Annotated in this window: 47 protein-coding genes; 16 read left to right on the top strand and 31 right to left on the bottom strand. The window is 70.4% G+C overall.

Annotated elements, in window-relative coordinates:
- The first annotated feature begins 99 nt into the window (after window positions 1-99).
- The gene (locus HW578_RS03020) at window positions 100-420 is read left to right on the top strand and encodes an AzlD domain-containing protein (protein WP_198369047.1); all 321 of its coding nucleotides are present in this window, start codon (window positions 100-102) and stop codon (window positions 418-420) included.
- 49 nt (window positions 421-469) lie between these two features.
- On the opposite strand, the gene HW578_RS03015 is transcribed toward HW578_RS03020, so the two are convergent.
- Complete coding sequence (locus HW578_RS03015; protein WP_198369046.1) at window positions 470-1,081, bottom strand: Maf family protein; 612 nt, start codon at window positions 1,079-1,081, stop codon at window positions 470-472.
- The gene (locus tag HW578_RS03010; RefSeq protein WP_198369045.1) at window positions 1,078-1,980 is read right to left on the bottom strand and encodes a pyruvate, water dikinase regulatory protein; all 903 of its coding nucleotides are present in this window, start codon (window positions 1,978-1,980) and stop codon (window positions 1,078-1,080) included. Before HW578_RS03010 ends, HW578_RS03015 begins: the two co-directional genes overlap by 4 nt.
- A 298-nt stretch (window positions 1,981-2,278) precedes the next feature.
- Here HW578_RS03010 and hemE point away from each other — a divergent pair, with 298 nt between their 5' ends.
- Window positions 2,279-3,337 carry a uroporphyrinogen decarboxylase gene (hemE, locus tag HW578_RS03005; protein WP_198369044.1) on the top strand — a complete coding sequence of 353 codons (1,059 nt, stop codon included), beginning with the start codon at window positions 2,279-2,281 and terminating at the stop codon, window positions 3,335-3,337.
- Window positions 3,338-3,344: 7 nt separating this feature from the next.
- Here the strand turns inward: hemE and HW578_RS03000 are convergent, their stop codons facing one another.
- The 5 genes from HW578_RS03000 to HW578_RS02980 form a co-directional block, all read right to left on the bottom strand.
- On the bottom strand, window positions 3,345-3,563 hold the full coding sequence (locus tag HW578_RS03000; RefSeq protein WP_198369043.1) for a hypothetical protein: 219 nt from the start codon (window positions 3,561-3,563) through the stop codon (window positions 3,345-3,347).
- The gene (dnaQ, locus tag HW578_RS02995) at window positions 3,563-4,261 is read right to left on the bottom strand and encodes a DNA polymerase III subunit epsilon (RefSeq protein ID WP_198369042.1); all 699 of its coding nucleotides are present in this window, start codon (window positions 4,259-4,261) and stop codon (window positions 3,563-3,565) included. Before dnaQ ends, HW578_RS03000 begins: the two co-directional genes overlap by 1 nt.
- Before the next feature lie 43 nt (window positions 4,262-4,304).
- Window positions 4,305-4,901: a dephospho-CoA kinase gene (gene coaE, locus HW578_RS02990; protein WP_198369041.1), complete on the bottom strand. Its 597-nt coding sequence runs from the start codon at window positions 4,899-4,901 to the stop codon at window positions 4,305-4,307.
- A complete protein-coding gene (locus tag HW578_RS02985) occupies window positions 4,898-5,737 on the bottom strand; it encodes a shikimate dehydrogenase (protein ID WP_198369040.1) in 840 nt (279 codons plus the stop codon). The genes coaE and HW578_RS02985 overlap by 4 nt, the downstream gene beginning before the upstream one ends.
- 580 nt (window positions 5,738-6,317) lie before the next feature.
- Window positions 6,318-7,568 (bottom strand): MFS transporter, encoded by a 1,251-nt coding sequence (locus tag HW578_RS02980; protein ID WP_198369039.1) that lies wholly within the window; start codon window positions 7,566-7,568, stop codon window positions 6,318-6,320.
- Window positions 7,569-7,645: 77 nt separating this feature from the next.
- Between HW578_RS02980 and HW578_RS02975 the strand changes: the two genes are divergently transcribed.
- The gene (locus tag HW578_RS02975; protein WP_198369038.1) at window positions 7,646-8,464 is read left to right on the top strand and encodes an AraC family transcriptional regulator; all 819 of its coding nucleotides are present in this window, start codon (window positions 7,646-7,648) and stop codon (window positions 8,462-8,464) included.
- Here the strand turns inward: HW578_RS02975 and HW578_RS02970 are convergent.
- From HW578_RS02970 to HW578_RS02940, 7 genes are all read right to left on the bottom strand, one after another.
- Window positions 8,428-9,009 (bottom strand): class I SAM-dependent methyltransferase, encoded by a 582-nt coding sequence (locus HW578_RS02970; protein WP_198369037.1) that lies wholly within the window; start codon window positions 9,007-9,009, stop codon window positions 8,428-8,430. The two genes, HW578_RS02975 and HW578_RS02970, sit on opposite strands and share 37 nt — an antisense overlap.
- Before the next feature lie 16 nt (window positions 9,010-9,025).
- Entirely contained in the window at window positions 9,026-9,886 is an 861-nt protein-coding gene (locus tag HW578_RS02965; RefSeq protein ID WP_198369036.1) for an FkbM family methyltransferase, read from the bottom strand.
- 55 nt (window positions 9,887-9,941) lie between these two features.
- Window positions 9,942-10,859: an SMP-30/gluconolactonase/LRE family protein gene (locus HW578_RS02960; protein WP_198369035.1), complete on the bottom strand. Its 918-nt coding sequence runs from the start codon at window positions 10,857-10,859 to the stop codon at window positions 9,942-9,944.
- 104 nt (window positions 10,860-10,963) lie between these two features.
- Window positions 10,964-11,458 (bottom strand): deaminase, encoded by a 495-nt coding sequence (locus tag HW578_RS02955; protein ID WP_198369034.1) that lies wholly within the window; start codon window positions 11,456-11,458, stop codon window positions 10,964-10,966.
- 13 nt (window positions 11,459-11,471) lie between these two features.
- Entirely contained in the window at window positions 11,472-13,163 is a 1,692-nt protein-coding gene (locus HW578_RS02950; protein WP_198369033.1) for an ABC transporter permease subunit, read from the bottom strand.
- 152 nt (window positions 13,164-13,315) lie between these two features.
- Window positions 13,316-14,353, bottom strand: coding sequence for an extracellular solute-binding protein (locus HW578_RS02945; RefSeq protein WP_198369032.1), 1,038 nt, complete (start codon window positions 14,351-14,353; stop codon window positions 13,316-13,318).
- Entirely contained in the window at window positions 14,350-15,405 is a 1,056-nt protein-coding gene (locus tag HW578_RS02940; protein ID WP_369407802.1) for an ABC transporter ATP-binding protein, read from the bottom strand. Before HW578_RS02940 ends, HW578_RS02945 begins: the two co-directional genes overlap by 4 nt.
- Before the next feature lie 245 nt (window positions 15,406-15,650).
- Between HW578_RS02940 and HW578_RS02935 the strand changes: the two genes are divergently transcribed.
- The 4 genes from HW578_RS02935 to HW578_RS02920 are packed head-to-tail and all read left to right on the top strand — an operon-like array spanning window position 15,651 to window position 19,637.
- Window positions 15,651-16,670 carry an ABC transporter substrate-binding protein gene (locus tag HW578_RS02935; RefSeq protein WP_198369031.1) on the top strand — a complete coding sequence of 340 codons (1,020 nt, stop codon included), beginning with the start codon at window positions 15,651-15,653 and terminating at the stop codon, window positions 16,668-16,670.
- Window positions 16,667-17,458, top strand: a complete 792-nt coding sequence (locus HW578_RS02930; protein WP_232478541.1) for an ABC transporter ATP-binding protein — start codon at window positions 16,667-16,669, stop codon at window positions 17,456-17,458. Before HW578_RS02935 ends, HW578_RS02930 begins: the two co-directional genes overlap by 4 nt.
- On the top strand, window positions 17,455-18,291 hold the full coding sequence (locus HW578_RS02925; RefSeq protein WP_198369030.1) for an ABC transporter permease: 837 nt from the start codon (window positions 17,455-17,457) through the stop codon (window positions 18,289-18,291). The genes HW578_RS02930 and HW578_RS02925 overlap by 4 nt, the downstream gene beginning before the upstream one ends.
- The gene (locus HW578_RS02920) at window positions 18,288-19,637 is read left to right on the top strand and encodes a cytosine deaminase (protein ID WP_232478540.1); all 1,350 of its coding nucleotides are present in this window, start codon (window positions 18,288-18,290) and stop codon (window positions 19,635-19,637) included. Before HW578_RS02925 ends, HW578_RS02920 begins: the two co-directional genes overlap by 4 nt.
- Here the strand turns inward: HW578_RS02920 and HW578_RS02915 are convergent.
- Window positions 19,624-20,205 carry an NAD(P)H-dependent oxidoreductase gene (locus HW578_RS02915; RefSeq protein WP_198369029.1) on the bottom strand — a complete coding sequence of 194 codons (582 nt, stop codon included), beginning with the start codon at window positions 20,203-20,205 and terminating at the stop codon, window positions 19,624-19,626. The genes HW578_RS02920 and HW578_RS02915 overlap by 14 nt on opposite strands.
- A 25-nt stretch (window positions 20,206-20,230) precedes the next feature.
- Here HW578_RS02915 and HW578_RS02910 point away from each other — a divergent pair, with 25 nt between their 5' ends.
- Genes HW578_RS02910 through HW578_RS02900 form a run of 3 tightly spaced genes read left to right on the top strand, consistent with a single transcriptional unit; the run spans window position 20,231 to window position 21,467 of the window.
- The gene (locus tag HW578_RS02910; RefSeq protein ID WP_198369028.1) at window positions 20,231-20,455 is read left to right on the top strand and encodes a hypothetical protein; all 225 of its coding nucleotides are present in this window, start codon (window positions 20,231-20,233) and stop codon (window positions 20,453-20,455) included.
- Window positions 20,452-20,883, top strand: a complete 432-nt coding sequence (locus HW578_RS02905) for a cupin domain-containing protein (protein WP_232478539.1) — start codon at window positions 20,452-20,454, stop codon at window positions 20,881-20,883. The genes HW578_RS02910 and HW578_RS02905 overlap by 4 nt, the downstream gene beginning before the upstream one ends.
- The gene (locus HW578_RS02900; RefSeq protein WP_198369027.1) at window positions 20,883-21,467 is read left to right on the top strand and encodes an NAD(P)H-dependent oxidoreductase; all 585 of its coding nucleotides are present in this window, start codon (window positions 20,883-20,885) and stop codon (window positions 21,465-21,467) included. The genes HW578_RS02905 and HW578_RS02900 overlap by 1 nt, the downstream gene beginning before the upstream one ends.
- A 197-nt stretch (window positions 21,468-21,664) precedes the next feature.
- Here HW578_RS02900 and HW578_RS02895 read toward each other — a convergent pair whose 3' ends face one another.
- The 5 genes from HW578_RS02895 to HW578_RS02875 are packed head-to-tail and all read right to left on the bottom strand — an operon-like array spanning window position 21,665 to window position 26,488.
- On the bottom strand, window positions 21,665-21,889 hold the full coding sequence (locus tag HW578_RS02895; protein ID WP_198369026.1) for a GNAT family N-acetyltransferase: 225 nt from the start codon (window positions 21,887-21,889) through the stop codon (window positions 21,665-21,667).
- Window positions 21,890-21,893: 4 nt separating this feature from the next.
- Entirely contained in the window at window positions 21,894-23,300 is a 1,407-nt protein-coding gene (locus HW578_RS02890) for an FAD-binding oxidoreductase (RefSeq protein WP_198369025.1), read from the bottom strand.
- Window positions 23,297-24,658 carry an FAD-binding oxidoreductase gene (locus tag HW578_RS02885; protein ID WP_198369024.1) on the bottom strand — a complete coding sequence of 454 codons (1,362 nt, stop codon included), beginning with the start codon at window positions 24,656-24,658 and terminating at the stop codon, window positions 23,297-23,299. Before HW578_RS02885 ends, HW578_RS02890 begins: the two co-directional genes overlap by 4 nt.
- Window positions 24,651-25,466 carry a creatininase family protein gene (locus HW578_RS02880; RefSeq protein WP_198369023.1) on the bottom strand — a complete coding sequence of 272 codons (816 nt, stop codon included), beginning with the start codon at window positions 25,464-25,466 and terminating at the stop codon, window positions 24,651-24,653. The genes HW578_RS02885 and HW578_RS02880 overlap by 8 nt, the downstream gene beginning before the upstream one ends.
- Window positions 25,463-26,488 (bottom strand): ABC transporter substrate-binding protein, encoded by a 1,026-nt coding sequence (locus HW578_RS02875; RefSeq protein WP_198369022.1) that lies wholly within the window; start codon window positions 26,486-26,488, stop codon window positions 25,463-25,465. The genes HW578_RS02880 and HW578_RS02875 overlap by 4 nt, the downstream gene beginning before the upstream one ends.
- 234 nt (window positions 26,489-26,722) lie before the next feature.
- Between HW578_RS02875 and HW578_RS02870 the strand changes: the two genes are divergently transcribed.
- Window positions 26,723-27,724, top strand: coding sequence for an aromatic ring-hydroxylating oxygenase subunit alpha (locus HW578_RS02870; protein ID WP_198369021.1), 1,002 nt, complete (start codon window positions 26,723-26,725; stop codon window positions 27,722-27,724).
- Here HW578_RS02870 and HW578_RS02865 read toward each other — a convergent pair.
- The 6 genes from HW578_RS02865 to iolG form a co-directional block, all read right to left on the bottom strand.
- Window positions 27,721-28,761 (bottom strand): ABC transporter ATP-binding protein, encoded by a 1,041-nt coding sequence (locus tag HW578_RS02865; RefSeq protein WP_232478532.1) that lies wholly within the window; start codon window positions 28,759-28,761, stop codon window positions 27,721-27,723. The genes HW578_RS02870 and HW578_RS02865 overlap by 4 nt on opposite strands.
- A gap of 64 nt (window positions 28,762-28,825) precedes the next feature.
- Window positions 28,826-31,003 carry an ABC transporter permease gene (locus tag HW578_RS02860; protein ID WP_198369020.1) on the bottom strand — a complete coding sequence of 726 codons (2,178 nt, stop codon included), beginning with the start codon at window positions 31,001-31,003 and terminating at the stop codon, window positions 28,826-28,828.
- Between the two features lie 6 nt (window positions 31,004-31,009).
- Window positions 31,010-32,038: an ABC transporter substrate-binding protein gene (locus HW578_RS02855; RefSeq protein ID WP_198369019.1), complete on the bottom strand. Its 1,029-nt coding sequence runs from the start codon at window positions 32,036-32,038 to the stop codon at window positions 31,010-31,012.
- 80 nt (window positions 32,039-32,118) lie between these two features.
- Window positions 32,119-32,895 carry an inositol monophosphatase family protein gene (locus HW578_RS02850; protein ID WP_198369018.1) on the bottom strand — a complete coding sequence of 259 codons (777 nt, stop codon included), beginning with the start codon at window positions 32,893-32,895 and terminating at the stop codon, window positions 32,119-32,121.
- On the bottom strand, window positions 32,892-33,674 hold the full coding sequence (locus tag HW578_RS02845; RefSeq protein WP_198369017.1) for an SDR family oxidoreductase: 783 nt from the start codon (window positions 33,672-33,674) through the stop codon (window positions 32,892-32,894). Before HW578_RS02845 ends, HW578_RS02850 begins: the two co-directional genes overlap by 4 nt.
- A complete protein-coding gene (gene iolG, locus HW578_RS02840; RefSeq protein WP_198369016.1) occupies window positions 33,671-34,660 on the bottom strand; it encodes an inositol 2-dehydrogenase in 990 nt (329 codons plus the stop codon). Before iolG ends, HW578_RS02845 begins: the two co-directional genes overlap by 4 nt.
- An 84-nt stretch (window positions 34,661-34,744) precedes the next feature.
- Here iolG and iolD point away from each other — a divergent pair, with 84 nt between their 5' ends.
- The 3 genes from iolD (at window position 34,745) to HW578_RS02825 (ending at window position 38,394) form a co-directional block, all read left to right on the top strand.
- Window positions 34,745-36,577, top strand: a complete 1,833-nt coding sequence (gene iolD, locus HW578_RS02835) for a 3D-(3,5/4)-trihydroxycyclohexane-1,2-dione acylhydrolase (decyclizing) (RefSeq protein WP_198369015.1) — start codon at window positions 34,745-34,747, stop codon at window positions 36,575-36,577.
- 1 nt (window position 36,578) lies between these two features.
- Window positions 36,579-37,460, top strand: coding sequence for a myo-inosose-2 dehydratase (iolE, locus tag HW578_RS02830; RefSeq protein ID WP_198369014.1), 882 nt, complete (start codon window positions 36,579-36,581; stop codon window positions 37,458-37,460).
- An 88-nt stretch (window positions 37,461-37,548) separates the two neighbouring features.
- On the top strand, window positions 37,549-38,394 hold the full coding sequence (locus HW578_RS02825) for a universal stress protein (protein WP_198369013.1): 846 nt from the start codon (window positions 37,549-37,551) through the stop codon (window positions 38,392-38,394).
- Here the strand turns inward: HW578_RS02825 and HW578_RS02820 are convergent.
- The 5 genes from HW578_RS02820 to HW578_RS02800 are packed head-to-tail and all read right to left on the bottom strand — an operon-like array spanning window position 38,386 to window position 42,282.
- Window positions 38,386-39,306 carry a DUF6282 family protein gene (locus HW578_RS02820; RefSeq protein ID WP_198369012.1) on the bottom strand — a complete coding sequence of 307 codons (921 nt, stop codon included), beginning with the start codon at window positions 39,304-39,306 and terminating at the stop codon, window positions 38,386-38,388. The genes HW578_RS02825 and HW578_RS02820 overlap by 9 nt on opposite strands.
- Window positions 39,307-39,316: 10 nt before the next feature.
- Window positions 39,317-40,006: an amino acid ABC transporter permease gene (locus tag HW578_RS02815; RefSeq protein ID WP_198369011.1), complete on the bottom strand. Its 690-nt coding sequence runs from the start codon at window positions 40,004-40,006 to the stop codon at window positions 39,317-39,319.
- A gap of 1 nt (window position 40,007) precedes the next feature.
- Window positions 40,008-40,682 (bottom strand): amino acid ABC transporter permease, encoded by a 675-nt coding sequence (locus tag HW578_RS02810; protein WP_198369010.1) that lies wholly within the window; start codon window positions 40,680-40,682, stop codon window positions 40,008-40,010.
- Between the two features lie 6 nt (window positions 40,683-40,688).
- On the bottom strand, window positions 40,689-41,513 hold the full coding sequence (locus HW578_RS02805; RefSeq protein ID WP_198369009.1) for a transporter substrate-binding domain-containing protein: 825 nt from the start codon (window positions 41,511-41,513) through the stop codon (window positions 40,689-40,691).
- A 28-nt stretch (window positions 41,514-41,541) separates the two neighbouring features.
- Window positions 41,542-42,282, bottom strand: coding sequence for an amino acid ABC transporter ATP-binding protein (locus tag HW578_RS02800; RefSeq protein WP_232478530.1), 741 nt, complete (start codon window positions 42,280-42,282; stop codon window positions 41,542-41,544).
- Window positions 42,283-42,387: 105 nt separating this feature from the next.
- Here HW578_RS02800 and HW578_RS02795 point away from each other — a divergent pair, with 105 nt between their 5' ends.
- Both HW578_RS02795 and HW578_RS02790 read left to right on the top strand, forming a co-directional pair.
- Window positions 42,388-42,660, top strand: coding sequence for a (2Fe-2S)-binding protein (locus HW578_RS02795; RefSeq protein WP_198369007.1), 273 nt, complete (start codon window positions 42,388-42,390; stop codon window positions 42,658-42,660).
- Window positions 42,657-43,222, top strand: a 566-nt coding sequence (locus HW578_RS02790) for an FAD-dependent oxidoreductase (protein ID WP_198369006.1), incomplete at its 3' end; no start/stop codon positions are given. The genes HW578_RS02795 and HW578_RS02790, both read left to right, overlap by 4 nt.

The raw sequence follows: 43,222 nt of genomic DNA, 5'->3' as shown, positions 1-43,222 counted from the left end.
CCGCGGCGGCGGGGCTGGCGGTGCTGCTGCCGGCCTCGGTCGCGCTGCTCGCCGCGGGGCTGGCGGGCGGGACGGCCGCCTTCCTGCTGGGGCAGCGCCGTGGCGCAGGCTGACCTTGCCCTGGCACTGACGGCCGCGGCCTGCCTGGCGCTGCGCCTCCTTGGCGTGTGGCTGGCCGGGGGACTGAGCACCGACCATCCGGCGATCGCCTGGGCCACGGCGGTGGCGCAGGCGACACTCGCGGCTTTCGTGACGCTCGCGATCGTGGCGCCGGCGGGCGCACTGGCGGAGGTGCCGCTGGCGGCGCGGCTCGCGGGGCTCGCAGCAGGGGTGCTGGCGTGCCTCGCGATGCAGAGGCGGATGCTGCCGGCGCTGATGGTGGGGCTGGCGACGATGCTGGGCGTTCGGGCGATGATGTGAGAGCGAGCGGACCTTTGCGCCCCTCGTGCTGCCCCCTACCCGGGGATGATCAGCCTTGCAGCACGCCGTGCTGGCGCAGGAAGGCTAGCAGCTCCAGCAAGGGCAGGCCAAGGATGGTGGCATGGTCGCCCTGCACGCGGGTGAACAGATGAATGCCAGGACCTTCCAGACGATAGGCTCCGACCGAACCCAGCAGGCGATCGCCTTCCAGCGCCAGGTATTCGTCCAGGAAGTCTTCGCTGAACGCGCGCATCATGAGGCGCGGCACTGCCACGTGCTGCCAGATGCGGCCGCTATGGCGATGGCAGACGACGGCGGTGACCAGTTCGTGCGCACGGCCGCGCAGTGACAGAAGCTGTGCACGCGCGGTGTCCATGTCGGGCGGCTTGTCATACCAGCGGCCCTCGCAGACCAGCAGTTGGTCGCAACCGATCACCAGCGCCTCGGGATTTCGGCGCGCGATCCGCTCGGCCTTGGCGTCGGCCAGCATCAGCGCGGCATCAGCCGCTGGTATGCCCTCGGCCTGCGCCCCGTCCTTGATGGCAGCCTCGTCCACCGCAGCGGGTCTCGCCTCAAAGCGCAGGCCCGCGCCCTCGAGCAATCCACGACGCGCCGCCGAGGCCGAGGCGAGCACCAGCGGCGGCGAATCAGCCTGGATCATGCCCCGGCGCCGCGCACGCCCAGCACGCTCGCGGCGGGATCGTCGGGGGGCGGCGGAGCGGCGGCATCCTTCCGGCGTGCATGCCACGCATCCATCAGCTGCAGCACCGTCGCCGCGGTTTCCTCGATGCTGCGGCGGGTCACGTCGATCACCGGCCAGCCGCGCGCCGTGCAGAGCCGCCGCGCGGCGACGATCTCCGCCTTCACAGCCTCGGGGTCGATGTAGTCGGTCGCGTCCTGCCGCACCCCGCCGGCACCGATGATCTTGAGCCGGTGACGGCGGATGTCGATCAGCGCATTCACTTCGATATAAAGGCCGACCACCGGGCAGGGGGGGTTCTCCAGAGCGTCGGGCAGGCCCGCACCTGGCACGATCGGTACGTTCGCCGCCTTGATGCCGCGGTTCGCAAGATAGAAGCAGGTCGGCGTCTTCGAGGATCGCGACACCCCTACCAGCACCACGTCGGCGTTGCGGATGCCGAGCGTGCCCTGGCCATCATCGTGGCTCAGCACGTAGTGCATGGCATCGATACGGCGGAAGTAATCGGCATCCATGACGTGCTGTGCCGCGCGCTTTTCCTTCGCGCGCGCGCCCAAGGCCCCCTGCAGCAGCTCCATCACGGGGTCGAGCGGCGAGAAACAGGGCAGGCCAAGGCGGCCGCAGTGTTCTTCCAGCGCCAGGCGCAGGCTGGAATCGACCAGGGTGTAGAGCACCGGGCCGGGTTCGTGCTCCATCCCCTCGAGCACGCGATCAAGCTGCAGGCGGGAGCGCACCAGCGACCAGCGGTGATGGATCACGTGATGGTCGTCGAACCGCGCGAGGGTGGCGCGGGCGATCGAGTTCAGCGTCTCCCCCGTGGAGTCCGAGACGAGATGCAGGTTGATCTGGCGGTGGATCATCTTGGGGACGATAGCGTGCTTCGCTGTGGATGACGGGGATGGAATCATGACGGCTGGCCGTGCGGCTGGACATGGTGAATCGCCGGCACTGTTCCATCCGCCCGGGATAATCCAGGCGCCGACCCGGGGGATGGTGTGGACAGGCCGGGGAAGGCCAGGACTGACCTGGGCTTCGAGCACAAGCGCCCCGGTGGACAAGCCGCGACACGGGCCGGGGATGACCTGCATCCCCGTCATCCACACCCCCAACAGCCTTCACACCCTTCCTTAAAACCTGATTCCTTGCGAAGGGTTGGTCATGGACACTGAACGCCCGACGATCCCGGCCAAGCCCCTCCTGCGTGCCCTGGGTGGCGAGGCCGTATGGCCTCCGCCCGCCTGGCTGATGCGCCAGGCCGGGCGCTACCTGCCGGAATACCGGGAGTTGCGCGCCCAGGCGGGGGATTTCATCAGCCTCTGCACCACCCCGCCGCTCGCGGCCGAGGTCACGCTGCAGCCGATCCGTCGCTACGGCATGGAAGCGGCGATCCTGTTCTCGGACATCCTGATGATCCCCTGGGCGCTCGGCCAGCCGCTGCGCTTCGCCGAGGGCGAGGGGCCGCTCCTCGAGCCGCTGCGGACGGCGGAAGCGATCGCGGCCCTTGACCCGTCCGTGGTTGTGGCGCGCGCCGCCCCGGTCTTCGAGACAGTGTCCCGTGTACGCGAAGGCCTCGCGGCCGAGGCACCGCGCACCACGCTGATCGGCTTCGCCGGCGGGTGCTTCACGGTCGCCTGCTACATGCTGGAAGGAAAGGGCAGCAAGGAATTCCCGACCGCGCGCAGCCTCGCCTACCAGGATCCGGCACTGTTCGGCCGGCTGATCCGCACCCTGCAGGAGGCCACGGTGGAATACCTCGTGGCGCAGGTGGAAGCAGGCGCCGAGGCGCTGATGATCTTCGATTCCTGGGCCGGGATGCTCTCGCCGGGCCAGTTCCGCCGCTGGGTGATCGAGCCGACCGCCGCCATCACCCGCGCGCTGCGTAAGCGCTGCCCAGGCATTCCGCTGATCGGTTTCCCGCGCCTCGCCGGGCCGCTGCTGACGGATTACGCGGCGCGGGCGGGGGTAGATGCGACGGCGATCGACACCTCGATGGACCCGCGCTGGGCGGCGCAGGCCGTGCCGGCGACGATGGCACTGCAGGGCAACCTCGACCCGCTGGCGCTGGTAGCGGGCGGGGCCGCGCTGGAAGCCGAGGCGCGGTCAATCCTGGGCGCGATGCGTGGGCGCCCTTACGTCTTCAACCTGGGGCATGGCATCGTGCCGCAAACCCCGCCGGAGCACGTGACGCAGCTCATGCGGATCCTGCGCTCGGCCTGAGAGGCGGCTACCGCGCCCTGGCGCGCCGGGCCCAGCGCATGCCAAGGATTCCCCCAGCTACCGTGCCGGCGACGCCGCCCACAGGGCCGATCAGGAAGATCGCCCCCATTGCGAAGGCGCCTTCGGCCTGGCTGACATGCGCCATCTCGCCATAGATCAGCACGGCAGCAGTAGTCGCGACCCAGCCGATGACCAGGCCGAGGACGATGCCCAGCAGGATGCGCATCAGGGTGCCCCGGCGAAGGGCGGCTTCAGCCAGAGCGAGTCCTTCACCTTCGCCTGCAGGAATGTCGCATGATCGGTGGCCTGCGGCTCGCTCACCAGGATGGGTCGCGGAGTCCAGGCGACGGTTTCTCCCACTGCGAGTGTCTCGGCGCGGCTGGCCAGGGCAGCGGCCAGCTCGAAGCCTGGCTGCTTGCCGCCCATGAGTTCGAGATAGACCTCGGCCAGCAGCCGACAATCCAGGATGGCGTTGTGCGAGCTGCGCATGGAGTTGTCGACGCCCAGGCGCCGGCACAGCGCGTCCAGGCTGTTCGGCATGCCGGGATAGCGCTGCTTGGCCAGTGCCAGGCTGTCGATCATGCGGCCGCGATCCAGCGGCTGGACGCCGCAGCGGCGGAATTCGGCGTCGAGGAAGCCGAAGTCGAAGGGCGCGTTATGGGCAATGATCGGCGCATCGCCCAGGAAGCTGACCAGCTCCGCGATGATATCGGCGAAGCGTGGCTTGCCTGCCAGGTCACCGTTGGTGAAGCCATGGATCCGAGTGGCCTCGGCCGGAATGTCGCGCTGCGGATCGACCAAGCGGTGGAACACGGCGCCGGTCGGCAACAGGTTCACGAGTTCGACCGCCGCCACCTCGATGACGCGGTCGCCTTGCAGCGGGTCGAGGCCGGTGGTCTCGGTATCGAGGATGATCTGCCGCATGGCCGGATGCTACCAGCGCGGCGCGCATGCTGGAATCCCGCGGTCAGGGCTTGCTGTGCCGGAGCCGGCCGATGATGCGCCGAATCGCCGCCTGGGCGAAGAAGCGGCTGAGGCCGGTCCGCACCACATGATCCGCGCGGCGCCTCTTCTGTCCATCCGGCATCTGGCGCGCATGGATGGCGGCAAAGCGATCGGCAGTCATGCCAGGCCGACGCAGCACCCGCGCGCGTTGCACGGCAAGTGGGGCGGAGACGACGATCACCTGGTCCACACGCGCCTCGCCAGCATTCTCGAACAGCAGAGGCACGTCCAGCACCACCACACGGGCGCCGCCGCGGCGCGAACGGGCGAGGAAACGGCGTTCCTCGTCACGTACCAATGGCCAGACGATCGCCTCGAGGCGCTTCAGCGCAGCGGCATCGCTCAATACGGCACGGCGCAGCGCCTCCCGGTCCACTCGGCCGTCCGGCACGCTACCGGGGAAGGTTGCGGCGATCGCCGCCACGGCACGGCCGCCGCGCGCCTGCAACCGGTGCACCGTCGCGTCGGCATCGAAGACCGGGATCCGCAGGCGCCGCAGCGTGGCAGTCGCGGTGGACTTCCCCATCCCGATGCCGCCGGTCAGGCCAAGGATGATCATCGGGGTGGAATATCGGCTGCGACCACGGCGCGGAGGCCGGCATCGACGATCGGGGCTACGCCGAACCAGGCCTCGAAGCCCGGGCGTGCCTGGTGCAGGAGCATGCCCAGCCCGTCCACGGCACGCAGGCCGCGGGCACGGGCAGCCGCCAGTAACGACGTCTCGAGCGGAACATAGACGATGTCGGCGACCACGGCCGCAAACGGCAGTGCGGCAAGGTCGATCTCCAGGGGCGGCTGGCCCTGCATGCCGAGCGAGGTGGTGTTCACGAGCAGCGCGGCGTCGTCCACCGGAGGGGCATCGGCCACCGCCACCGCCCCGCCAAGGTCACGCGCGAGGGCCGCGGCACGGTCGCGCGAGCGGTTGACCAGCGTGACGCGCGGGCAGCCGGCAGCGAGCAGGGCGGCAGCCACGGCGCGTGCGGCCCCGCCAGCACCCAGCAGCACGGCCGGCCCGTCGGCTGGCTGCCAGCCCGGCGCACCCTCCCGCACGCTTTCCAGGAAGCCAAATCCGTCGGTGTTCGAGCCCTCGATGCGGCCGTCACGGAACACCAGGGTATTCACCGCGCCGGCCCGTCGCGCCGTGGCGTCCACCACGTCGCACACAGCGAAGGCTGCCTGCTTGTGGGGGATGGTCACATTCGCGCCGCGAAACCCGAGATCAGCCAGCGCGCGCACCGCCGCAGCGAAACGGTCAGGATGCACCGGCAGCGGCAGGTAGGCGCCATCGATGCCCAGCGTTGCCAGCCAATGCCCATGCAGGCGCGGTGATCTGGAATGCGAGACGGGCCAGCCGAGAACCCCGGCAAGGCGCGCGTGACCGGTGAGAAGGCGCATTCGCGCAGCAAGCCCGGCCGGTGGATGACATGCAAGAGGGCGGACACCGGCATCGGCGCCGGGCTGCATGATTCGGTGGGCCATGCTTGCCCCTCGAGAGCGGCAACTCCTGGAACGAATTCCGATCCGTAATGTTGCGAACCGGTGGCAGCGTTGAAGCCGGCCGGCTTGGCTTTGGTGCCGTGGTCAGCCTGTCATAGGACATCCTTGAGGCACATCGCCTGGATGGCGGTGGCACGGCTACGGAAGCCGCCACGCGCCTGCCGGGTGTTGCCATGGTGCGGGTCCAGTGGCGGGGGGCGTAAGCCCGCGGTGCCGGTACCGCCACTGGTGACGATACTTCGCCGCAGTAGCACCACACCGGCTGCCGGACCCGTGTGGCACGTGCTGCAGGACCTTGCAGCGATGTTGGTGCGCGAAGCGCTCGACCGCGTGGCGCGCCAGGCCCAGGGACGCAGCCAGGCGCGGGGAACCGGCGCGCGGTCCCGCCAGCTGGACATGGGATGCGGCGGGACCGCTGTTGCCCACCGCGGGAGATCCAACCTGATGTTCAGATCAGGTCGGATATCGCCGTGGCAGCCTATTCGGCCGGCAAAGCAGCCGGGCGCGCGGTTTCAGCGAATTCGGGCGCCCGGGCCCACAGTTCCGGCTTGAGCTCCTCCGGCCGGTCGGGGAAGGCGAAGGCACAGACCAGCGTGATCATCGCGAAGCTGCCCAGCATCAGCATCGCGACCGCGAGCGAGCCGGTCGCCTCGTGCAGGAAGCCCACCAGGGGGGACGCAATCGCGGCGCCGAGGAAGCCGACGGTGAAACGGATCGAATACAGCTTCGCGCGCAGAGGCGGGGCGATGTAGCGCGCCGTCATGGTCTCGTTCACCGTGACCTGGCCGAAGACACAGGCTGCGACCAGGCCCGCAACCGGCAGCACCAGCCATCCATCCAGAAAGGACAGCGCGAGGAGCCCCGGCACCACGGCGATGCCGAGCGGCATGAACACGCGCCTCAGCGTGGTGCGGTCGATGATATGTCCCACGGTGTATTGCGTGAGCCCGCCGCAAATGGTGGCGAGGAAGGCCAGCAGACCGACCACCGGCAGCAGGTCCGGGCTATTGGCCAGGCGTTCCTGCATCAGCTTCGGGATCAGCAGCGTATAGGCATTGAAAACGAGGCCCGAGACAGCGGCGATCGACATCAGGATCAGCACGGCGCGCCGCACCACGCTGCGCGGGATCTCGGGGAAGGGCCGCGCGCCACCGCCGGCCTTCACCGCGTCGAAATCGGGTTCGCGAGCATAAAGCAGCCCGACCGCGAAACAGACCACCCCCGGGATGATGAAGGCCCAGCGCCAGCCCAGCGCGGCCGCGACGAAGGCGGTGACCACAGGCGCGGTGGCGACGCCGATATTGCCGAAGACGCCGTTGATGCCCATGGCGCGGCCGACCTTCTCGCCCGCAGCCTCGACCAGTACCGCGGTGCCGATCGGATGGTAGATGGCGGCGAAGCAGCCCATCAGGCCAAGCGCGACGCCGATCGTCACCGGGCTGTTCATCAGGCCGGCCACGGCCATGAAGAAGCCGGTGCCGAGGAAGAAAGCGGTCATCAGCGCCCGCCGGCCGAGCCGGTCAGCGAGCCAACCCATCGGCAGCGCGCCAAGGCCGTAGGTGACGAACATCGCCGTGCCCAACGCCAGGATCGGTCCGTAGTCGCCGCCAAACATCGCGCGATCCTGGGTGACCATGGCCAGCACCGCAGTGGCCAGGATCAGCAGGCAGTAGTGGGTGAAGCTATGGGCGGCGTTGATGAACACCACCTGGCGCTGGGCCGCGGTCATGGCTGGTCCTCGATGCCGGGACTTCCGCCCGGGTGTCGCGGCAGGCTAGCCTCGGCCGCATGGCGACGTCAGGCCAAATGCTGTCGCGGAATGGCCAGGCTCCGCGGCGGGACATCCCGCAGGACCGGGTGGACCGGCCATTGGCCGCCTTCGCGCGCGACTACGCCGAGGGCGAGACGGTGCCGCGCCACAGCCACGACCGGGCGCAGCTGCTCTATGCGACGGCCGGAATCATGCGAGTGACCACCGATGCCGCGCGCTTCACCGTGCCGCCGGCGCGTGCGCTGTGGATCCCGGCCGGGCTGCCCCATGCGGTGGCAATGCCGCGGGGACTGGCGATGCGGGCCTTGTTCCTCCGGGCCGATGCCGCCGGGGCGGGGCCGGCGCATCCCGCGGTGCTGTCCGTGGCGCCCCTGCTGCGCGAACTGATCCTGGCCGCCTGCGCCGAACCACTGGAATGGGACGAGAAGGGACGCGGCGGGCATCTGGCCGCGCTGATCCTCGAGGAGATCGCCCGCGCGCCGACCCTGCCGCTGGCGGTGCCGCAGCCGCGGGACGCGCGGCTGCAGCGCCTGGTGGCCGCGTTGGCGGAACGGCCCGACAGCGCGCTGACGCTCGAGGCATGGGCGGAACGCACCGGGGCGAGCCCGCGCACCCTGCGCCGCCTGTTCCGTGCCGAGACCGGCATGGGCTTCGCGCGCTGGCGCCAGGCGCTGCGGCTGGCGGAGGCGGCGGCGCTGCTGGCCAACGGCATGACTCCGGCACAGGTCGCCGCCGCGGTGGGCTATGCCAGCGCCCCGGCCTTCGGGGCGGCCTATCGCGCCGCCTTCGGCAGCACCCCCGGCGCGGTCCGGACCGGTCAGCCCGCGACGGTTGCAGTGGCCCAGAACGCGTAGTGCTCGTCCCGCACGACGCGCACGGAATCGAAGCGCGCGGCGACCAGGGCAGCTTCCAGCGTGCGGGCGGTGAAGCCTGTGCGGTGCGCCATGAAGTGGTTGCCCGCTGCGATCGCCGCGCCATGGCCGTACAGCATGTCGAGCGGCGCGATCGGCCCGGCGGGGGAGATGTAGGCGGGTTCCGCCAGCCGGTCCTGCGCCACCAGCTCCGCTGCGCGCTGCAGGTCGGGCAGGGTGATCAGCGCGAAGCCGCCGGGGCGCAGCACGCGCCGGAACTCGCGCAGCGCGAGCGGGACCTCGTGCGCATACAGGTGCTCGAGGTTGTGCGCCGACCAGACGGCGTCGAAGGATGCGCTCCCGACCATCGGCATGTCCGTGATGGAGCCCAGGATATCGGGGGCGACGGCGGGGTCGATGTCGAGCCGCACCTCGCGCCATTCGCCTGGCGCGAAGAAGGCGGGCGGCAGCTTTCGCGGGTCCTGCATGCCGCAGCCGACATGCAGGAGGCGGCGCAGGGTGGGCGGGGCCTCGGCCGTGATGCTCATGGGGCGTCTCGTTGTCTCAGGCCGCGCGCGGCAGGGGTGATTGAAGGCCGGCCAGGTAGGCCGCGGCGCGACCGGTGCCGCGCCGGCGGTCATGCTCCGCCACCAGCCGGAAGGCGATGTCATAGGCGGCGTAGCAATCGTGCAGGATTGCCGCCATTGCCAGCAGCTGTCGGTCGGTGAGCGCATCGAGCCGCGCGAAGTCGCGGATGAACACCGCATCCGCCCAGACGAGCTGACCGAGCCCGGCATAGGGGTCGGCGTTCACCATCATCGGCTGCACGGCACGGCTGACGGCGGGGAAGAAGCGATGCAGCACGAAGTCCCGCGCACGCAGGAAGAGGTCGATGTCGCCGAACAGCGGCTGGTCCTTGTAGAGCGGCAGGAACTCGACCTCGGCCTGGATCACCACGGCGTCGCGCAGGCGGATTTCGGCGTGGCGCAGCACCATGAGCTCGGCGCCCTGGATGTCGAGCTTGAGGAGGTCGGCGCCGGCGGTCTCCGGCAGGTCGTCCAGGCGGGCGGTGTCGATCGGTTCCGTCGAGAGCACCCGGCCCCAGTCGGGGAAGCCATGGAACAGGCCGAGCACCGCGGGGTCCGGTTCCAGCAGCGAGGTCATGCCCGGCGCTTGGCAGACATGCAGCCGGTGGCGCTGCCCGTCGCCGATGGCGTGCGGGAAATAGCGCTCAAGCGGGCCGCGGCGCTGCTCGAGCATGGCCAGGGCAGCGGGGTTCGGTTCGAAGCCCACCACCTCGGCATCGCCGGCGCGCAGCATGGCGGCATAGGGTGGTTCGGAATCGATCGGGTTGGCGCCGATGTCGATGATCTTGACGCGCGGGCTTTCGCCTCCGGTCAGGGCACGGAAGGTCCGGTCGGGCATGCGCGCTGCCTCCTGCAGCGGCGCGCATCCTGACCGGGCGGCCTTTCCACTTCGTTCACGCGTGGGAGAACAGCGGCTGGCCCGGATGCTCCCAGCGGGTGCGCAGCACGGTGCCGGTCTCGCTCTCGGTGATGAAGATGTCGCGGTTGTCGGGCCCGCCGAAGCACACATTCGTGGTGCCGAGCCCGCGCGGGGATCGGATGCGCAGCAACGGTTCGCCCAGCCGCGAGAAGATCCACACCGTTCCCATGCCGGCATGCGCGACCACCAGGTTGCCCTGCGTGTCGAGCGCCATGCCGTCCGGCCCCGCCAAGCCGCCGGACATGGCGATGAAGCGTCCCACGCGGATCACGCCGCCATCGGGCGTGATGGGCACGCGCCAGATGGCGTTGTCGCGGGTGGCGGCGACGTAAAGCGCATGACCATCGGGCGTCAGCACCAGGCCGTTCGGGCTTGGGACATTGCTCACCAGCGCATCGGCCTGGTCGGCGCCGGCACGCAGGCAATAGGCGCGCCCGGCCGGGTCCTGCAGGCCGGTCTGGCCTTGGTCGGTGAAGAACAGGTCGCCGTTCATAGCGAACGTGCAGTCGTTGACGCCGCGGAAGCCCTCGCGCCGCGCGCGCGGCAGCAGGGGAGTCACGGCGCCCGTGGCGGGATCGAGCCGCAGCAGGCCGCGCTTGGCGTCGGTGATGGCGGCCCAGCCGTCGCGATGGAAGGCAAGGCCGTTCGGTTCGCCGTCGTACTCCGCGACCACGCTCCAGTCGCCGGCCGGGCTGACGCGGAAGATTCGGCCGAAGACGATGTCAGTCAGCCAGAGATTACCGGTGCGGTCGAAGGACGGTCCTTCGAGGAAGGAATGCGGCGTCGGGCCGGGGCGACCATAGAGCCATTCGCTGGTGCGGCCGCCGATGCGCAGCGCCTCGGGCACTTCGGTATGGATTTGGGCGGTGACTTCGGGCGGGGCGGCGTACATCGGTCAACCCGGCTTGATGTCGGTGGGGCGGGCCCTGCGCAGCGGCGGCAGGGGGTGGTGGATGCTGGACAGGCGCGTCGCCGCGCCTCGGCCGAAAGCCTGCGTCAGGCAGCGCCCTCGGTCCAGTACCCCTGGTGCGGAATGGCCGCTTCGTCTTCCAGGCACGGTCCGACGACCTCCACAGGCTCCGCCGCGGTCTCCAGCACCGCGCGGCAGGAGAGCGACAGCCCCGCCGTATGCGCCTGGGCATTGCGCAGATGCAGGATGGCCTGGGCCGAGAGCCCGTACACGACGCGCCCGATGCCGGCGTAGAAGGCGGCCGCGGCGCACATCGCGCAGGGCTCGCCGGAGGAATACATGGTGCCCGCGCGCAGCATCGGGCGCGGCACGCCGGCGGCGAGCACGGCGGAGAGCGCGTTCATCTCGGAATGCGCCAGCGTGCCGGCCCCCGATGCGCCCTGCATGGAACCGGCCTCGGCCAGCACCGTGCCGTCGGCGTCCGCGATGACGGCGGCGAAGGGCCGGTCGCCGCGTGCGCGGGCCTCGGCGGCTAAGGCGATGGCCCGGCGGAGCAGGCTGGTGTCGGTCTCGGTCAGCATGGGCGCGATCCTGTCATCGCCGCCAGACGCGATCCAGCGGCACCAGGCGGTGCATCAACAGCAGCAGCGCCACCGTCAACAGGATGAAGGCGGTGCTGATGGCATTGATGGTGTTCTCGAGGCTGAAGGAAGCCTCGGCATAGAGCCGCACCGGCAGCGTCTGCAGCCGGGCGGTGGTGAGGAAGGCGGTGACCGTGACCTCCCCGAAGGAGATCAGGAAGCCGATCAGGCAGGCCACCGCGATGCCCGGGGCGAGCTGCGGCAACACGATCTGCAGGAACACGCGCCACGGTGGTGCGCCCAACCCGCCGGCGGCTTCTTCCAACCCGCGATCCAGCGCGGCGACGGAGGCACGCAGCATGGCCAGCATGAAAGGCGCGACCAGCACCACGTGCACGGCGAGAATGCCGAGGAAGGCCGGCAGCGCGGTGAACCACTGCAGCAGCCGCAGCATGCCAAGGCCGATGGCGATACCCGGAAGTGCGAGCGGCAGCATGAAGAAGGCAGACAGCGCCTCGCGCCCGGGAAACGTGCCGCGCACGAGTGCGAGCGCCGCCGGCAGCGCGATGGCGAGCGAAACAACGGTGGCGGCTAGGCCAAGCTTCAGGCTGACCCAGGCATCGGCCAGGTAGCGGTCGTTCTCCAGCACCGCGGCATACCAGCGCCACGTGAAGCCGAGCCATTGCGCGACGGTTGCCTGCGGCGAATTGTTGAAGGAGGAGACGGCGACCAGCAGCAGCGGGAACAGCAGCAGCAGCAGCGCGATGGCGAGCAGCAGGCGCGACACGGCCGGGCCGATCGCTTCCAGCGCCGCAACCAGTGCGCGGGGCAACGATGGCAGGCGCCGCGGCGGGCGTCCGGTAATCCAGGGTGTCGCGAAGGAAACGGCGCGGCCGATCAGGAAGGTGACCAGCACCGAGGCCGCCAGCATCACCATCGCGAGCGCCGAGGCGGCCGGGTAGTTCAGGATCTCGAGCCCCTCCTTCAGCACCACCATGCCGCTGACCATCACCTGCCGCCCGCCGACCAGCGTGGCCGAAACATAGGCGGTGGAGGAGAGCAGGAAGACGATGACGAGCCCCGCGCGAAGCCCTTGCAGCGACAGTGGCAGGGTCACACGGAAGAAGGTGACGACCGGCCCGGCGCCGAGGCCTGCGGCGGCCTCCGCCAGGCGCTTCTCCTGCGCTTCCAGCACGTCGTACAGCGCCAGAACCATGTAGGGCAGGAACACCTGCGTCAGCGCGAGACCCACGGCGAACCAGCCGAACAGCAGGTTCACGCGCGGCAGCCCGAACAAGGCCAGCGCATTCGACACCAGCCCGCCCGGTGCGAGCAGCAGGATGATGCCGAGGCTGCGCACGACCACATTCGTCAGCAGCGGCACCAGGACACAGGCGAAGCCGAGCGGCCGCCAGCCCGGCGGCAGGCGCGTGAGCCACAGCGCGATCGGGTAGCCAAGGATTGCGCTGGCCAGCGTGACGCAGGCGCCGAGTGCGAGCGTGCGCAGGATGGTGCGCTGGCTGAACGGATCGGTCGCCAGGTCCAGGTACTGGATGGCGGAGGGGTTCAGCGACAGGGGCGCGAACAACTCGCTGCTCTCCTGCACCGAGAGCAGCGCGACGGCGCCGAGCGGCGCCGCGAAGGCCGCCATCAGCCACAGAAAATACGGGGCGGCGAGAACCGGCCCCGTGGCGGAATTCTTCATGCGCCCTCAGACGGCGGGCTGCGGGCATCCGCCCGCCTTGCCGTCGCGTCGGAGGCACGCCTCCGGCGCGACACCCGACTTCCGGTGGGCCGCATTCGCGGCTTCGGCGTACCCTTGGTACGCCGCCAGGACCCTTGCTTTCGTCAGGCGCCTCATCCGGCGATCTCGCGCGTGAAGCGGGACGACCAGCGGGGCTGGTTGCGGATCACGACATCCCAGTCGAAATCGACCAGCTTGCCGACCGAGTCCTCGCCCATCACCAGCTTGGCGGTGAGCTCGGGCGGCAGGGTCAGGTTGCGGATGGTCGGGCTGTAGTAGATGCGCTCGGCATAGGCGCGCTGGCATTCGGGCGAGAGATGCAGGTTCACCCAGGCCTCGGCGAGCGCCTGCTTCTGCGTGCCCACGGTGATGCAGGCGACATTGGTGGCGATCGCCTGGCCCTCGACGGGATCGGCGATGACGATGTTGGGATTGCGCGCCTCGGCATAGGCGCGGGTGAAGGAGCCAAACTCCACGCTGGCCGCGCCGACCTGCTGGTCGAACATGGTGAACAGCTGGTCCTGGCTGCCCTGGATGGCGGCGAAGGGCTTGAGTGCGGCGATCTGGCGGAAGCCCGGGTCGATGTCGTTCTCGCTGCCGCCCCAGACCTTGGCCGCCATGAGCAGCGCGGCGGTGCCCTGCGCGCCGGGATAGGTTGGCCAGATCACCTTGCCGCGCAGGTCGGGGCGCCAGAAATCCTTCCACGAGGTCATGGGGGATGCCACGGCGCGCCGGTCATACACGATCGTCACCGGGTTGAAGGCCACGCCATAGCCGCCGAGCTTCGCCGCCGGATAGAGATTCGCCGCATTCGGCACGGCGTCGGTGGGCGCCTGGGTCACGCCGTCGCGCACCGCCTGGCGGCTTTCGAAGATGTTCAGGTAGACGATGTCGAAGGACGGGCGGCCGCGCTCGGCATAGGCGCGCGCCCGGCGCTCCGGCGTGCCGCCGAGGACGAAGTTGATCTTCACGCCGTATTGCTGCTCGAGCGGTGTCGCCACGAATTCCCGCAGGATGCGTTCCTGCATGCCGCCCCAGACGCCGACGGTGAGCTCATCCCCGCGCCTGATCTGCGCGACGGGGGAGCGCATGAAGGCGAAGGGCGCGGCGGCGCCCGCGCCGAGCAGCAGGCGGCGGGTCGTGCTGGTCATGGCGTGTCTCCGAAATCATCGAGGAAGGTGATGGCGTCGGCGCCGACGGCGAGCGTCACGGCGGTGCCCGGCGGCAGCGCGGCCTCGGTGGTGGGGCGCAGCACGCGGATGCGCGGGCCGGCATCGAGCGCGACCTCGTAGTGGATCTCGTCGCCGAGCCAGGCGGCCTCCGCGATGCGGCCGGGCGCTCGCAGCAGGGCGGCGTCGTCGGCGGCCAGGCGCAGCCGCGCGGCGCGCAGCACCAGGTGCGTGGGACGCGCCGGTGCGTCGGCGGGGGGCGCGATGGCAAGCCCGGGTGCGACCTGGAACAGGCCACCCTCGAAGCGCCCCGGCAGCACGGTGCGTGCGCCGAGGAAGCCGGCCGTGAAGACGTGGCGCGGGCGTTCAGTGAGCTCCGCCGGCGGCGCGCATTCCACGATGCGGCCCTGGTGCATCACCGCGATGCGGTCGGCCAGTGCGAGGGCTTCCTCCTGGTCGTGGGTGACGAAGAGGGTGGTGATGCCGGTGCGCCGCCGAAGTGCCGCGATCTCCTGCCGCATCTCGACCCGCAGCCCGGCATCGAGGTTCGACAGCGGCTCATCGAGCAGCAGCAGTGCGGGGCGGATCACCAGCGCGCGGGCGAGGGCCACGCGCTGCTGCTGTCCGCCCGAGAGCTGCGCCGGGTAGCGCGCGGCGAAGGCGGCGAGGCCCACCATGGCGAGCGCCTCGGCCACGCGCGCGTCCCGTTCTGCGCGCGGCACGCCCTGCATCTCGAGCCCGAAGGCGACATTGCCGGCGGCCGTCATGTGCGGGAACAGCGCGTAGTTCTGGAACACCATGCCGATGTTGCGCTTGTGCGGCGGCGCGCGCTCGATCGCGCGCCCATCCACCACGATCCGCCCGGAATCGGGCGCGACATAGCCCGCGACCATGCGCAACGTGGTGGTCTTGCCGCAGCCCGAGGGGCCGAGCAGCGCGATGCATTCCCCACGCGCGACATCGAGGTCGAGACCATCGACCACGGTCTGCGCGCCGTAGCGCCTGGTGAGCCGTTCGAGCAGGAGGTGGGTCACGGAAGCCGACAGCCGAAATCCAAGGGGGGTGTCCAAGAACCGTGCCATGCCGGGACCGATCCGGCGATACAGCACGCGCGACACGGTTGCGCGATCCTCGGGCAGGTTACCGCCATCTGCCTGCGCGGCGGGCAGCATGCTGGGTCGCCATGGTGCGGATGCGGATGCCTCCCTGGCATGTCCCTTGCTGCATCCGTGGCGAATTTGCGCTATCGCGCGCAGGCGGAACGCATACGGAGGCCAGGATGCGCACCAGGTATCGGATCGAGCGGCGCGCCGCGCTGCAGGGTGCGGCAGGCTTCGCCCTGGTCGCGATGAGCGGCGTGCGGGTCCCGGCGGCGCAGAGCCTCGACCGGGTGTCGTTCCAGACGAACTGGCGCGCCCAGGCCGAACACGGCGGCTACTACCAGGCGGTCGCGGCCGGCATCTACCGCCGCTACGGGATCGAGTGCGACCTGCGCATGGGCGGTCCGCAGCAGAACCCGGCGCAGCTGCTGCTGGCCGGGCGCGTGGACATGGTGATGTCCAACGGGTTCCAGGCGCTGAACTTCGTGCGGGAGAACGTACCCTTCCTGACCATCGCGGCCATCTTCCAGAAGGATCCGCAGATCCTGATGAGCCACGAGGAAGCGAACATCGCCGGCTTCGAGCAGATGCGCGGACGGCCGATCCTCATCGGCGCCGGCGGGCGCGTGACCTACTGGCCCTTCCTGCGCGCGCGCTTCGGCCTGACCGACGACCAGATCCGTCCCTACACCTTCAACATCCAGCCCTTCCTGGCGGACAAGGGCGCCATCCAGCAGGGCTTCCTGTCGTCCGAGCCGTTCTCGGCCATTGCCGGCGGCGCGCGGCCGCGGGTGCACCTGATCGCGGATGCGGGCTTCCCGAACTACCAGACCACCATCGACGTCTCGCAGCGCATGGTGAACGAGAAGACCGACCTGGTGCAGCGCTTCGTAAACGCCACCATCGAGGGCTGGTCGCAATACATGCGCGGCCAGGATGTCGAGGCGGCGAACCGCCTGATCATGCGCGACAACCCCGACATGACGGCCGATCGCATCGCCTATGCCGTGCGGGTGATGAACGAGCGCGGCATCGTCATGTCCGGCGATGCCGAGACGCTGGGCATCGGTGCCATGACCGATGCGCGCTGGGAGAATTTCTACACCACCATGCGCGATGCGGGCGCCATGCCACCCGGGCTCGACTTCAAGCGCGCCTATTCGCTGCAGTTCGTGAACAAGCGGGTGGGGTTGGCTTGACCGCAGACCGTCCGCTGGTCGCGCTGCGCGGGGTCACCAAGCGCTATCGCACCGGGACGCTGGCGCTGAACGGGATCGACCTGTCGATTCGGCAGGGCGAGTTCGTGGCATTGCTTGGCGCCTCGGGCTGCGGGAAATCGACCCTGCTGCGCATCCTGGCGGGGTTGTCGGCGCCGTCCTCAGGCTCGATCGACTGGCCCCAGGCGGCGCACGACGCGAGCGGCGACCCGCTGCGCGACATCGGGTTCGTCTTCCAGGAGCCCACGCTTATGCCCTGGGCAAGCGTGATGCGCAATGTGACGCTGCCGCTGGAACTGGCCGGCATGAAGCGCAGCGAGGCGGAGGACCGCGCCGCCGATTGGCTCGCGCGCGTGGAACTGAAAGGCTTCGAGAAGGCCTATCCGCGGGCGCTGTCGGGCGGGATGAAGATGCGTGTCTCCATCGCCCGCGCGCTGGTCACGCGCCCGCGCCTGTTGCTGATGGACGAACCCTTCGCCGCGCTCGACGAGATCACCCGCTTCCGCCTCAATAACGACCTTCTGCACCTGTGGTCGGAAGACCGCTTCACCGTGGTGTTCGTCACGCATTCCGTGTTCGAGAGCGTCTTCCTCGCCGAGCGCGTGGTGGTGATGGCGCCGCGCCCCGGCCGCATCGCGCAGGAGGTCGGGATCGCCGTGGAGGGCCCGCGCGACGAGGCCTTCCGCACCTCGGCCGCCTATGCCGAGCATTGCCGCACCGTCTCGGCCGCGCTGTCGGCCACCATCAACCCCGCCGAGCGCCCCGCATGAGCGACGAACCGAGCCCCGAACGCGCGCTGCCGAGCCTGGGCGGGACGGAGGCCTGGCTGCGCATCCTGGCACCGACCGTGATCGCCTTCCTGTTCCTCGGGGGCTGGGAGGCGGTGGTGCGCATCAACGCCATCCCGCACTACATCCTGCCAGGCCCGGTGCTGGTGGCGCAGACGCTGGTGCGCGACTGGGGCACGCTGTCGGTCTCGCTGCTGATCACGCTCAAGATCACCTTCATGGCGCTGTCCGTGGCCGCCGTGCTGGGGCTGGTGCTGGCGGTGCTGTTCGCGCAGTCGCGCATCATCGAGCTGTCGCTGTTTCCCTTCGCGGTGATCCTGCAGGTCACGCCCATCGTCGCCATCGCGCCGCTGATCATCATCTGGGTGAACGATGTCACCATCTCGCTGCTGATCTGCGCCTGGATCGTCGCCTTCTTCCCGATCCTGTCGAACACCACGGTCGGGCTGAATTCCGCCGATCACAACCTGATCGACCTGTTCCGGCTGTACCGGGCGAATCGCTGGCAGGTGCTGGTGCGGCTGCTGCTGCCCTCGGCGCTGCCATATTTCCTGGCGGGGCTGAGGATTTCAGGCGGGCTCGCGCTGATCGGGGCGATCGTGGCGGAATTCGTGGCGGGTACGGGGGGCAGCGCCTCGGGCCTCGCGTACCGCATCCTGGAGGCGGGCTACCAGCTGCAGATCCCACGCATGTTCGCCGCGCTGGTGCTGGTGAGCGGCACGGGCATCGCGATCTTCCTTGCGTTGACGCTTCTGTCGCACCTGCTGCTTCGCAAGTGGCACGAGAGCGCGATGGGGCGAGGAGATCGGCGATGAGCCAGGCGATGACCAGGCTGCGCGGGGCGCTGGCCGGCGCCGGCACGGCGTTCTGGCTGCGCGATGCGCGCGTGCCGGCCTGCCTGCTCGATGTCCCGCCGCCGGGCCCGGTCGATGGTGAAGGGCTGGTGGGCGTGGACCTGTCCATCGCGCATGGACGGATCGCCGCCATCGCGCCGGCGGGCACGGCGCAGGACGGCCCCTCGCTGGATGGTGGCCAGGTCTGGCCCGGCCTCGTCGATGGCCATACGCACATCGACAAGGGCCATATCTGGCCGCGCATGCCGAACCCGGACGGCACCTTCGGGGGCGCGATCGCCGCGGTCATGGCGGATCGCGGCGCAAACTGGTCGGTGCCCGACATGCGCGCGCGCGCCGACTTCGCGCTGCGCGCCGCCTACGCGCATGGAACCGTCGCGCTGCGGACGCATCTCGACAGCTACATGCCACATGCGCCGAATGCCTGGGCGATGTTCCGTGCGCTGCGGGACGAATGGGCGGGGCGGATCACCCTGCAGGCGTCGTCCATTGCGCCGCTCGATCGCTTCGCCGGCGAGGAAGGCGCGGCGCTGGCCGACATCGTGGCGGAATCGGGCGGCGTGCTCGGCATGGTCACGCGCCTGACGGGCGGACTTCACGATGACCTGCCGGCGGAATTCCAGCCCATGCTGGACCGCTTCTTCGCGCTGGCGGAGGAACGGGACCTGGCGCTCGACCTGCATGTGGACGAGAGCGGCGAGACCGGCGCGCGCGCGCTGCGCGAGATTGCCGCGACGGCGCTCAGGCGCGGCTTCGGGCACCCGATCCAGTGCGGCCATTGCTGCGCGCTGTCTCTGCACCCGGACGAGTTCGCCGCCGAGACCATCCGCCTGTGTGCCGAGGCGGGGATCGCCGTCATCGTCCTGCCGATGTGCAACATGTACCTGCAGGATCGCGCGCCGGGCCGCACGCCGCGCTGGCGGGGCGTGACGCTGGTGCACGAGATGCGCGCGGCGGGCGTGCCTGTCTCGATCGCCTCCGACAACACGCGCGACCCGTTCTACGCCTATGGCGACCTCGACATGGTCGAGGTGTTCCGCGCGGCGACGCGCATCCTGCACCTCGATCATCCCTTCGGGGACTGGCCGCGCGCCGCCGCCGCGACACCGGCCGCGGCGATGGGGTTGAGCGATCACGGCGTGATCCGTGTCGGTGCGGCTGCCGACCTCATCCTGTTCCGCGCGCGGGTGATGACGGAGTTGCTCTCGCGCCCGCAAGCCGACCGCATCGTGCTGCGCGCCGGGCGCGTGCTGGACGCCGAGCTGCCCGACTGGCGGGAGCTCGACCACCTTTTCACCAGCGGCTGAAATGCGCGCGCACCTTCTCCACGAAGGCTTTCAGTTCCGCCGGCTTCCGCTGGTCCATCGCATTCAGGTAGACCCAGTCGAGCCGGCATCCCTTCGCGCAGAGCCGCCTGATGCCGCGCCCGATCAGCTTGCGGTCGGGCCAGCCGATGTACCAGAGCAGCCAGAGCGGCGAGCCATAGGTGGTCACCACGCCGATGCGCCGGATGTTGGTCAGCAGCGGCTCGATCGCGCCGGCGCCGAGGCGGAACGCGACGCCCGGCGACCAGACGCGATCCATCCAGCCCTTCAGCATGGCGGGCATGCCGTACCACCAGGTGGGGTACACGAGCACGAGCGCCTCTGCCCGGCGCAATGCCACGACGTGGTCCTCGATGCCGGCCACGTTGTCGCCCTCGGTGTGGTAGCGGGCGCGTTCATCGGCCGAGAGCACGGGGTCGAAGCGCTCGGCGTAGAGGTCGCGCAACTCGACGGTATGGCCGGCGGATTCGAGCGCGGCGCGCGTGGTGTCGCGCAGCGCGGCGGAGAAGCTGTCGGCGCACGGATGGGCGAAGATCATCAGGACATGCATGCGGGGCTCCGGATCCGCGCCCGCCATGCAGACGGCATGCCGGGGAGACGCGCCGCATGATCCCGATCGGGCCATCGGCGCGCAACACCTGGCGGCAGCGAATGTCGCGGGCTTTGGCACGATCCTGGTCGAGGACCGCGCGGCCGCCACCAATCCGCGCTTCCGCCACGACGTGACCATCCTCGACATCCACCAGATCTTCGGCGTTACCGTGGCGCCCAACGACCTGGCAAAGGCGATCGCCCCATGATGAGCGTCCCCGTCATCGGCAAGCGTGCGGCCGATCTGCGCGGCTTCCGCATCACGCCCACCGACACGAACTACTTCGCCTGCCTGCTCGACCCGCTGGCGGATGGCGTGTCCTTCACCCTGGTGGTCGAGATCTTCGAACCGGGCGGCAGGACGCCACCCAACACGCACAGCGCGGCGGAGGAATGCTTCTTCGTGCTGGCGGGCAGCGGCGTGGCCATGGCGGACGGTAAGGCCATGCCGATCGGCGCTGGCGATTGCTTCGTGCTGCGCCCGGGTGTCGAGCATGTGGTCGAGAACACCGGCACAACGAAGCTCTATTGCCTGACGCTCATGACGCCGAACCAAGGCTTCGCGGAGCTGATCCGCGACGGTACGCCGGTCGACCTCGCGGCCGAGGACATCGCGGTGCTGACGGGCCGCGGCTGATGCGCGTGCTGGTGCTCTACGCGCATCCGCTGCCGGACAGCTTCCACGCCGCGCTGCATCGCGCTGCGCTCGAGGGCCTGACACAGGGGGGCCACGAGATCGACGACTGCGACCTCTATGCCGAGGGCTTCGACCCGGTGCTCTCCGCGGAGGAACGCCGCGACTACCATGACCCCGCTCTGAACCGCCGCCTGGTGGCACCCTGGGTTGCGCGCGTGCAGGCGGCCGAGGCCATGGTCTGCGTCTTCCCCACCTGGTGCTTCGGCCCGCCGGCGATCCTCAAGGGCTTCTTCGACCGTGTCTTCCTGCCGGGCGTGTCCTTCACCCTGCAGGATGGCGTGGCGAAGCCGTCGCTGACCAACATCCGACGCATCGCTGGCGTGGTCACCTATGGGCGCCCTTGGTGGACGGCGCTGCTGATGGGCGACCCGCCGCGCATGGCGGTGACGCGCTACCTGCGCGTGCTGACGGGGTGGAAGGCGAAGGCGGAGTACCACGCGCTGTATGACATGAACCGCGCGACGGCCGCGCAGCGGGAGGCCTTCGTGGCGCGCGTACGGGCGCGCATGGCCAGCTTCCGCTAAGGTTGCGCGGCGGGCAGCACGAAGGTCACCTCGTCCACCGCCTGGCCCTGCGCGATCCAGCCCGCCGCACGATAGACCCTCTCCGCGCGCGTGCCGGCCGTGGTGGACAGGTGGATCGCCCCCGCGCCTTAGGAGCGCAGCCAGGCCACCGCGGTATTCAGCAGCCCGCGGTCGATGCCCCGCCCTTCCTGGCCAGGCTACACGAAGAGCGCCCAGATGCTCGCACCCTCCCGCGTCGCCGCGGAGAAGCCCAGGATGACGCCGTTCTCCTCATGCACCCAGGCGCGGCCGGCGGGGCCGAGGTGGTCCTCGTAGTCGCGCTGCGTGACGCGCGCAGGATCGGTGAGGATGTTCTCGCGCACCGTGCCCCGGATCTCGCGCAGGCGGCCAAGATCCTCGCGCGTCGCGGGGCGGATGGCCATGCGGCTATTCCAGCGCGTCCTCGACCTCCGGCGCATCCGCGTCGCCGAACATGTAGTGCGTGCGTGGCGCATCCGGCGTCCAGGCCGGGTTGTCCCAGGCCAGCATCTTGCCGGGGTTCAGCAGGCCGAGCGGATCGGCCTCGCGCTTGAACGCGAGCTGCTGCGCATCGACGCGCTTCATGCCGCCCTCCTCGAGCGTGAAGGCGTGCGGGTTGAAGATGGGGCAGCCATTCTCCTCGTGCAGGCGGATGATCTCGGCCAGGCGTTCCTCGGTGGTGTAGCGCACGAGCTGCAGGCCGAAGCAGGTCACCTCGCCGCCGAAGCGCACGAATTCAAGGTGCATCGGCACCTCGTCCCCGAACATCGCGGCCATCTTCTCCACCAGCGCGAGGTGGCCCGGTGGCGGGAACAGCGTCTGCAGGTAGGTGATGCTGCGGTCCACCTTCAGTGCCTGCAGCGTGGTGTGGTTCCAGGAGTGCTCGTAGAGCGGCACCGCGGCCTGGTCGGTGGCGCAGCGATACAGCTCGCGCCCGTTGTGGCGCTCGACATAGGGCGGCAGCGCCTCGAGGAAGGGTGCGGCAACCATCGCCAGCACCACATGCCTGCCCGCCGGGACGACGCCCTCGAAATGCTTGAAGTACTGCTGCGGCGCGGGTGCCGCGATCACGCAAGCGAGCTTCTTGACGATCCCGTCCGCGCGCGTCAGCGCATCGGCGAAGCGCGCTGCGTCCATCAGCGTGGGAAAGCCGTACATCACGTCCACCCAGTCATGGGCGGGGGCGAGCGGTACCTCGACCTCGGTGATCACGCCGTTGGTGCCATAGGCGTGGTTCGCCTTGTCGATCTCCGCGCCACGCAGCTCAAGCACACGCGGCGTCGCCTCCATGGTGACCACGCGCAGGCCGAGGATGTTGCCCGGTTCGCGCAGCGACCCCCACATGCACGACCCCGCGCCGGCCGACCCGCCGGCGATGAAGCCGCCGATCGTGGCCGTGCGCTTGGTGGAAGGATGGAAGCGCAATTCACCGCCCACCTCACGGCGCGTCTGCTCGTCGATCGCGATCAGCTTCGCCCCCGCCTGCGCGCGCAGCACGCCAGGCTTCGCCCAGACGATGCGGTCCATCGCCGAGAGGTCGAGCACGATGCCGCCCTTCAGTGGCATCGCCTGGCCGTAGTTCCCGGTACCCGCACCGCGCGGCGTGACCGGAATGCGGCGCGCATGGCATTCGGCCAGGATGCGAATCACCTCGGGCTCGTCCTTCGGCAGCGCCACCGCATCGGCCTTCACGCCGTTCAACTGGCGCTTCAGCACAGGGCTGTACCAGAAGAAGTCGCGGCTGCGCTGGCGCACCAGCGCGGCGTCGGTGATGAACTCGATGCCCGGCAGGGCGGCGATCAACTCGGCGGTCATGCGGCGTCGGTCTCCGGGCTGTCGAAGCTGGCCATCTTGCCGGGGTTGAACAGGCCGAGCGGATCGACGCGCCGCTTGAAGCCGAGCTGATCCCCCGGCACGCGGCGATAGCCCGAGCCCCCTTCGATGGTGAAGACATGCGGGTTGGCGATGGCGATGCCCTCGGCCTCGAACCCCGCCATGATGGCATTCAGTCGCGCCTCGTCCGTCCAGCGGATGACCGGCAGCGCGGTCATGGTGGTGCGGCCGCCGAAGCGCACGCATTCGGTGTGCATCCAGACTTCGTCGTGGAATTTCAGCCGCACCGTCTCCACCGCGCGCAGCGTGTCCTCGAAGGGAAAGCGGCATTGCAGGTAGGTCACGCCGCGGTCGCGCTTGAGCACCTGCAGCGTCGTGTGGTTCCAGCAGTATTCGTAGAAGGGCGTGGCGTCCGGGTCGCGTTCCGCCGCTACCGTATCCTGGTCCGCCACGATGGTCCCGCCATGCTCGCGCACCAGGTCGCGGAAGCCCACCAGGCCGGACGGCGCCACCATCGCCAGCACCAGCGCATGGCCCGCCGGCACGACATCCGCGAGGCCGCGGAAGAAGGGCGGCAGCCGCGCATCGAAGACGCCCGCCATCTTCTTCTGGACGCCGTCCGCGAAGGCCAGCGCCAATGCGAAGCGCGCGGCGTCCGCGAAGTTGGCGAAGGTCACCGCCATGTCGCGCCAGGCCTGTGCCGGCACCAGCGGGATGCGCACGCGCGTGATGACGCCGGTGGTGCCGTAGGTGCGATTCACCGGCGCGGCCGCGTCGCCTTCCAGATCCAGCAGCGCGGGCGGGTCCTGCAGCGTCGCCACGCGCACGCCGTTGAGGTTACCGCGCTCGCGCATCGTGCCATGGACGATGCCGCCCACGCCCGCGCCACCGCCGGCGACGAAGCCCGCGATAGTCGCGGTGCGCTTGGTGCTGGGCCAGAGCCGCAACTCCCAGCCGCGGTCGCGTGCCCAGAGATCGAGGTCGATCATGCGCGCGCCGGCCTCGGCCTCCAGCACGCCGTCGGTGATGCCGATCGGCGCCGTCATCGCCGTGGTGTCGAGCACGATGCCGCCGTTCAGCGGCACGCATTGCCCGTAGTTCCCCGTGGCCCCGCCGCGCACCGTCACCGGCACGCCCTGGGCGCGCGCGGCACCCAGAACGCGCAGTACCTCTGCCTCGTTTGCCGGGCGCACCCACAGATCGGCGCGCTTGCCGTCCAGCTGCGCCTTGAGCACCGGGCTGTACCAGTAGAAGTCGCGGCTTTTCTGCCGCAGCAGCGCGGCGTCGTCCGACTGTTCGATCCCCGCGAGAGCGGCGGACAGGGCGGCGATGTCAGGCATCGGGATCGGGCGCGTTGGACAGCCAGCCCTCCACGTCCATAGCCGCCAGCTGCGCCCAGAGCGCGGCCATCTTCTGAGCGGCGTGGTCCAGCAGCGCTTCGCCGATCTCGGCGGTGGCGGCCGAGGCATCGCCTACCGCGCCCGCCGGGTGCAGGTCCTGTGCCTGCCAGGCCAGCGGCGCGCCGGCATCGGGCGCCATCGACGGCGTTGCGTTCGACGCGCCCTGCCAGCGGCTGACGAAGTTGCGCGCCTTGTCCATGTGCACGAGGTGCGGCGTGAGCGCGAGCATCACGGATGTCTCGTCCCGCCCGGCATGGATGCCGAAGCGGGATTCGACCGGCTCGCGCAGCGCCTCCGGCTTGCCCATCCGCGCCCACATGGCGTTGACGGCGAAGAGGCCCTGCTCGATCCGCAGCCGCCGCGCCGCGATGTCCAGCGCCGAGACATTTCCGCCATGGCTGTTCACGAAGACCAGCCGCTTCACCCCCGCGCGCGCGACGGAGGCGCCGATGTCGCAGACCAGCGCCAGCAGCGTCTCGGCGCTGGTGGTCAGCGTGCCCGGATAGCGCAGGTGCTCCACCGACAGCGCCACGCTTTGCGTCGGCAGCACCAGCACCGGCAGTTCGTCGGGGATCACCTTCAGCGTGCGCGCGACGACGCCCTGGTTGATGGTGGTGTCCACCGAGACGGGCAGGTGCGGCCCGTGCTGCTCGATGCTCGCCACCGGCAGCACCGCGACCGTGTTCGCCGGCAGGCTGCGGAAGGCCGGCCAGGGCAGGTCCTGCCAGTAGCGGGTGGGAAGCGTCACGAGAGCCTCATGTCGGTTGCCGGGGGCAGGTAGCGCGGATCATAGACCTCGGTCCAGGGCAGCGGGCGGGCGATGGAGAAGGCCTCGCGCACCATGTCGATGCCGCGCTGCAGGCGCGCCGTGTCGATCCGCCCGAAGCCGTTGGCGCGGACATGTGGGGTGAAGGTCAGTTCGTTCAGCGCGAGTTCCAGGCGCTCGCGCTCCAGCGCCACGTCGGTCAGCGGTTCGCGCGCGCGCAGCACGGCGATCACGCCGGCGGGATCGGCCAGGCTGTCGTACTGCGCGCGCACCAGGGCGCGGATCAGGCCGGTCACGGCGGCCGGGTTCGCCTCGGCCCAGCGCCGCGTGGTGATCAGCGACGTCGCGTAGAAATCCGCGCCGAAGTCGCTGTACTTCATGGTGACGATATCGTTCGCCGGCACGCCGAGCCCGCGCAGCGACAGGATGCCCGAGGTGATGAAGCCCGTGATGGCGTTCACGCGGCCCTGCGCCAGCATCGTCTCGCGCAGTTGCGGTGTGACGGTCTGCCAGCGGATGCGGGATGCATCTATGCCCGCCGACTTGGCGAAGGCCGGGAACAACTGGCGCCCGGCATCGGACTCCGGCGCGGCGACGGACTTGTCCATCAGGTTGGCGGGGCGCGCGATGCCCTCGCGCCGCAGCGTCATCACCGCCAGTGCCGTCGCGTCATAGACCAGGAAGGGGCTGAACAGGTCCACCTCGGGCCGTTCGAGCTTCATGCGGATGGTCGGGTTCAGGTCCGCCACGCCGACATCGTACGAGCCGCCGGCGATCTTCACCGGCACGTCGCCGGAGCCGAAGCCACGGTCCATGGTCACGTTGAGGCCCTCGCGGCGGAAGTAGCCGCGCTCGAGCGCCACCAGGAAGGCGGCCTGCGGCCCCTGGAAAGCCCAGTCCAGGCTGAAGCGCACGGGCAGCAGGGTCTGCGCCTGCACCGCCGGCGCGGCGAGGCCGGCCGCCGGCAGCGCGGCCAGGGCACGAAAGGCAGTGCGGCGATACATGATGTGTCTCCCGGTTGCGGGCGGCGGCGGGCGCCCGTGGTTTTGCCAGGAGCAACGGGTAGCAAGCAGCGGACCAGCCGGCGGCCGCAGGGCCGCGGCGCCCGTTGCCCTCATCGCGGGCGATGATGCCGCAAGGTTTGCCGTGTGAATGTGCAGGGCGCGTGTCGCCCGCCGCGCGCGGACATGGTCCATAGCTTGCAGCGCTGCTCGGCGGACCCGACCGGAGGCCCCGCCATGCTCGCGACCGCCACGCCGCTGCTGACGCGTTTCTGGTATCCCGTCATGCCGATGGCGATGCTCGCGGACGGCCCGAGGCCCTTCCGCCTGCTCGGGCGCGACCTGGTGCTCTGGGTGGATGGCGAGGGCCGACCCGCGGCGATGGACGACCGCTGCTGCCATCGCACCGCGAAGCTGTCCAAGGGGTTCTACAGCGAAGGCCGCCTCGCCTGCGGCTACCATGGCTGGGAATTCGGGCGCGACGGCACGGTGCTGCGCATCCCGCAGCGCCCGCCCGAGCGGCAGGGCGCGATGCGCATGGGCACGCCCGCCTACCGCGCCGAGGCGCGCTACGGCTACCTTTGGGTGGCGCTGGACGAGCCGCTCTTCGACATCCCGGTCTTCGAGGAGGAGGCCGAGGGTTTCCGGCGCATCGACGAATTCTACGAGGTGTGGAACTGCGCCGGGCTGCGACTGATGGAGAACAGCTTCGACAACGCGCATTTCTCCTTCGTCCATCGTGCCTCCTTCGGGGACCAGGGCCACCCGGAACCCGCGAAGCTCGAGATCGAGGAACACCCGGACGGCTTCCTGATGATCACCGAGGTGCCGGTGCGCAACCCGGAGATCCAGAAGAAGGTCTTGCGCATGGAGAATGACGAGACCGTGCGTTCCATGCGCGGGCGCTGGTACATGCCCTTCCTGCGCAAGCTGCGCATCCGCTACCCGAACGGGCTCAGCCACAGCATCGTCACCGCCGCCACGCCGATCGACGACCGCACCAGCCAGGTAGTGCAGTTCGTCTTCAGGAACGACACCGAGGCCGATGCGAAGGCGGAGGATGTGATCGCCTTCGACCGCATCGTGACGAACGAGGACCGCGACATCCTGGAATCCACCGACCCGGACGTGCCGCTGGACCAGGCGGGGATCGAGTTCAACATGCCCTCCGACCGCCCGGGCGTGCTGATGCGGCGGATGCTGGCGGTTGTGCTGGCGCGCGAGGCGAAGGCGGCCTAGCCGCGCAGCGGGATCGCGCGGTCAAGCCGGCAGGAGACCGCGGCCCCTTCCTCCCAGGCTGGCGCGGCCGCTTGTGTCACGACGAACAGCATGCCCGCCGCCGTCTCCACCTCGTATTCCCGCGTCTGGCCGAGGAAGGCGGCGCGCTGCACGCGGCCGGGCAGGCCCGCGCCCTCCTCCGGCACCAGCAGGCGGATGGATTCCGGGCGCACCGCCAGCGCGGCCGGGCCCGGCGGATGCGATCGCATCACGGTCTCCAGCACCGCGCCGCCGATCGCGATGCGGCCTTCGCCCAGCACCTCGCCGTGCAGGACATTCGCCTCGCCCATGAAGTCGGCGACGAAGGCGTCGGCGGGGTCGTCGTAGAGCTCGGCCGGCGTGCCCTTCTGGGCGATGCGGCCATCCTTCATCACCACCACCAGGTCGGAGACCGCCAGTGCCTCCTGCTGGTCGTGCGTGACATACACGACCGACAGACCGAGCCGCTTCTGCAGGTCGCGGATGTCCTCGCGCACGCGGCGCCGCAGCCGGGCATCAAGGTTGGACAGCGGTTCGTCGAACAGCAGCACCTTGGGGCGCAGCACCAGTGCGCGCGCCACCGCCACGCGCTGCTGCTGCCCGCCGGAGAGTTCCGAGGGAAGCCGCGCCCCGAGGCCATCGAGGCCCAGCGTCCTGAGCATCGCCTGCGCCTCGGCTTCCGCCGCCTGGCGCCGCGCACCGCCGACAACGAGGCCATAGGAGACATTCTCCAGCACCGTCATATGCGGGAACAGTGCGTAGGACTGGAACACCATGGCGATCCGGCGCTCGGCCGCGGCCAGGCGCGTGACGTCGCGGCCTTCGATCTCGATGCGTCCGGCGGTCGGCAGCTCGAGCCCCGCGACGAGCCGGAGTGTGGTGGTCTTGCCGCAGCCCGAGGGACCCAGCAGCGTGACCAGCGCACCCTGCGGCAGGTCGAAGGAGACGTCGTCCACCGCGCGCACGAGGCCGAAGGCCTTGGTCACGCCGGTGAAGCGGATGGCGGCGTCGCGCATCATCTCGTGGTCATCCGCATGAGGCTCCGGTGCCCGGCCGCTTGAGGCCACGCAACGCAGGGCGGGCTCACGGTCCGGCCCCGACCGGGGTGGCCGGGACGGCGCGCCGGCCGATCTGCGCACGGCCGACGATTCGCTCGATGCCGAGCACCACCGCGAGCATCACCACGATCAGCACGGTGGAATAGGCGATCGCCAGCGCCATCTCGCCGGCCTCGACACGCCCGACGATGTAGACGGTCGAAAGGTTGTGCCGTGCCGAGACGAGGAAGATCACCGCCGAGACCGCCGTCATCGCATGCACGAAGCTGAAGGCCAGCGCGGCCACGATCGCCGGGCGCAGCAGCGGCAGGACCACGCGGCGCAGCGTCTCGAGCGCACTCCCGCCCATGGTGGCCGATGCCTCGTCCAGCGACTTGTCGATCTGCGCCAGCGCTGCGATGCCCCCGCGCACGCCCACCGGCAGGTTTCGGAACACGAAGCAGATCACCAGGATCAGCGCGGTGCCCGTGAGCTCCACCGGCGGTTCGTTGAAGGCCATGATGTAGGACACGCCGACGACCGTGCCCGGGATGGCGAAAGACAGCATGGTCATGAACTCGAGGCTGCCGCGCCCGGGAAAGGACTGCCGCGCCAGCAGCCAGGCGAGCAGGATGCCGAGCCCCGCCGTCAGCGGCGCCGAGATCGCCGCCACCTGGATGGTGGTGAACAGGCTGTCCCAGGCCGATCCGCGGAAGGCGATGCCATCGACCCATTCGACCTCGAAGCCGGTGATGAAGTGGCGCCAGGTGAAGGAGAGGTCGGCGCGGCCGATATCGTGCACGAACCCGCCCACCAGGATGATGCCGTAGACCGCGGCGGTGAAGGCCATCCAGGGCCAGGCGAGGGCGCCGCAGGCGAACTTCAGCCCGCGCGGCAGCGGCGCCGGCACGCCGGAATCGCCCTTGCCCGTGACCGTGGTGTATCGCCGCCGCCCAAGCCACAGCGCCTGCAGGGCGAAGGCGCCGAAGGTCAGCGCCAGCAGTAGCAGCGCCAGCGCGGCCGCCCGCCCCGGATCGTGCCGCGCGCCGGCGATGGCGAAGAAGATGCGCGTCGACAGCACGTCGAAATCACCGCCGAGCACCAGCGGATTGCCGAAATCCGCGAGGCTCTCGACGAAGGCCAGGAGCAGGCAGGCGGCGATGGCCGGGCGGAGCAGCGGCCAGGTCACGGTGCGGAACACGGTGAAGCGCCGCGCGCCCATGGTAGAAGCGGCTTCTTCTAGGGAAGGCCCGATCGCGCGCACGGCCCCTTCGAGCAGCACGAAGGCGATCGGCGCCTGTGCCAGCACCTGCGCCAGAAGCACGCCCGGCAACCCGTAGATCCAGCGGCTGCGGGGAATGTCGAACCAGTCCCACAAGGCGGTGGTGACGATGCCCGTGCGCCCGAACAGCACGATCAGCGCCAGCGAGACGACGAAGGGCGGCGTGATCAGCGGCAGGATGGTCATGGCGCGGAAGGCCGGCTGCGCACGCACGTTGCCGCGCGCCGCCAGCAGCGCGAAGGCGAGGCCGATCAGGGTGGAGATCACCGCCGTCAGACTTGCCAGCAGCAGCGTGTTCCACACCACGCCGCAGCCCTGATGGGTGGTGACGCAGGCGAGGCTCCAGGCCTCCGGCGCCGTCAGCCGCGCCGCCAGCGCGCCGGGCGCGATGCGGCCATCCTCCATCACCGCCGCCGCCAGGATGGTCGCCAGCGGCACGAACACGAACAGCAGCAGCAGCCCCGCGCTGCCCGCCACCAGGAGGGCGATGAAGGCATCCCCACCGAAGCGCCCCTGCGCCGCGAACCCCGAGGCGAGCATCGCGGCCGCGCCCGCCAGGAGCATCGCCGCCCCCCAGCCGAACGCGGGTTGCGGCGCGGGCGCGCCCAGCAGCGGCGCCAGCAAGGGCCACTCCAACCCGCGCAGGCCGATCGCATGGCCCTGCAGAAACACCAGCGCGATCGCCCCCGCGCCGCACCAGGCGAGCAGGTGGCCCGGCACGCGCCCGGCCAGAAGGGCCGGCGCCGGGGCAGCCAGCAGGATCACCACCGGCCAGAGCCACCAGCGCGTGCCATTCGCGAGCAACGACGCCAGAGGCGCGGCTTCGCCCGAGGGCCAGGCCGCCAGCCCGGCGAGGCCGGACTCCATGCCGTGCCAGGGTGCCAGCAGCAGCCCGGCCAGGATCGCTGCGAGCGCGGCGCGCCCGAGGCCCAGCGCGCCCACGCCGCCTCAGCGCGCGCCGGCGCGCACCTCGCGTTCCCAGCGCTGCAGCAGGCGGGTGCGTTCCTCGCTGCTGCCCCATCGGGCGAAGTCGTAGTCGATCAGGCGCACATCCTCGAAGCGCGGCGCCTGCGGTGGGATCGGCGCGGCGCGGTTGGACGGCAGCTGGAAGGAATTGGCCGTGGCGGCGATCGCCTGGGCCTCCGGGCTCAGCGCCCAGTCGTAGAAGCGGCGCGCATTCTCCATGTTGCGGGCGCCGCGGATGATCGACATCGACCCGATCTCGTAGCCCGTGCCCTCGCAGGGCGCGACGATGTTCACCGGCGCACCGGCCAGCTTCTGCGTCACCGCGTCGTGCAGGAAGGTGATGCCGACCAGCGTCTCGCCGGTCGCGGCGGCGCGCGCCGGCGCCGCACCGGACCGGGTGTACTGGTTCACGTTGCGATGGAGCGCGCGCAGATAGGTGAAGGCGGGCTCCTCCCCCATCACCTGCACGAGTGTGGCCAGCATGGTGTAGGCGGTGCCGGAGGTGTTGGGGTCGGCCACCTGCACCTCTCCGCGGAACTCGGGCTTCGCAAGGTCCGCCCAGCACGTGGGGGCGGCGATGCGGCGGCGTTCCAGCTCGCGCGTGTTGTAGGAATAGCCGAGCGCGCCGGCATAGATGCCGACGGTGCGGAACTGCGCCTGTTCCGCCTGGCGCGTCGCCCAGGGCTGCAGCTCCGCCAGGCGCGGGGAGCGGTACTCGACTGTCAGGTTCTCCTGCGCCGCCTGCATGTGCGGATCCCCGGTGCCGCCCCACCAGACATCGCCGCGCGGGTTCGACGCCTCGGCGCGGATCTGCGTCAGGGTCTCACCGGAGGACTTCCGCGTCATGGCCACGCGGATGCCGGTGGCGCGCTCGAAGGCGGCCATCATCGGGCGGCACCATTCCTCCTGCACCGAGCAGTAGACCGTCAGGTTGCCCTGCGCCTGCGCGGCGGCGGGCAGCGCGGCGAGGATCGCGGCAATGGCGATGGCAAACGGGCGGCGGGTCGCCATGGCGGTACTCCTCCCTGTCCCGGGTCTGGTGCCGGGTTCGTGGTCGTGATGCGGAAGTAATGCCTGTCGCGCCACCGGGTTCAAGCCTCGAGAAGTGCCGCAAGCTGCGCACCCAGCGCCGGCGCGCCGACGCCGATGGGATTGCCGCTTGCCAGCCAGTCGCCGGTGTCGAAGTCGGTGGTCCAGCAGCCGGCCTCGCGCGCGATGACGATGGCCGCGGCGGCGTCCCAGGCGTTGATGTGCAGCTCGAGGTAGGCATCGAGCCGCCCCGCCGCGGCCTCCACCAGGCCGAGCGCGCCCGAGCCGCCGCTGCGCAACCCCGCGCCAAGGGAGGTCACGCTTTGGGCCATGCGGTGGAAGCGCGCGATCGGCATGCGCAGCGACCAGCCGCATTCGATGATGGCGCGGCCGATGTCGGTGGTCGGCGCCGCGCGGATCGGCGTGCCGTTCAAGGTCGCGCCCAGGCCCTGCGCCGCGGCGAAGACTTCGGCGGGGGCGTAGCGCGCGACGGCGCCGGCCACGGCGCGACCTTCCATCACGAGGCCGATCGAGACGCACCAGCGGTCCCCGCCGCGCGAGAAATTCGACGTCCCGTCGATCGGATCCAGCACCCAGAGCGGGCCGGCCCCGTCCGCTGCGCCGCCCATCTCCTCGCCCAGGATCGCCTCGCCCGGGAACTCCCGCTCGAGCCGCCCCCGGATGAAGCGCTCGGTGGCGCCATCGGCCTCGGTGATGAAGTCCTGCGCGCCCTTCAGGGCGGCCACGCCGCCGCCCTCGGCGCGCAGGCGCTGCGCGAGCGCCGCGGCCTCGATGGTGATGGCGGCGGCGGCGTCGCGGCGGCGCGCAAGGTCGGTCATCCGTAGGCTCCCATGACATTCTGGTCGAAGTCGATCAGCGCGCCGGTCATCATCGCCGCGGCATCCGACAGCAGGTGGATCGCGAGCCCCGCCACGTCGCGCGGTTCGATCAGCCGGCCGAAGGGCTGCGCGGGTGCCGCGCGGTCGAGCCAGTCGGGCGGGTTGCCGTCGCGCGCCTGGATGGCGTGCTCGCCTGGCGTGTCGGCCCAGCCGAGGTTGATGCCGTTGACGCGGATGCGCCGCGCGCGCAGCCCATGCGCGGTGTTCTTCGTGAGTGTGGCGAGCGCGCCCTTGGACGCTGCATAGGCGGTCAGGAAGGGCTGCCCGCCATGGCTCGACATGGTGATGATGTTGACGATGGCCCCCGGCCTGCCCAATGCGACCAGGCGCTGCGCCACGGCCTGGGTCAGGAGGAAGGGCGCGCGCGCATTCACCGCGAAAAGCCGGTCCCACAGCTCCACCGGCGTGTCGAGGATGGTGCCCCGATCGGTCAGCCCCGCCGCGTTGACCAGAGCATCGACCGGGCCGAGCGCGTCCTCGGCCTGCGGCACGATGCGCGCGACGGCGGCGGCATCGGCCAGGTCTGCCGGGATGAACACCGCCGGCACGCCGAGGGAATCCGCCACCGCCCGCCCGCGTGCGATGTCGCGGCCCGTGATGGCGATGCGGTCCGCGCCCGCTTCCACCGCGGCGCGGGCGATGCCCTCGCCGATGCCCTGGGTGCCGCCGGTGACGAGCACCACGCGGCCCTTCAGCGAGACCTTCGGCAGCGCGGTCATGCGACGCGCACCGGGCGGTTCTCATGCAGGGATTGCAGTGCTGCCTCGGCCAGCACCAGCGCCTGACGGCCATCCTGCGCGCCGACCGGCATCGGCGCCCGGTTCACCACGGCGTCGATGAAGGCGGCGAGCTCGATGCGATACGCCGCGGCGTAGCGTTCGAGGAAGAAATGCAGCGGCTTGTCGGTGGCCACGGCTCGCGCATCCGCCTGTTCCACCGTGGTCGCCAACCGGTTGCCGGCGATCAGCCGGCCGAGGCTGCCATGCACCTCGACGCGCTGGTCATAGCCATAGGCGGCGCGCCGCGAGTTGTTGATGTGCGCCATGCGGCCTGAGGCTGTGCGCAGCAGCACCATGCAGGTGTCGATGTCGCCGGCGGCGGCGACCGCCGGGTCCACCAGCGCGGCGCCATAGGCGAAGACCTCGACCGGTTCCTCGCCCAACATCCAGCGCGCCATGTCGAAGTCGTGGATCGTCATGTCGCGGAACTGGCCGCCGGAGACCTTCAGGTAGTCGATCAGCGGCAGGCCCGGGTCGCGGCTGGTGATCACCACCTGCTCCACCGCACCAATGGCGCCGGCGCCGATGCGACGGTGGAGCTCGGCGAAATCCGGGTCGAAGCGTCGGTTGAATCCGACCAGCATCGGCACGCCCGCCGCCTGGACGGCGGCTAGCGCCTCGTCGACGCGGGCCAGCGAGAGGTCGATCGGCTTCTCGCAGAAGATCGCCTTGCCCGCCCGCGCCGCGGCGATGACAAGGTCGGCATGGGTGTCGGTGGAGGAGGCGATGATGACCGCGCCGACCGCCGGGTCCGCCAGCGCGGCCGCGGTGTCCGACACCTGCGCGCCGTGCTTGCGCGCCAGCGCCGCGGCCGCCGCGCCGTTCACGTCGACAACATGCGCGAGGCGCGCCGCGCCGCTGGCGGCCAGGTTTGCGGCATGGATCGCGCCGATGCGGCCGGCCCCGAATTGCGCGAAGACGAGCATGGCGGTTCCCCGTGGGTCCTGCTTGTGGCCGCCGCCATCCATCCGTAACACTGCGCTGCCGTCAATGCGCTGGGGGGAGACGCCATGGCCATCATCCGCCTCACTGCGGCCGAGGCCACGATCCGCTTCCTTGCGGCGCAGGAGACCGAGATCGACGGCCGGCGCGTACCGCTGTTCGGCGGCGTTTTCGCCATCTTCGGCCATGGCAATGTCGCTGGCCTCGGTCCCGCCTTGCAGGCGGCGGGCAGGCGCCTGCACACCTTCCGCGCACATAACGAGCAGGCCATGGCGCATGCCGCCATCGCCTATGCCAAGGCGCATGCGCGGCGGCGGATGATGGCCTGCACCACCTCGGTCGGGCCGGGGGCCACCAACATGGTGACGGCGGCCGCGGTCGCCCACGTGAACCGCCTGCCGGTGCTGCTGTTGCCGGGCGACGTGTTCGCCGACCGCCGCCCCGATCCGGTATTGCAGCAGCTGGAGCATTTCGGCGACCCGACCATCAGCGCGAATGACTGCTTCCGGCCTGTCTCGCGCTTCTTCGACCGCATCACGCGGCCCGAGCAACTGCTGCATTCCCTGCCCGCCGCGCTGCGCGTGCTGACCGACCCGGCGGAATGCGGCCCGGCCACCATTGCTTTCCCGCAGGATGTGCAGGTGGAGGCCTTCGACGTACCGGCTGATTTCCTGCACCGCCGCCTGCACCGCATCCGCGCGCCCGAGCCCGATACGCGCGAGCTGGCTGAAGCCGCCGAGGCGCTGCGCCGTTCGAAGCGTCCGCTGCTGATCGCCGGTGGCGGCGTGAAGTATGCCGGCGCCGAGGGTGCCCTTGCGGAGTTCGCGCAGCGTCACGGGGTCCCCGTGGCCGAGACCCAGGCCGGCAAGGGCAGCCTCGCTTGGGACCATCCCTGTAATGCGGGCGCGATCGGCGTGACCGGATCAGCGGCGGCCAATGCGCTAGCCGCACGCGCTGACCTGGTACTGGCGGTCGGGACCCGCCTTGCCGATTTCACCACCGGATCACGCGCGTTGTTCGGCCAGGCGCGGCTTGTGGCGCTGAACGTCGCGCCCTTCGACGCGGGCAAGCATGGCGCACTGCCGCTGGTGGCGGATGCGACGCGTGGCCTGACGGCGCTGGGAGTCGCGCTGCGTGGCTGGACCGCACCGGGCGACTGGACGCAACGCGTGGCGCCTGCCGTCGCGCGCTGGAACGCCACCGTCGCCCGCGTCACCGCCGCGCCAAAGCGGGCGTCGCTGCCGACGGATGCGCAGGTGCTCGGCGCGGTCAACCGCGCCATGCCTCGGGACGGCATCATTGTCTGCGCGGCCGGCGGGCTGCCAGGTGAATTGCACAAGCTGTGGCGCGCCACGGACGCCGCGTCCTACCACCTCGAATACGGCTATTCCTGCATGGGCTACGAGATCGCCGGCGGTCTCGGCGCTAAGCTCGCGATGCCGAGGCGCGAGGTTGTGGTGCTGGTCGGCGACGGTTCGTATCTGATGATGAACAGCGAGATTGCGACCTCCGTTGCGATGGGTGCGAAGCTGACCATCGTGCTGCTCGACAATCGCGGCTTCGGCTGCATCAATCGCCTTCAGCGCGGCACCGGGGGTGCGCCCTTCAACAACCTGCTGGCGGAGGCAGCGCCGCCGGTTGATTTCGTGGCGCATGCGCGCAGCCTGGGGGCGGAGGCGGTCGCGGTGGATGGCATCGCCGCGCTGGAGGCCGCCCTGCCGCGCGCCTTTGGTGCGAAGCGTACAACCGTGCTTGTCGTCGCGACGGATCCGCAGGCCTCCACGCAGGAGGGTGGCGCCTGGTGGGACGTGCCGGTCTCGACGGTTCCACGCGATGCGGCGCAGAGGCGCGCGCGGGCGGCGTATGAGTCGAACCGCGCGCGCCAGCGCCTCGGAGCCTGAGATGATCCGCCTCGCCATCAACCCGCTGACCTGGACCAATGACGACATGCCCGAGCTCGGCGCGGAGACGCCGCTCGAGACCTGTCTGGCGGAAGCGAAACAGGCCGGCTTCGCGGGGGTGGAGCTGGGCAACAAGTTCCCGCGCGAGGCCGCGACGCTGGCGCCGATCCTGGCACGGCACGGGCTGGCGCTGGCCTCCGGTTGGTACGGGTCGCGCCTGCTGGAACGCGACCTGGAGACCGAGATGGCGGCGGCCGAGCCGCATCTCGCGCTGCTGCAGGCCATGGGCTGCACCGCCTGCGTCTTCGCCGAGGTCTCCCACGCTGTGCATGGCGAACGCACCACGCCGCTGTCGCGCCGGCCGGTGCTGAGCGAGGCCGACTGGGCCGTGCTGGCGCCGCGGCTGGATGAGATGGCGCGGCGCATGGCGGCGCGTGGCCTGCGCCTCGCCTACCATCACCACATGGGCACGGTGATCGAGACCGCGGCCGAGATCGACCGGCTGATGGCCGCGACCGGGCCGGACTTCCATCTGCTGCTCGACACCGGCCACTTGACCTTCGCTGGCGGCGATCCCGTGGCGGCGGCGCGGCGCCATGCCGGGCGCATCGCGCATGTGCACTGCAAGGATGTGCGCGCGCCGGTGATGGCGGCGGCGAAGGCGCGCGACCTGCCCTTCCTGGCCGCGGTGCTCGAGGGTGTCTTCACCGTGCCGGGCGATGGCTGCGTCGATTTCGCGGCGGTCTTCGCCGCGCTGCGCGGCTATGAAGGCTGGCTGGTGGTGGAGGCGGAGCAGGACCCGGCCCGCGCCCATCCGCTGACCTATGCGCGCATGGGCCACGACCATGTCGCGGCGCTGGCGGGGCGGATCCGCGCCGACTGACTCCGGGCGGCTTGACGCGGATCAAGCGCGGGGGAAGGCTCAGGGCTAATCTGCCGGCCACGACACCAGACACGGGTGGGAGAACGCCATGGCCTTCAACGACATCCTCGTGCATCTCGACGGCACGCCGCAGGCGACTGCGCGGCTCGCCGTCGCCGCCGGTCTTGCGCGCCGGCACCAGGCGCATCTGACCGGCCTGTTCGTGGTGGATGTCACGCCGCCGATCATGGGTGCGGCGGATGCCGGCAGCGGCGCCGTGCTGGCCGGGCTGATCGAGAGCATGCGGGCCGAGGCCATGGCCGCCGCCGCCACGGTCGAGGCGGCGTTCAACGAGACCCTGCGGCGTGAGGGCATCGCCGGCGAGTGGCGCCTGGTGGAGGGGATCACGGCAGAGCTCGTCTCCCTGCATGCGCGCTACGCCGACCTCGCCATCCTCGGCCAGGCCGACCCGGCGGAGGGCACGGCGTCGGATGGCAGCGTGCTGGCGGCGGCGATCTTTGAATCCGGCCGGCCGGTGCTCGTGGTGCCCTATGCCGGCAGCTTTGCCACGGTCGGCGAACGTATCCTGGTCGGCTGGAATGCCGGGCGGGAGGCGACGCGCGCAGTGCATGACGCGCTGCCCCTGCTGGAGAAGGCAAAGTCGGTCACGGTCACGGCGGTCAATCCGCGCGTCGGGCTCGGCGCGCATGGCGAGGAGCCCGGCGCCGACATCGCGCGGCACCTCGCGCGGCATGGCGTCACGGTGACAGTCGAGCACACCGTGGCGCCGGAGATCAGCGCGGCGGATATCCTGCTGAACCGGGCCTCGGAGCTCTCGGCCGACCTGCTGGTGGTCGGCGCCTATGGCCATTCGCGGCTGCGGGAGTTCCTGCTGGGCGGCGTCACGCGATCGCTGCTGCGCGAGATGACGGTGCCGGTGCTACTCTCACACTGACGCACCGCCGACACGGAACAACCGAGCCGGGTTCTCGGCCGACATGCGGCGGATCTCGGCCTGGGTGAAGCCTTCGCTCTCGATCAGCATGAGGTATTCGCGGAACGCCTCGACCGGCGGCGGCAGCAGGTAGACGCCGGCGTCGGAGGAGACGATGGCGCGGTCGCCCGCGGCGCGCAGCCGCGGCGTGAAGTCCTGGATGGTGCTGTTGGAAGCGATCTTGTGCTTTTCCTCATCCACGTGGGTGAGGCCGACCTGGGTCGCGTGCGTCAACACGAAGAAGGAGAACTCGGCATAGCCGCCGAGTGCCACGATTGCGGCGATCTCATCGGGTGCGTAGCGCGCGCAATGCGTGCGGATGCGAGTGCAGCCGCGGCGCTTGGCTTCCTCAGTCAGCGCCACGGCCTCGCGGCCCGAGACATGGCCGCAGTCGAATACGACGTCCTTCGCGGCGCATAGCTCCATGATGGCGGGCACGGGATCGGGCACCTTGCCGTTCTCGGGGACCGAGAAGGTCGTCTCGAGGAAGGCGGGGCTGCGACCCTCGCGGGTCGCGACATGGCGCGTGTGGTGCGTGGGCAGGCTGACGAAGCGCGCGCCGGTGCCGGGGCCGTAGCCGTAGCCGATGGCGGTGCGCGCCGCCTCCAGCGTCACGCCGCCGGCAGTGGGCTGCATGATCAGCCCGCCGAAAGCCTCGATGCCGAGGTGACCAAGCTCGTCATTGGCCAACGCGGCGAAGCCGGAGGTGTTCTGGAAGTTGCACATGATGCCGATGGCGCGCATCCCAGCCGCGGCCGCCTGGCGTACCGCATCGAACACGTTCACCGAACGGCCCGACAGGTGCGGCGCGCAATGCACGTGGCAGTCGATCGCACCTTGCAGCAGATGCGTTCCGGGCGGGGTGAATGGCATGGCGGTGTCCTCAGCGTGCGGTGCGGTGGGCCAGCCGCGCCTCGAGCCTCTCGCCGAGGCGCTTGGTGGGCCAGCAGATCAGGAAATAGACGACCAGGATGGTTCCGAAGCACAGCAGCGCGGAGAAGCCGCGCGTGTTCAGGATCTTGGCGGCGTAGGTCAGCTCCAGCACGCCGATCTGCGAGGCGATGGAGGTGGACTTGATGAAGCCCACCGCATAGCCGAACAGCGGCGGCAGTGCGACGCGCCAGGATTGAGGTGCCACCACGCGCGTCAGCACCCGCCAACGGGAGAAATTCATCGCTTCCGCCGCGTCCCATTGCGGCGCAGGGACCGATTCGATTCCGGCGCGTGCAATCTCGGCGGCGAAGGCGGCGGCCGAGAGCACGACGGTGACCAGTGCGACCGTGAACAGCGAGGCCTGCGCACCCGAGAGCTGGAAGGCGAAGAACACGCACATCAGCTTCACCAGGAACGGGATGCGCCGGAAGGTCTCGACATAGAGCGTGGCGACGATGCGCAGCGGCAGCACGCCGTACAGGCGCGGGTGCCGCCCGATCGCCAGGCCGAAGCCGATGGCGAAGCCCATCGCCGCGCCTAGGTACGAGAGCAGCAACGTGTTGAGCAGCGCCTCGCCCAGGAACAGCAGGTTGTAGGGGCCGAAGAAGCGCGGCGCGTCCTCGAGCAGCTGCTCCCACATGCTAGAGGATCCTCGCCTTCACGCGGAACAGCCAGCGCCCGAGCAGGGCCAACGCCAGCGAGCAGGCCAGGGTGAGCACCACGTAGATGATCGCGGTGATGGAGAAGACCTCGAGCGAGCGGAAGGTCAGCGAGTTCACGTTGTAGGCGCGCCCGGTCAGTTCCTCGACTGCGAAGATCGCGGCGACCGAGGTTGTCATCACCTGGATGATGAACTGGTTGGACAGCGGCGGGTACAGCGCCTTGGCGATATGCGGCAGGATCACGTACCAGACCATCTGCGGCACGGAAAAGCCCATCGCCGTGGCGGCGTCGATCTCCTCCCGCCTGAGCGACTGGAAGCCGGCGCGCTGGATTTCCGTGAGATACGCCCCCGCATTCAGCGACATGCCGATGGCAACCGCCGCGTAGGGCGACAGCAGGATCCCCACATCCGGCAGCACGAAGAAGATGAAGAAGATCTGCACCAGCAGCGGCGTGTTGATGAAGAAGGTAACGTAGCCCTGTACCACCAGGCGCGCCGGCCGCGGGCCGAACTGCAGTACGGATGCGTTCACCAGCCCGATCGCCCAGCCCACGAGGAAGGAGATCACCGCGAGCTGCAACGTCAGCACCGCACCCCCCAGCAGATAGGGGATGTAGGGCGTGACCTGCGACCAGATGAGGCTGTAGTTCACGCGCCCTCAGAAGAACGGGCTGACCGGCACCTTGGTGAACATCGGCCCGTCGAACCACTTCTCCCACAGGCGCTCGATGGTGCCGTCGGTATGCAGCTCATACAGCGCGATGTTGAGCCACAGCCGGAGCGAGTCGTTGTTCTTCGCCACCCCCAGCCCGGAATAGGTCACGCCGAAGGCGGGCACGGCGGTGACTTCCCACTGTACCTGGCGGAAGGGCCGCAGCGCGAAGCGCACGGAATCGATACCGTCGAAGGATGCCTGCGCGCGCCCCTGCGCGATGGCGCGGTTGCGATCGGGGTAGTTGTCCAGCAGCAGAACCTGTGCGTTGGGAATGGCACGCTGGATGTAGGGGATGGCCGTGGTGCCGCGCACCTGCGCCAGCGTCACCTCGGGCTTGTTCAGCGCCTCGATGGTGGTGAGGCCGCGGCCGGCGACCGAGACGATGCCGTAGTTCTCCGAATGCACCGGCACGGTGTAGTCGATCACCTTGGCGCGCTCGCTGGTGCGGCTCATGGCCCCCATGACGAAGTCGATGCGGCCCGACGCCACCATCGGGATGCGCTCGGGCGAACCCACCGCCTGCAGCGTGAGGCGCACGCCCAGCTTCTGCGCGATGGCGGCAGCGACCTCGGGTTCGAAGCCGTCGATCACGTTGCGGTCGTTGAACAGGGCGCGCGGCGGCAGGGTGGGGTTCACGCCGACCCGCAGTTCCCCGCCGCGCAGGATATCCTCGAGCGGGCGCGCGGCGGCGTCCTTCGGCGTCAGCAGCGTGGCGGCGGCCGCGGCGGCGGCGGCGCCGCCCACGAAGATGGCCCGGCGGTCGGTCATGCGCGTTCTCCTTGGTTATGCCGCGCCGTCAGTGGCGCAGGATGCGGGATGTGAAGTCGCGAAGGCGCGCGCTTTTCGGCGTGTCGAAGATCTCGGCGGGCGGCCCGACCTCGACCACGCTGCCCTGGTCGAGGAAGGCGACGCGGGAGGCGACCTCGCGGATGAAGCCCATCTCGTGGCTGACGATCAGCATGGTCATGCCGTCGCGCTGCAGGGCGCGGATGGTGTCGAGAACCTCGCCGACCAGTTCCGGGTCGAGTGCGGCGGTCACCTCGTCGAGCAGCAGGATGTCGGGCTTCAGCGCCAAGGCGCGCGCGATGGCCACGCGCTGCTGCTGGCCGCCGGAGAGCTCGTCCGGGTAGGCATTCACCTTCTCCGCCAGGCCGACGCGGGCCAGCAGCGCGCGGGCCTCGGCCTCGACCTGCGCGCGGTCGCGCTTCTTCACCAGCGTGGGCGCGATGGCGACGTTGCGCAGCGCCGTCATGTTCTGGAACAGGTTGTACTGCTGGAAGACGATGGCGAAGCGGTCGCGCGCCGCGCGGAGGCTGCCGCGGCTGGAATAGTCGATCGGCGCGCCATCGACGCTGACCCGCCCGGCCCTCGGTTTCATCAGGCCGACCAGGGTGCGCAGGATGGTGGACTTGCCCGATCCCGAAGGACCGATCAGCCCCACGACCTCGCCGCGTTCCACCTCCAGCGAGACATCGCGCAGGACGTCGACCTTGCCGCCGTAGCTCACGGTCAGTCCAGCGATGGAGAGGAAGGCCAAGCGCGATATCCCGGGGTCGATTGGTACCATGGTTCCGGGCGAAGCAGGGTGCCGTCAAGCCCGCGCGGGAGTTGCGCGCGCGATGCGTCGGCTTATCCTCGTGCCATGGATCTGCGCATCGCCGGCATCACGCGCCCCACCGCCGTCACCATCACGGTGCGCGGCCGTACGGTGCTGGCGCATCCCGGCCAGAGTCTCGCGGCCGCGCTGATCGCCGCGGGGCAGTGGCGCTTCGGCGAGGGCGACGATCCCGCACGCCCGCGCACGGCCTTCTGCATGATGGGCGTGTGCCAGCAATGCCTGCTGCGCGTGGATGGCCGTCTGGTGCAGGCGTGCCTGACGCCGGTCGCGGCGGGCCAGGTGGTGACGCCGGCATGATGCACGATGTCGCGGTGCTGGGTGGCGGCCCGGCCGGCATGGCTGCGGCGACCGAGGCCGCATCGCGCGGCGCGCGCACCGTGTTGCTGGAGGAATCGTCGCTGCCCGGCGGGCAGGTGTATCGCGCCGCGCCCGCGGGCTTCGCGATGCCGCAGGATGCCGATCGCCGCGCCGGCGATGCCTTGCGGTCCGCGCTGTCGGCGAGCGGCGCCGATATCCGCACCGGCTGTCGTGTCTGGGGCCTGGGCGGCGGCCCGCTGGTGCCGGCGGGCGATGCGTCGGCGCCCTTCACGCTCTCCGCGCTCGGCGCCGATGGCGTGCCCTTCACCGTCACGGCGCGCGCGCTGGTGCTGTGCTGCGGCACGCATGAACGCATCATCCCCTTCCCCGGATGGACGCTGCCGGGGGTGATCGGCCTGGCGGCTGCGACCATCCTGCTGAAGGCGCAGGGCGTGCTGCCAGGGCGCCGCGTCGTGGTCGCGGGGGTGGGGCCGCTGCTCTACGCGGTGGCGGCGAAGGTGCTGGCGGGCGGCGGCGCCGTCGCGGCGGTGGTGGATGCGGC

Source organism: Roseomonas rosulenta (genome assembly GCF_016106005.1).
Taxonomy (GTDB): Bacteria; Pseudomonadota; Alphaproteobacteria; order Acetobacterales; family Acetobacteraceae; genus Neoroseomonas; species Neoroseomonas rosulenta.
Note: the sequence above shows the minus strand (reverse complement) of the source record. Positions and strands in the feature narration are given on the sequence as shown.

Bases quoted from the DNA above. Each gene is read 5' to 3' on its own strand.
- HW578_RS02980 (WP_198369039.1), bottom strand. From the start codon at position 7,568: ATGACCGCGGCCCAGCGCCAGGTGGTGTTCATCAACGCCGCCCATAGC.
- HW578_RS02950 (WP_198369033.1), bottom strand. From the start codon at position 13,163: ATGAAGAATTCCGCCACGGGGCCGGTTCTCGCCGCCCCGTATTTTCTG.
- HW578_RS02915 (WP_198369029.1), bottom strand. From the start codon at position 20,205: ATGCATGTCCTGATGATCTTCGCCCATCCGTGCGCCGACAGCTTCTCC.
- HW578_RS02935 (WP_198369031.1), top strand. From the start codon at position 15,651: ATGCGCACCAGGTATCGGATCGAGCGGCGCGCCGCGCTGCAGGGTGCG.
- HW578_RS02910 (WP_198369028.1), top strand. From the start codon at position 20,231: ATGCAGACGGCATGCCGGGGAGACGCGCCGCATGATCCCGATCGGGCC.
- HW578_RS02970 (WP_198369037.1), bottom strand. From the start codon at position 9,009: ATGAGCATCACGGCCGAGGCCCCGCCCACCCTGCGCCGCCTCCTGCAT.
- HW578_RS02890 (WP_198369025.1), bottom strand. From the start codon at position 23,300: ATGACCGCCGAGTTGATCGCCGCCCTGCCGGGCATCGAGTTCATCACC.
- HW578_RS02870 (WP_198369021.1), top strand. From the start codon at position 26,723: ATGCTCGCGACCGCCACGCCGCTGCTGACGCGTTTCTGGTATCCCGTC.
- HW578_RS02825 (WP_198369013.1), top strand. From the start codon at position 37,549: ATGGCCTTCAACGACATCCTCGTGCATCTCGACGGCACGCCGCAGGCG.
- HW578_RS02975 (WP_198369038.1), top strand. From the start codon at position 7,646: ATGCTGTCGCGGAATGGCCAGGCTCCGCGGCGGGACATCCCGCAGGAC.
- HW578_RS02885 (WP_198369024.1), bottom strand. From the start codon at position 24,658: ATGCCTGACATCGCCGCCCTGTCCGCCGCTCTCGCGGGGATCGAACAG.
- HW578_RS02850 (WP_198369018.1), bottom strand. From the start codon at position 32,895: ATGACCGACCTTGCGCGCCGCCGCGACGCCGCCGCCGCCATCACCATC.
- HW578_RS02875 (WP_198369022.1), bottom strand. From the start codon at position 26,488: ATGTATCGCCGCACTGCCTTTCGTGCCCTGGCCGCGCTGCCGGCGGCC.
- HW578_RS02815 (WP_198369011.1), bottom strand. From the start codon at position 40,006: ATGTGGGAGCAGCTGCTCGAGGACGCGCCGCGCTTCTTCGGCCCCTAC.
- dnaQ (WP_198369042.1), bottom strand. From the start codon at position 4,261: ATGCGGCAGATCATCCTCGATACCGAGACCACCGGCCTCGACCCGCTG.
- HW578_RS02955 (WP_198369034.1), bottom strand. From the start codon at position 11,458: ATGCTGACCGAGACCGACACCAGCCTGCTCCGCCGGGCCATCGCCTTA.
- HW578_RS02820 (WP_198369012.1), bottom strand. From the start codon at position 39,306: ATGCCATTCACCCCGCCCGGAACGCATCTGCTGCAAGGTGCGATCGAC.
- HW578_RS02920 (WP_232478540.1), top strand. From the start codon at position 18,288: ATGAGCCAGGCGATGACCAGGCTGCGCGGGGCGCTGGCCGGCGCCGGC.
- HW578_RS02900 (WP_198369027.1), top strand. From the start codon at position 20,883: ATGCGCGTGCTGGTGCTCTACGCGCATCCGCTGCCGGACAGCTTCCAC.
- HW578_RS02905 (WP_232478539.1), top strand. From the start codon at position 20,452: ATGATGAGCGTCCCCGTCATCGGCAAGCGTGCGGCCGATCTGCGCGGC.
- HW578_RS02965 (WP_198369036.1), bottom strand. From the start codon at position 9,886: ATGCCCGACCGGACCTTCCGTGCCCTGACCGGAGGCGAAAGCCCGCGC.
- iolD (WP_198369015.1), top strand. From the start codon at position 34,745: ATGGCCATCATCCGCCTCACTGCGGCCGAGGCCACGATCCGCTTCCTT.
- HW578_RS02805 (WP_198369009.1), bottom strand. From the start codon at position 41,513: ATGACCGACCGCCGGGCCATCTTCGTGGGCGGCGCCGCCGCCGCCGCG.
- HW578_RS02795 (WP_198369007.1), top strand. From the start codon at position 42,388: ATGGATCTGCGCATCGCCGGCATCACGCGCCCCACCGCCGTCACCATC.
- HW578_RS02925 (WP_198369030.1), top strand. From the start codon at position 17,455: ATGAGCGACGAACCGAGCCCCGAACGCGCGCTGCCGAGCCTGGGCGGG.
- HW578_RS02985 (WP_198369040.1), bottom strand. From the start codon at position 5,737: ATGCGCCTTCTCACCGGTCACGCGCGCCTTGCCGGGGTTCTCGGCTGG.
- HW578_RS02945 (WP_198369032.1), bottom strand. From the start codon at position 14,353: ATGACCAGCACGACCCGCCGCCTGCTGCTCGGCGCGGGCGCCGCCGCG.
- HW578_RS02960 (WP_198369035.1), bottom strand. From the start codon at position 10,859: ATGTACGCCGCCCCGCCCGAAGTCACCGCCCAAATCCATACCGAAGTG.
- HW578_RS02865 (WP_232478532.1), bottom strand. From the start codon at position 28,761: ATGATGCGCGACGCCGCCATCCGCTTCACCGGCGTGACCAAGGCCTTC.
- HW578_RS03010 (WP_198369045.1), bottom strand. From the start codon at position 1,980: ATGATCCACCGCCAGATCAACCTGCATCTCGTCTCGGACTCCACGGGG.
- HW578_RS03015 (WP_198369046.1), bottom strand. From the start codon at position 1,081: ATGATCCAGGCTGATTCGCCGCCGCTGGTGCTCGCCTCGGCCTCGGCG.
- iolG (WP_198369016.1), bottom strand. From the start codon at position 34,660: ATGCTCGTCTTCGCGCAATTCGGGGCCGGCCGCATCGGCGCGATCCAT.
- iolE (WP_198369014.1), top strand. From the start codon at position 36,579: ATGATCCGCCTCGCCATCAACCCGCTGACCTGGACCAATGACGACATG.
- HW578_RS02845 (WP_198369017.1), bottom strand. From the start codon at position 33,674: ATGACCGCGCTGCCGAAGGTCTCGCTGAAGGGCCGCGTGGTGCTCGTC.
- HW578_RS02895 (WP_198369026.1), bottom strand. From the start codon at position 21,889: ATGGCCATCCGCCCCGCGACGCGCGAGGATCTTGGCCGCCTGCGCGAG.
- coaE (WP_198369041.1), bottom strand. From the start codon at position 4,901: ATGATCATCCTTGGCCTGACCGGCGGCATCGGGATGGGGAAGTCCACC.
- HW578_RS03000 (WP_198369043.1), bottom strand. From the start codon at position 3,563: ATGCGCATCCTGCTGGGCATCGTCCTCGGCCTGGTCATCGGCTGGGTC.
- HW578_RS02855 (WP_198369019.1), bottom strand. From the start codon at position 32,038: ATGGCGACCCGCCGCCCGTTTGCCATCGCCATTGCCGCGATCCTCGCC.
- hemE (WP_198369044.1), top strand. From the start codon at position 2,279: ATGGACACTGAACGCCCGACGATCCCGGCCAAGCCCCTCCTGCGTGCC.